This is a genomic window from Vibrio sp. 1731, assembly GCF_033339955.1.
Lineage (GTDB): Bacteria > Pseudomonadota > Gammaproteobacteria > Enterobacterales > Vibrionaceae > Vibrio > Vibrio alginolyticus.
Genome location: NZ_JAWOVO010000011.1, coordinates 1 through 57,671 on the forward strand (window position 1 = coordinate 1; position 57,671 = coordinate 57,671).

Here is a 57,671-nt window from a genome sequence, read left to right on the forward strand (position 1 = left end):
GGTAGTTCAGTTGGTTAGAATACCGGCCTGTCACGCCGGGGGTCGCGGGTTCGAGTCCCGTCCACTCCGCCACTTATTTGAGCGTCGTCTCAATAAACACGAATTACAGGGGTGTAGCTCCAATTGGCAGAGCAGCGGATTCCAAATCCGCGTGTTGGGAGTTCGAATCTCTCCACCCCTGCCATACTCTAAAGCCTCAGCAGTAATGCTGGGGCTTTTTTGCATTTGAAGAAAAGAGAAGCTGACTAGTTGGAAGAGTTGTCGATTCCTCTGATACCAAAGTATCGGGGGGATTGAAAGCTCATATCTCCGGGATATTGGTCCACTTCACCTATCCCCCATATTCATAAGCTCTGGCTTAGGTCAGGGGCTCTTTTATTTCTAACGAATATGTCTTTTATTCCTAACGTATAGTTTCAACGTCAGGTGTATGTTTATCCAACGAATATGGCATATCTTTGCTTCATATAGTTTTATTTTCTAGTAATGTAATTACTAAATGTTGATGTATCGCTTTGCTCTTTCTGTTTTACCTTCGAATTTCATAACACTTTTTCTTCGTTATCGAGCACATCTGATTCACAATCTATTGAAAGGTCAGTGGTTACATTGGCTTGGATGATTACTGACTTGGTTCCTGTTATCATCATGCATTAATGCTAATAATTAGGAAGTAAGTTTATGCCACATTTTCGATTCCGTGCTGTAGAGCCACAAGCTGTTCAGGCATTATCAAAACCCCTTACGGATGAACTTCAGCCTCTAATGGACTGTCCGCGTGAGGATTTTACTTTTGAGTATATCTACACTACGTTTTTCAATGAGGGTGAGGTGAGTGCTGCATATCCTTTTGTCGAAGTGCTTTGGTTCGACCGTGGCCAGGAAGTGCAAGATGAAGTTGCCAAGCTTATTACGCAACAAGTGCGCGGTATCGCTGGTGCCGATATTGATGTTGCAGTTATCTTTTCCGCCTTATCTCCTAAAGCTTATTACGATAATGGCGAACACTACTAAAGGTTAAAGGCTATGAGGCTGAGTTTCATTGTAACTTTGGGTTTATGTTTCTCAGCTTCAGTATGTTCTACTCCTTGGGAGTCTGCGGTTAATCCTACCCGAAACTCTTCCTCCTCTATTGGTAGTTATGCTAACGGTTGTTTAGATGGTGCATTACCCTTGCCTCTCGATGGCGTTGGTTATCAAGTCTTACGTAGTAAAACGAAGCGCTACTATGGGCACCCTAAAACGATAGAGTTTATTGAAAATCTGGCGCTTAAAGCTCATCAAAATCTCAACACCACTCTGCTAATTGGTGATTTGTCTTTACCTAGAGGTGGAAGGTTCTCCTCTGGTCATTCTAGTCATCAAACCGGGTTAGATATCGATATCTGGTTAAGACTTGCTGACCAACCGCTTTCTTATAACGAATTACAACTTCCTAAACCCATGAGTGTGGTGGATTTAAAAGGTTATTCCATACTTAATCATCGCTGGGAAGAGCGGCACTTTAAGCTAATTCGGTACGCTTCAAAAAGTAAGGATGTTGCACGAATTTTTGTACATCCTGTTATTAAGGAGCAACTTTGCTTGCAAGAAAACGGCAAAGATCGTTCTTGGTTACGTAAAGTGCGTCCATGGTGGGGGCATCATTACCACTTTCACGTCAGGTTGTCTTGTCCTGATTCGAGCGACTATTGTGTTGATCAAGCACCACCTCCAGTAGGCGATGGCTGCGGTGTTGAGCTCGCAAGTTGGGCCCCGAAAGCAAAACCTATTGATACCCCTCCACGGGTAAAAACAACCTCTAAGCCCAAACGAAAAAAAGTCGTTCCACCTCAATGCTTGCCGCTTATCAATCCTAATTAGTGTTACTCTTCAGGTTTATCTGTACTTGGTGATCTCTTTTATGAAACTGGAGAAACATCATACTTTTGTCTACATTGAATAGTACCAATACAAAAACTAACCCAATCAGTTTTGGGGACATATTATAGAAATCTAAATTAAACAAAGAGTTGTAGTATGGGTAAGTTGTAACTTCTCTGTTTAGAAAAAGACCTTTCGTCACGATACTCTGGTTTCTTAGCAATATGTCTGTCAGTTGGCTAAAAAGCAATAACAACGCAGACAAGTGTGTAAGGCAGGGATATACCCTTTTCCTGTTAGAAGAGTAAATCAAGGACAAAACCATGACTATGATTTGTGCAAAAGAATTTGCAGAGTGGTTAAGACACAGATTTAGCAGTGATACTAAAGGAGTCTCTTTGACTCGAGAGGATGTGAATCACCTGACTGGGCGTCAACGCCTTGATCCGGGTTTTGTTAATGATGTGCATTATGAGCTGATGCAATATGGAATGGCTTTCGTTACTGATACGAGCCGAGAAAACTTTTATTTAATACCTGTTTCTCAAGCGGAAAATTGGCGTGAGAGACTAGAGTATCATTTTGAAAAAGAGCTATTCTGCAATATTATCCCTATTGAAAAATCAGGTTGAGAAAAGGTTCAACTTTGATGCCAAAGTTGAACCTAATTGCTCTTATGCTAACCCTTGAATAATCACGAATTTTTCAAGCAACTGCTCTTCAGTTTCGACATGGTTCGGATCAGTGATTATGCATTTTGTAATTGGACACACTGACTGACAGGTCGGCTTTTCGTAATGCCCCTTACACTCTGTACATAGCGCTGGATCAATTTCGAAAATGCTCTCTCCCATACTGATTGCCCCATTGGGGCATTCGGGATCACACATGTCGCAGTTAATGCATTTGTCAGTAATGAGCAAGGCCATGGTTACTTACCAGTCGGGTTACGGGTGTCCTGCCCTGAGTTTAGATTACGCATTAATAGGCCATATTCTAAATCTAGCTCTGCTGGTACTGGAATGAATACAAAGTGACCGTTTCCTTTCGCGTCTTCAATAGACTCTGATTTGCGGTTTTCCATTGCCTCTAGCGTGAAAACAATATTGCCTTTTGGCGTCATTAGTTCAAGGCTATCACCGACAAGAAACTTATTTTTTACTTCTACTTCAGCCATGTCACCACGACGTTTGCCAGTGAATTCACCAACAAACTGTTGAGCATCAGAGACTGAGTAACCGTAATCGTAGTTTTGGTAAGTATCGTGTGTATGACGGCGTAGGAAGCCTTCAGTGTAGCCACGGTGAGCTAGGCTTTCTAGTGTACCCATTAGGCTTTCATCGAATGGTCGACCTGCTACTGCATCATCAATTGCTTTACGATAAACTTGAGCGGTACGTGCGCAGTAGTAGAACGATTTAGTACGACCTTCAATTTTCAATGAGTGAACACCCATCTTAGTTAAGCGTTCAACGTGCTGAACCGCTCGTAGGTCTTTAGAGTTCATGATGTAAGTACCATGCTCATCTTCGTAAGCCGCCATTTTTTCTTCTGGACGGTGCGCTTCAGAAAGCAGAACGACTTCATCTGTTGGTTTACCGCGACCAATTGTGGTTTCAGGGAGCTCGTCTTGTACTTCGACAGGCTGTGCTTCAGTCGGGTCGAATTTCTCTACGATGTCACCAGCGTCGTTTTCTTTACCCTCTTCAACTTTGTATTCCCAGCGGCATGCGTTAGTGCAAGTGCCTTGGTTAGGGTCACGTTTGTTGATATAGCCAGAAAGTAGGCAACGACCAGAGTAAGCCATGCATAATGCACCGTGAACGAATACTTCAAGCTCAGTTTCAGGGCAATGCTCACGAATTTCTTCGATTTCTTCTAGAGATAGCTCGCGAGAAACGATCACACGTTCCACGCCATTCGCTGCCCAGAACTTAACGGTCGCCCAGTTTACAGCGTTCGCTTGTACAGAAAGGTGAATTGGCATTTCTGGGAAAGCTTCACGAACCATCATAATTAGGCCTGGATCTGACATGATCAATGCGTCAGGACCCATCTCTACGATTGGCTTCAGATCACGGATGAACGTTTTTAGCTTCGAGTTGTGTGGTTGAATGTTACATACCACATAAAGCTTTTTGCCTAGGGCGTGGGCTTCATCGATACCTATTTTTAGGTTCTCGTGGTTAAACTCGTTGTTACGTACGCGAAGGCTGTAGCGAGGTTGGCCAGCGTAAACTGCATCTGCCCCGTAGGCGAATGCGTAACGCATGTTTTTCAGGCTGCCCGCTGGAGATAGTAGCTCAGGCACGAATGCTTTCTCAGTTGTCATTACTCAATTCTCTTTTATCTGATCACAAGTCAGGCCAATTCCACCTAATGGAAATGGGGCGCAAATTTTACGTCAAAATGTGAACTGTGACTAGGGTAATTGTGCTTCAGATAGAAAAACGCCCTCAAAAAAAGTGAGGGCGTTATGGTTAACCTTTATACAATATTATGCGTTAGGATTCGGTAAGCCGCCTAGCGCGTCGTATAGGTTGGGAAGGAAAGCACTGAACTCTCCACACATTAGAGAGAAGTCTGCATCAAATCGAGCTGCTTGATCTTCACGTGGAATATCATCGTTTTGATCTTTCAATTCATCAGAGAATTTTAGACGTTTGATGCCCGCATCTTCCGTCATAATGAACTCAATACGATCTTGCCAATTAAGCGCAAGTTTCGTCACGACTTTATCCGCAGCGATGTGGTTGCGGATTTCATCAGTGGTTAGCTCTTGCTTCTTACAGCGAATCACACCACCTTCTTCAAGTACGGATTTTAGCTCAGCTTCGTCCATCATGCTGATACCTTGAGGTGTGTCACCGCTTTTCACCCACTCGGTTAGCGTAGTTTCAATCGCCACTTCTGGAATAGCAGGAACAACAGGTAGACTACCCATGGTTTTACGAAGCAATGCTAATACATCTTCTGCTTTTTTATAGCTGCTTGCATCAACAAGGATAAAACCTTCTTTTGGCATGATGAGCACGTGAGTGTGGCTGCTGCGGCTGAATGCGCGCGGCAGTAAATCCATTACGATGTCATCTTTCAGGTTGTCTTTCTCTTTCTTCTTCAGAGGACGACCTTCTTGCGCTTCCATTGCTTCTACTTTTGCATTCAATGATTCTTTGATCACAGAGGCAGGTAGCATTTTCTCTTCTTTCTTGGCGCAAATCAGAATGCGGTTTTCTGACACGTGAGTCATCATATCGCCATGTCTACCCATTGCACTGACCCAGCCAAATTTCTGTTTGTCTTGACTGCCACACGGGGTGAATCGGAATTCAGACAGCTGAGTTTCTAGTTGTTCGGCGTTAAAAGTAACCTCGCGGTTAACGCGGTATACCAGACAGTTTTTAAACCACATAAATCTTCTCTAGGCTTGATGACAAGGGACTAATCATAGGGAATTTTTGTGCTGATGTCTTAATAGAAATGAAAAATATCCGAATGAACCTCAAAAGAAAGTTATATGAAAATTTGTTTTCAAAGGTCACAAAAGTGTCATAATTGGTAGTGATAATGCTTATGCATAGAGAGGCGCTTTGTCTCTTAAATTCATTAGCTCAACGAACATAAGGTTACTCAATTATGTCTAGAAGGATTCTGGTTGTTGAAGACGAAGCTCCTATTCGCGAAATGCTGTGCTTCGTACTTGAGCAGAAAGGTTACCAAGCGGTAGAAGCGGAAGATTATGATACTGCAGTAACCAAACTGGCTGAACCCTTCCCTGATTTAGTTTTACTGGATTGGATGTTACCAGGCGGTAGTGGCATTAACTTCATCAAACATATGAAGCGAGAGGAATTAACGCGCAGCATTCCAGTTGTGATGCTTACCGCTCGTGGTGAAGAAGAAGATAAAGTGCGCGGTTTAGAAGTCGGTGCGGATGACTACATTACCAAGCCATTCTCTCCTAAAGAGTTGGTTGCACGCTTAAAAGCGGTGATTCGTCGCGTTACCCCGACTGCACTAGAAGATGTAATTGATGTACAGGGATTGAAGCTTGACCCTGTATCGCACCGTGTTACGGCTAATGATGCGCCATTAGACATGGGTCCAACAGAATTTAAGATGCTTCATTTTTTCATGACGCATCAAGAACGCGTATACAGCCGTGAGCAGCTATTAAACAATGTTTGGGGCACTAACGTGTATGTCGAAGACCGTACGGTCGATGTTCACATTCGCCGCCTGCGTAAAGCATTGGAAGCTGCAGGGCATGATAAGCTGATCCAAACTGTTCGTGGTGCTGGATACCGCTTCTCGACGAAAGCATAAATTAACACGCAGCTTATCGGTACCATTTCTGGAGTTATGAGTGGTTGAAAGATTAACGTGGAAAAAGCTGGCCTGGGAGCTGGCTTTTTTTTACACCCCATGGGTGATAGTAGGTTGGATATTCGGTTATATGCCGTGGTTGCTTTTGGCTGCTACGGCATTGCAGCTTGTGTGGCATTTGCATAACCAAGTACGTTTATCTTCTTGGTTATGGGATGAAAAACGCCTCACGCCACCGTCAGGTAGCGGTAACTGGGAATCTTTGTTCAATGGGTTGTATCGCTTACAACAGCGCCAACGCCGCAAACGAAAAGAACTTACTAATCTTATTCGTCGATTCCGAAATGGTGCAGAATCGCTACCCGATGCGGTAGTGGTATTCCGTGCTGAAGGAAATATTGTTTGGTGCAACAAGCTGGCTCAGCACTTACTGGGCTTCCATTGGCCAGAAGATTCAGGTCAACCTATCTCCAATCTCATTCGTACACCTGATTTTATCAAGTACCTCAACAAGAAAGACTTTTCAGAGCCATTAGAAATGCGTTCACCACTCAATGTCGAACGCATGCTAGAACTACGTATCGTACCGTATACCGAAGGTGAACATTTGATGGTGGTGCGTGATGTTAGCCAGTTAAAACAACTTGAGGGAATGCGTCGCAACTTCTTTGCCAACGTATCTCATGAACTGCGTACACCAATGACGGTGCTACAAGGTTATCTTGAGATGACAGAAGACCCTGATATGGTCGTGGGTCCAATGTGGAGCAAAGCTCATGGTGTCATGACGGAGCAGCTTAACCGCATGAACAGTTTGGTTAACCAACTACTGACACTATCTAAAATTGAAGCGGCACCTATGCATGAGCTTGAGGAAGTCGTGAATGTGCCCGCGATGCTTGAAGTGTTAGAAAAAGAGGCGGTTAGCCTTAGTGGGGAAAACCAACATAAATTGAAATTTGATGTTGATGCAAGCCTACGCGTGTTGGGCGATGATGACCAGTTACGTAGTGCTATCTCTAACCTCGTTTATAACGCCGTCAAATACACACCACCTGGTGCGAACATTAATGTTCGTTGGTTCCAGACCTCTCAAGGCGCATGCTTAGAGGTGGAAGATAGCGGTGATGGTATTGAACCTCAGCACCTACACCGACTTACCGAGCGTTTTTATCGAGTAGATAAAGCAAGATCACGTGATACTGGAGGAAGTGGTTTAGGGCTAGCCATTGTAAAACACGCGCTGAGTCACCATGACTCTCATTTAGAAATTCACAGTGAAGTAGGCGTGGGCAGTAAGTTTTCTTTCGTATTGCCTGAGCGTTTGGTGGTGAAATAATGGCGTTACGATTGGCAAAAACATTCAGTTTATTCGCGCTTGTTTGTTCCTGTATGGCTGGCGCTCAAGATAAACCATTGCCGAGTTATCATAAAACGACGGGGATTGTCGGGAACTTGCTCTCTGTTGGCTCCGATACACTTGCGGGTATGACAACGCTTTGGGTTGAAGAGTTTAAATCCATTTACCCGAATATTAATGCGCAAGTCCAAGCATCTGGCTCTTCTACTGCCCCCCCAGCATTGACCGAACAAACAGCTCAGTTTGGTCCCATGAGCCGCCCTATGCGTTTAAGAGAGGTTGAAGCGTTTGAACGTGAACATGGCTACAAGCCAACTGCGCTCAGGGTCGCCATCGATGCAATCGGTATTTTTGTTCATCAAGATAATCCAATTCAAGGGCTTAACTTTAGTCAGTTAGATGCTTTGTTTTCTGCCACGCTGCGCTGTGGTGAAAGTCAATTTGTCACAAACTGGCAGCAACTCGGTCTTGAATCACAGTGGGCAAAGCGAAACGTCCAGTTGTTTGGTCGTAACTCCGTTTCTGGAACTTACGGTTACTTCAAAAGCAATGCCTTGTGTGGCGGCGATTTCAAGACCCGAGTTAACGAGCAGCCAGGCTCCGCGTCAGTTGTGCAAGCTGTAGCGTCAACCATCAGTGGAATTGGTTATTCCGGTGTCGGTTATCGAGTGGCAGGCGTGCGCTTAGTCCCTGTAGCTAAAATGGGAAATGACTATGTGACTCCAACGCGAGAACATATTGTTAGCGGTAAGTACCCACTATCACGTTACTTATATGTTTACGTGAATAAGCATCCTGATTACCCATTAACACCAATTGAAGCTGAGTTTATTCGCTTTATCTTTTCTGCTCAGGGACAAGCGTTGGTTGAGAAAGATGGTTATGTGCCCATTACGGCAGACTTTGCAGAAGAAGAGTTAAAAAAAGTCGGCCTGTAAGCCGACTTTTTATTTAGGTATGAAGAGTACGAGATCAGAAAGTGAGTGTCCACTTCGCGCTGTCCCAACGTTCTTGTTCTTCCTGTAAATCCGCGTGAAGTAATTTATTGTTTTCTAGCCATGCTTCATCTGTGCAGGTGAGAATCCATTCGTCATTTTTGATAGATAAGGTGATATCAGGCAATGGATCTTCATTACGCTGCCCATTTAATACGATAGAAAGTCGTAATATTTTGATGAGGCTTATAACGTCACTCTGTTTATAGAGATTGAAATCTGGTAGTTCTTGCAATTTGAGCGCTTTACGCTGGAAGCGAGCTAATGTTGCGAGCACTAATTGCTGCTCACGGTTGAAGCCTTGTAGGGTGGAGTGCAACAGAATATAAAAAGAGTGGCGATGGAAACTACGCAAGTTGATACTTAATCCGACTTCATGAAGCAACGCTGCCCACTCTAGTAAGTCAAATAACTCACTCTTTTTCTTAATGCCTAGTTCAGAGCGTACCTGACATAACATCTCACGTGCATGCCCCTTCACACGAGCGGCATGCTCTAAGTCGACCCGGTGCTTGTTGGCTAAATTTTCTGTGGTGCGCATACGAATATCGGAGCGCGCAAAACGCTCTTCCATTTCGTACAACAGGCCTTCGCGTAGAGCACCATCGGAGAAAAACATTTGCTCAATGCGAAGCGCTTTGAAAATCGCGGACAAAATCGCTACGCCTGCTGCGAATACGGGTTTACGTTCTTCTGTTAGACCCGCCAGTTCAATATCTTCAATGGAATCAAATTTACACAGAGTTTCGATAAGTGTATCCAGTCGACTCGCTGTGATCAGGCCATCTTCAAAACCTAATCCTACTAGCACTTCTTGAATCGCTTTGATGGTTCCTGATGAGCCGAGAGCAATATCCCAGCCCTTTTTACGATATGTTGAAGCGATGGACTCGAGTTTTTGTTCGGCCGCTAACATCGCCTTGCTGAAGTTTTTTCCTGACAGTTTGCCGTTTTTAAAGTATTGCTCTGTAAAACTGACGCATCCCATCTGTTTACTGTTGAGAAGCTCAGGCTCAAATTCTTGTCCAATAATCATCTCGGTACTGCCGCCTCCGATATCGATGACTAGTTTGGAGTTGGATTCTACTTGAGTGTGCGCGACGCCTAAGTAAATCAGGCGGGCTTCTTCTTCTCCAGGGATAATTTCTATCGGGAAAGGCATCACTTCTTTCGCACGCTCAATGAAAAGGTGGGCATTTTTAGCGCGTCTTAGTGTGTGTGTGGCGGCGATACGTACATTTGACTCATCAAGCCCTTGCAGCCTCTCAGCGAACATGGCTAAGCATTCTAGCGCACGCTCCATTGCGGCGTGACTTAAGTTCAATTCACTGTCGAGTCCTGATGCTAAGCGAACACGTTGTTTATGACGACTAACCAGTTGTAGGTCACTGCCGACAACTTTGGCCACCACCATATGGAAACTGTTTGAGCCGAGGTCTATCGCGGCAATGTAGCGAGTATCTTGTTCAAGTATTTGAGGCATCTGAATTTTGTTTTCTAGTTTGCTTTTCTATATTTTTAAGATAGTCATAGATAGCGATTTGAGAGCGAACTTTTTTGCGATTACCTCGTGGTACGTAAGCGTTACTCATTTCTTTATCTATTAAACGAGCCTTTACTGTATCGGTAAAATGGATATTCGTTATATCAATAATTCTCTGTTTCAAACGTGGATCACGGACTGGTACTGCTACCTCGATACGGTGATCAATATTTCTTGTCATCCAGTCTGCGGAGGAGATATAAACTTGCGGATCGCCATCATTGTGGGTGATCACCACGCGAGGGTGCTCAAGAAAGCGGTCAACAATACTGATGATGCGAATATTGTCGCTGATCCCCTCAATGCCCGGTACTAATGAGCACATGCCTCGAATGATCATGTTTATTTTTACACCGGAAGTACTTGCTCCATAAAGCTTATTGACGATGCCTTTATCAACTAGGTTATTGACCTTGATCGTAAGAGCGGCTTTTTTCCCTAGCTTGGCATTCGCAATTTCATTATCGATTAAGCGGTAGATTTGGGTTCGAGAATTACGAGGAGATACCATAAGGTGATTGAACTTCACTGGTCGGTATGGATTCTCAATGTAACCGAAGACATTACGGACTTCATTAGTGATTTCTTGATCTGCCGTAAGCAGGGAGAAGTCGGTATAAATTCGTGCCGTCTTCTCATGGAAGTTGCCTGTGCCGATGTGTGCGTAGCGAATAATTTCTTCACCTTCGCGGCGGCTAATCATCAGTAGCTTTGAGTGAATCTTAAGACCAGGCGCACCAAAGATGACGTGCACACCCGCTTCGGTTAATACTTTTGACCATTCGATATTGGCCTCTTCATCAAAGCGAGCTTGCAGTTCGACGACCACAGTGACATTTTTGCCGTTGTGCACTGCATCAATTAAAGAGTTCATCAAGCGAGAATCTTTCGCGACGCGATAAATGTTAATCTTGATACTAAGTACTTTGGGATCGAAGGAGGCTTGGCGCACTAACTCACTAATGTGGTCAAAAGTGTGGTAGGGATAATAGAGCAGAATATCTTTCGCTTTAATCGCGTCAAAGCTGTTGGCATAACCTTCGAAATCGGCACATTTCATTGGCGGGAGAGGTTTATTTTCAAGATACTCTCGTCCAACATTTGGAAAGCCGATGAAGTCTTTAAAGTTGTGATAGCGTCCGCCGGGGATAAGGTTATCGTAGTTAGAGATATTAAGTTTGTTACACAGAAACTCTAACATTTGAGGCGGCATATCGCGTTCGTAGACGAAGCGAACGGGCTTTGCTGTCAGTCGCTGATTGACACCCTCTGACATTTGTTCAAGCAAGCTGTACTCAATTTCATTGCGTAAATCGTATTCAGCGTCACGCGTCATTTTCATCGCATAGCCGCTAAGCTCATCATAATCAAAAAAGCCTTTGAACAGCTCGTCCAAACAGTGGCGGATAATATTATCAAGTAAGATGATGGTTTTTCGACGCTTTCCTTTCTGTTCTGGTACCATCACAAAGCGGGGAAGGTGATCGGTCGGAATTTCGATCAGAGCGTACTGGTAATGTTCTTCTTTACGCAGTTCTACGGCGATGTAAGCGTACTCGTCTTTGAGAAATTGCAGAACATCGATCTCGTCTTTCATTAGGAGGGGAGTGATATGCGGCATTACCTCTCTACGGAAGTATTTCGCGATCCACTTTTGTTGCGATTCATCCAGTTGTTGCTCGTTGACCAAGAAAATGCGACGTCGCGCCATTTCTCGAATCAACTCGCTGTAAAGCTCATCAAATTGTTCGTTAAGCTTTAGTGCTTTCGACTGCATTTTGGTTAACAGTCGTTTAGGGCTATCACTGCCACCGCGCTCTTGGCTGATTAGGATTCTGCGCTTCACGTCCGCAAAGCGTACTTTGTAAAATTCATCTAAATTGTTGGAAAAGATCCCAAGAAAGCGAATACGTTCGATCAAAGGGACGGTTTTATCGGCAGCTTCTTGTAATACTCGTTCGTTGAAAGACAACCAACTCAGTTCTTTTTCTATATATAGTTTTTCTGCGCTCATAACCTTACCTAGCCAAAAGTGAAGTATTACGTACTCATCTTGGAAAAATGGATGAGTGAGAACATTATGAGATTTTCATTACAGATTTATTTCATACCACGCATTGCATAAGAGTTGTATTCTTTTCAGGTGTTTAATGTGATCTGTAATATAATTGTCATCTTAACGACATATTCTAGTACTAAGTCAAAAAAGGTAGAGATTTAAATGGCACAAGCCGAGTTTTCATTGCAGGAAAAAGATAAGAAACGACTGATAAAAGATCGTTTAGTTCGACTTGCAGTGACATCCGGTGGTGTCGGCGTACTCGCGGCGCTTATTTTGATCTTTGTCTACCTCGCCATGGTGATCATTCCGCTTTTTTCTGATGCGGAGATCAAAACCAACCAAGCCATTCGAGCCACTCATATTGAAACACCACTTGCGATTTCAGTGGATGATTACGCTCAGCTCGCGTTCGTTCTAACCCAAAGTGGTGAGATTCAATATTTGTCGATGGACGATCCTACGAAACCTGCGGTGTATACACAGCAAATAGTCCAGAAACCCGTCGCTTTCTCTCAATCTGCTCCTGGGCTAGGTTGGTATGGATTTGTTGATGGGCAGGGTAAAGCGAACCTTTTCAAGCCAGAATTTAATGCCACATTTAGAGAAAATACACGTCCTCCGGAAGTGATTGAGCTAGACACCAGCATGGATCTGACACTAAGTACGCCTCAAGATCCTGTGACTCAGTTTGTATTTGCAGCTTCGACGCCCTTACCAACGGTTGTTTGGCAGACGCAAAGCGGTGAAGTGAAAGCTCGCTGGCAAGTGGCTTCGTCTTTGGGTACGCCTCCTACAACGATCGATTTTACGTTCTCTTCAGGCTTTAATACGCCTCAGCAAATGTTGTTGACACCTGACGGTGAAACGCTTTATTTGCGCGATGGCTCTGAGTTGATCGTGTTAAAGAAAACCGCACGTAAATTTGCTGTGCGAGAGGTGGTCGATCTCACTCAAGGTGATAAGAAGCATTCCGTTCGTACGATAGACTTATTGGCTGGTGCTTACTCGCTTTTGGTGACGCACAACGATGGTCGGGTGTCGCAATGGTTTGATACGCTGCAAGAAGAAAAACGCACGTTAACGCATATTCGTGATTTTAAATTGGCATCAGAGCTTAAGTATTTGTTGCCGGATTCTCATCGAAAAGGATTTTATAGCTTTTACACCAACGGCACGCTGCAAAGCCATTATACAACCAGTGAAAAACTGGTGTTGTTTAAGCGTGCGTACAATCAAGCGCCCGCAATCGCAGCAATGTCTAACAATGAACGCTACTTAATCACTTGGCAAAATAATGCGTTAAATGTTGCGGAAGTGGACAATGCCTATCCGGAAATTTCATTGTCTTCATTATGGCAAGAAGTGTGGTACGAAGGGTATCCTGAGCCTGAATTTGTGTGGCAATCGACTTCGGCGAGCGATAACTTTGAGGCTAAGTTCAGCCTAGTACCTATTGCGTTTGGAACGATAAAAGCGGCGATGTTTGCGATGCTGTTTTCAGTACCGCTCGCAGTGCTAGGTGCTATTTATACGGCTTACTTTATGTCGCCACGCATGCGTCGTGTAGTAAAACCGTCGATTGAGCTAATGGAAGCACTGCCGACGGTGATCATAGGTTTCCTCGCGGGATTGTGGTTCGCGCCTATTGTCGAAGATCACCTGATTACGATCGTCGTTATGCTGTTTGTTTTGCCCTTGAGCACCATGATTATGGGCGGGCTATGGGCATTAATACCGCAACCTTTGCGGAATCGTCTGCCCAATGGTTGGCATGCTTTAGTGCTCATGCCTGTCATATTGGTACTGATTGTGCTTGGAGTGTGGATTTCGCCTACGATTGAGCAGACGTTCTTTGGTGGCGATATGCGCTTATTCTTAACCGAGCATGGTATTGGTTACGATCAACGCAATGCATTGGTGGTGGGGTTAGCGATGGGGTTTGCTGTTATCCCGACGATTTTTACCATTGCCGAAGATGCCATTTTCTCTGTACCGAAGCATTTATCGGATGGCTCTTTGGCATTAGGGGCCACGCCTTGGCAAACTTTAATCTATGTTGTCTTGCTTACTGCAAGTCCAGGTATTTTTTCTGCCATTATGATGGGCCTGGGACGCGCTGTTGGCGAAACCATGATTGTGTTAATGGCAACGGGCAATACGCCATTAATGGATTGGAATATTTTGGAAGGATTGCGCAGCTTATCGGCAACCATTGCGGTGGAATTGCCAGAGTCAGAGGTTGGCAGTTCGCATTATCGTTTGTTGTTCCTCGCTGCGTTGATTTTGTTTGTCTTCACCTTTGCGGTGAACGCGCTGGCAGAGTTGGTACGTCAAAGATTGAGAGATAAATACCGTGCGTTGTAATAATGGTTTGAATAAAGAGCGAGTAATAACGTGTTAAATTGGATTCGTTCTGGCGCACCGTGGATATGGCTAACAGGCGGTGCGGTCAGCATCAGTCTGTTGTCGGTGTTAGGGTTATTGCTCCTCATTGGTTGGAAAGGATTAACCTATTTCTGGCCTGCGCCATTGTATCAATGGAACGTAACGTCGTTGACTCCTGTACAAGGCGAAGTGCTACATGAAAATACTATTCTGATTGGTCAAGTGTATGAGCGCAGCTTTGTACCGAAGAGTTATTTGCCTGAAAGCGCAGCACAACAGTTAGAAGACGATGAAGATTTTGCCACTCGACTCAGTATCAAAATCGCTAACCGAGAGTTGTATCCCGCCGATTTTATCTCCGTATTGCAAATGCAGTTGGATGAGCCCACGACGCCAAAAGAGTGGGCGGTGATAGAGCGCAGTAGCGGTGGTTATTTCTTTGGTAAGCTGGTGGCGTTTCAAGATGGCGATAATATATACACCAGTGATATTCAATCGATACTAAATAAAAAGCTTGATGATGCAGAAACTCTGCGCCATGAGATTGATTCTTTGGTGGTCGATCAGCTTAAAGAGCTTGGTTGGAAGCTAGAGCAGTTGCGATTAGAAAAGCGCAAGCATGAATTGAATGACACGCTGACAGAAAGCTTCTTAAAGGAAAATCAGACGAAAAAAGAGCAGATAGAAAAAGCGCTTGCGACGTTAGATTTGCAACTTGATGGTTTACGACTTCAGCTCTCTGACTATGCCTTGATTGCCGAGGATATGACGGGGTCACAAGTATCGATTCCGCTCGAAGATATTTTGGACTACTGGTATCCAAACCAAATGTCATTGCCTGATAAAGTCATGCATTGGGGAAAACAGGTTTGGAAGTTTTTATCTGAAGATCCAAGAGAGTCGAACTCTGAAGGAGGCGTGTTCCCTGCGATATTTGGTACGGTTTTCTTAGTACTTATCATGTCGATCATTGTGATGCCACTTGGGGTGATCGCTGCTATCTATCTGCATGAATACGCTAAGAATAACGCTCTAACCAGGGTTATTCGTATTGCGGTTATAAACCTAGCGGGTGTTCCATCGATTGTTTATGGCGTATTTGGTTTAGGCTTCTTTGTTTATACGATTGGTGCCTCTATCGACAACGTATTCTATGCGGAAAAGTTACCGGCACCAACCTTTGGTACGCCGGGTTTGTTATGGTCTGCACTAACTCTTGCCGTGCTGACGCTTCCAGTTGTGATTGTGACGACAGAAGAAGGTTTAACTCGTATTCCGAGTTCAGTACGACATGGCTCTCTGGCACTTGGTGCAACTCAGTTCGAAACGCTATGGCGCGTGGTTTTGCCTATGGCGACGCCAGCTATTATCACAGGTTTGATCCTTGCGATTGCGCGTGCAGCTGGCGAAGTAGCGCCACTGATGCTGGTGGGGGTCGTGAAATTGGCATCCAGTTTACCGGTTGACGGACAATTCCCTTATGTGCATTTGGATAGAAAGTTCATGCATTTAGGTTTTCACATTTACGATGTTGGCTTTCAAACCTCCAACATCGAAGCGGCGCGACCATTAGTTTATGCCACCTCTTTCCTACTCGTGACAGTGATTGTCGGGCTAAACTTAACAGCAATCAGTATTCGCAATAATTTACGAGAAAAATACAGAACGTTAGGACAAGATTAAGTATGTTTAATTTTGATAGTACATTAGGTTATGAGCCACCATTGGACGTTCATAATTTAACGGATGAACAAACAGCCATCTCAATCGAGAACCTTAATCTGTTCTATGGTCAAACTCAGGCGCTGCATGATATTTCGATGCGAATTCCCAAAGGGCGAGTCACTGCTTTTATCGGTCCTTCAGGGTGTGGAAAGTCGACGTTATTACGTTGCATCAATCGCATGAACGACTTAGTGGAAGGGTGTCGAGTCACAGGCAAAGTGCGTCTCCATGGCAAGAATGTTTATCATCCTAATGTCGATGTTGCGACACTTCGACGCCGAGTGGGGATGGTGTTTCAAAGACCCAATCCATTTCCTAAGTCTATTTATGAAAATGTAGTTTATGGCTTACGCTTACAAGGTGTAAAAAACAGCCGCAGTTTAGATGACGCAGTGGAGCGATCCTTGCGCTCGGCGGCGTTGTGGGATGAGGTAAAAGACCGCTTGCATGAGAACGCATTTGGCTTATCTGGTGGTCAGCAACAGCGCTTGGTCATTGCGCGCGCGGTGGCGATTGAGCCGGAAGTCCTGTTATTGGACGAGCCAACATCAGCGTTGGATCCAATCTCAACTTTAACTATTGAAGAGCTTATCAATGAGCTGAAGACTCAATATACTGTCGTTATCGTTACCCATAACATGCAACAAGCGGCGAGAGTGAGCGATCATACTGCATTCATTCATATGGGTAAGTTAATTGAATACTCTGACGCGGACTCGATCTTCACTTCGCCAATGAAGAAACAGACCGAAGATTACATTACGGGTCGCTACGGTTAAGTCGCGACTCTATACGGAATAAGGAACATCATGCACTTTGGACGTCATATTTCAGGACAATTTAACGTAGAGCTAGAATCGATTCGTACTCATGTATTAACCATGGGTGGCTTGGTAGAACAGCAGCTTTCGTATGCTATTCAAGCCTTGCATAAAGAAGACATCGAACTGGCGCGTAAGGTTGTGCGTGACGATCATAAAGTGAATGCGATGGAAGTCTCGATCGATGACGCCTGCACACGCATTATTGCTAAGCGTCAGCCAACGGCAAAAGACTTGCGCTTAATCATGGCTATCATCAAAACGATCACTGATTTAGAACGTATCGGTGACGTGGCGACACGCATTGCTTACGTTGCCATCGAAAGCCCATCATCAAAAGAACGACAATTCCAAGTGTCGTTAGAGCCTCTCTGCCGTCAGGCAATTAATATGCTGCATCAGGTTTTAGATGCGTTTGCCCGCATGGATGTAGAAGCGGCAGCAGAGGTGCACAAACAAGATGACAAACTAGACGCCGAGTATGAAGCGGTGATTCGTCAGTTGATGACATACATGATGGAAGATCCAAAAAATATCCCTAATATTCTGCAAGTGATGTGGTCGGCACGCGCGATTGAACGCGTGGGGGACCGCTGCCAGAACATCTGTGAATACATTATTTACTTTGTGAAAGGGAAAGATGTACGCCACCTAGGTGATCAAAGTATTGATGACGTACTGAAGTAACTGACTTCAGCAAATAGACCAGCTTTTAGGCTGGCCTATTTATTAGAGAGAAGGAAAGCACGTTAATATTTATCAGGAACGAAGGTCTGATCATCAATGGGCGCTCTGACGTAACCTTCTTTATTGAGTTCAGGTAATTCGATGGGTGAGTACTCAAGTGCTTTGTAGTCAATCTGGCTTAGTAAATGACTGATACAGTTCAAGCGCGCTTTCTTTTTGTCATCAGAAGGGACGACCCACCAAGGGCAGTTTTTCGTGTCTGTATAGGCAAACATCTTATCTTTTGCTTCCGAATACTCCGCCCAGCGAGGACGTGACTCTAAATCCATTGGGCTGAATTTCCAACGTTTGATCGGCGTATCAATTCGACCTAGAAAACGTTTTTCCTGCTCTTCGTCTGAAACCGAAAACCAATACTTAATCAGAATAATCCCAGATCGTTGCAACATTCTCTCGAATTCAGGGCAAGAGCGTAAAAACTCCTCGTATTCGTCTGGAGTACAGAACCCCATGACTTTTTCGACACCTGCTCGGTTATACCAACTTCGGTCAAATAAAACGATTTCACCAGCAGATGGTAAATGAGCGACGTAACGTTGGAAGTACCATTGCGTTTTTTCTTTTTCTGTCGGTGCAGGCAGAGCCACTACGCGACAAACACGCGGGTTTAGCTTTTCTGTAATTCGCTTTATCACTCCGCCTTTGCCCGCAGCATCACGTCCTTCAAACAGAACCACCACTTTTAACCCTTTGTGTTTGACCCACTCTTGAAGTTTTACGAGCTCAACTTGAAGGTTTTTGAGCTCCTTTTCGTATTCCTTTTTCTTCAATTTAGACATACACCTTTCCTCACTCCTTGATAAACAATATGTTAGCACTCAAAAGCTATGCGCGTGAGGTTACGGTCGTCTATTTGAGAGCTGCTACGACATCGGTAATGGCTTGTGTACTTGTGATGGGGATTAAAAAATCATCGACATCGGATGCGCCCATTTTGCTTTGTTCAGCAACAAAGGTCATTTGGCTAGGGCGTGTGGTTTTGCCTGACAGATGGATTTCAGGAACTTGAGTGTCTTCTACTAACGCACGTACGTTACTCGCATTAACGCCAGCACCCGCCATGATTGCTATGCGTCCTTGGGCTTGCTTAACCAAAGCTCTAAGCACATCGATCCCTTGTGGTGCTGAAGGCGCAAGACCGGAGGTTAAAATACGTTCACAACCTAAGCTGATCACTTCTTCCAAAGCTTTTTCAGCGTCACGACACTGGTCAAAGGAACGATGGAAGGTCACGCCTAAGCCAAGCGCTTGAGCAAATTCACACAGCGCAGCCGCGTAAGGCATATGAATATCACCGTCTTGAGTGAGCACGCCGAACACGACACCGCTCAAGCCTGATTGGTGAGCTGCTTCAATATCCCAACGCATCATTTCGATCTCTTCTTCATTGTAGAAGAAGTCACCTTGGCGTGGGCGGATCATGGCATAAACTGGAACACTAGAAAGCTTAGCCGCTTGCTGCATAAAGCCATAACTGGGTGTTAGTCCGCCTAAAGCCAAAGAGGAGCAAAGTTCAATCCGAGTGGCGCCGCCAGCAATGGCGTAGTGCAGAGATTCAATATTATCAATACAGACTTCTAGGTGAGTAACCACGTTCATTCATCCTGCTAACGTTACAAATAAGTGTTGTGGCTAAGATATTAACAGGGCCAGTAAGCAGAATCTGTATGGAGGGGATGATAAATAGAGGTAAAGTTTACGCTAAAGCGTTACCTCATTTTGGCGGTTTATCTGAAGGAAAAAGAAAGCCCAGAGCAGAGGCTCTGGGCTTTGATAGGACTTTACTTAGACTGATTGGCGTTTGCGGTTTTCCGCATTAGCTTATTGCTTTATATACATCCAACCATCACACCCGTTGAGCTAGGGTGAAGGTCTATTATTTTTTGCCTAGGTCAGCTGCGTGCTCAGATAGGAACGCTGCAACACCTTTTGGAGATGCGTCCATACCTGCTTTACCTTCTTCCCATTGTGCAGGACATACTTCGCCGTGCTTCTGGTGGAAGTTAAGAGCGTCAACCATGCGTAGCATTTCGTCGATGTTACGGCCTAGTGGTAGGTCGTTAACTACTTGGTGACGTACAACGCCTTCTTCGTCGATTAGGAAAGAACCACGGAAAGCAACGCCTGCTTCTGGGTGCTCAACGTCGTAAGCTTTACAGATTTCGTGCTTAACGTCAGCAACTAGTGGGTACTTAACTTGACCGATACCGCCATCTTCGATAGCAGTGTTACGCCATGCGTTGTGAGAGAACTGAGAATCGATAGAAACACCGATTACTTCAACACCTTTAGCTTGGAAGTCAGCTAGACGGTTGTCGAATGCGATTAGCTCAGATGGGCAAACGAAAGTGAAATCTAGTGGGTAGAAGAATACTACTGCTTTCTTACCTTTAGTGAACTCTGCAAAGTTGAAGTTTTCAACGATTTCACCGTTACCTAGAACAGCTGCTGCAGTAAAATCAGGGGCTTGACGACCTACTAGTACCATTTTTTTGCTCCTAAAAAGTATGGTTAGCTCCAAACCGAATTCAGTTGTGTCGGTTTGGTTCGTGTTTGTACGAGACAAACTATAGTACAGATTGTAGTATTGAAAAAAGCGAAATAAATAGATTGAGTTAATCGAAAAAAACGATAATAACAACACTCTTAACTCGATCACTGGAACGGCGGTAGATACAAATACAATTATGAATAAATGGCCCAGTTTGAAGCAGTTACACTATTTAGTCACACTGCATGAAACAAGACATTTTAGTGACGCTGCAGAGCGTTGTTTTGTCAGTCAGTCGACTTTAAGTAAGGGTATTCAAAACTTAGAGGAGTTGATTGGCTGTCCATTATATGAAAAGAAAGACAAGAAAAGTCCACTGGTTTTTACCCAAACAGGAGAAATGGTAGTAAAGCAGGGGCGAGAGCTGTTAGCAAAAGGGCAAGATTTGGTCGAGCTTGGACGTATGTGCCAAGGCGACGATATGCAAGGCCAGCTAAAAGTAGGATGTATACCAACAATTGCTCCGTTTTTACTGTGTGATTTGGTACAAGAGGTGAATTACCGTTTTCCACAACTGAATCTTTTATTAAGAGAAGACACGACGACAAACTTACTTCAAGCGCTCAGACATGGTGAGCTGGATGTGCTTATTTTAGCGTTACCAGTCGAAATTGATGGCATGGAAAGCCGAGTAGTGGGTAAGGATCCGTTTCGAATGGTTATAAGCGCTAATCAAGCCCAATCGGTCCCTGTGCCGATTCGTTACGCGGATTTACCTGACGAATCCGTCTTTCTACTAGAGAAAGAACATTGCTTAACGGAACATGCGGTATCAGCGTGTAAATTAACAGACAAAGAAAAAATCAATCCGTTTACGGCAACCAGCCTCCATACACTGGTGCAAATGGTTGCGAATGGTTTGGGAACAACGTTCATTCCTCAAATGGCTATCGACCATGGCTTGCTGCATAACCAGAATTTAGTCGTGATCGATCCTCCAGGTAAACAAGCTTATCGCGAAATCGGCTTAGTTTGGCGTCCGAGCTCGTCAAGAACGAAAACATTTAATCAACTTGCAGAAGTCGTTTCAGAGCTGCTTTAGCTATTAGTATTAGCCCTTACTTCTCCATTATTTATCTAAAAGCGCACTGGAAACAGTGCGCTTTCTAGTATTTTATTCTGTTGGTAAACTTTGACTTGTAAAATTTTACAGCTCTTCTTTGATGAAGCTTTCATAAAATAGTGAAATTTCACAATGTTAATTTTACACAAAGCCCTGCATACCTTGTTTGACCCCTGTTTAAATACATCTCTTCAGCCCTTGTGAATACAAGGTGTTTGTTTACCAGTCTATATTCATACGCTTGTTTGAAATGATAAAACGACTTTAAATTTAATGTAATTTTATTACGTAATAACTTACAAAATAAGGCGCTTGATAGATGGTTTTTACCTTGCGGAATAAAACTTTGAATTTTCTGTTTTGTTTATATTGGGGGTTTCACTAAACCCCTTGTTGATATAGCTTATTTAAAGGCCGATACGACTTATGTCTAGATTGAAAATACACGTAGCATTACGCAATCTATCGGCATAGCTAGACGAGTTGAACACAAAGTTAAAGGATGTAATTTGTTGTTCATAACTTACAAATGTAGCTTTACGCTGACTGCCCAAGATTGATAAAGCACGTTAAGGATGAATGATTATGCTTGCTCAGACAGAACAAAAAACACAACAACTAAAGCAAACCCAAGGCATGCTTGAGGTGAATGGAGTCGTTGCTCCAGAACATCAAGCAATTTTCCCTGTTGAAGCCCAAACCTTTTTATCTCTACTGTGTGAAAAATTTGCCGGACGTGTTGAACAGTTGCTGGAAGCAAGAGAAGAGAAGCAAGCACGTATTGATGCTGGTGAGCTACCAGATTTTCTACCAGAGACACAAGACATCCGTGAAGGAAGTTGGAAGATCCTAGGAATCCCACAAGATCTGCAAGATCGCCGTGTGGAGATTACCGGACCAACTGACCGCAAGATGGTGATTAACGCACTGAATGCGAATGTAAAAGTGTTCATGGCAGACTTCGAAGATTCAATGTCTCCTGCATGGAGTAAAGTGCTAGATGGTCAAATTAACTTGCGCGATGCTGTTAATGGCACCATCAGTTACACCAATCCTGGCAATGGCAAACATTATCAGCTGGAAGATGACCCAGCGGTGTTGATCTGCCGTGTTCGCGGCCTTCATTTAAAAGAAAAACACGTTTCGTGGCACGGTCAGATCATTCCAGGTGCGCTATTCGATTTCGCTCTGTATTTCTATAACAACTACAAAGCGTTACTTCAAAAAGGCAGTGGCCCTTATTTCTACCTTCCAAAACTGCAATCGCATCACGAAGCGAAGTGGTGGAGCGAAGTGTTCCATTTCACGGAAGACTATTTCGGTTTGGATACAGGCACGATCAAAGCGACTGTGCTGATTGAAACCTTACCAGCGGTATTCGAAATGGACGAGATTCTGTTCTCGCTTAAAGAACACATCGTTGGTTTGAACTGTGGTCGCTGGGATTACATCTTTAGCTATATCAAAACATTGAAAAAACACTCAGACCGAGTACTGCCAGATCGCCAAGTGGTAACGATGGACAAGCCATTCTTAAACGCTTACTCGCGATTATTGGTACGTACTTGCCATAAACGAGGTGCTTTCGCGATGGGAGGAATGGCCGCATTTATCCCAGCTAAAGACCCGAAAGAGAATCAAAAAGTATTAGACAAGATCCAGACTGACAAATCGTTAGAAGCTAACAACGGCCACGACGGTACTTGGGTGGCTCATCCAGGTTTGGCTGACACTGCTATGGAAGTCTTTAGTGCTGTGCTGGGTGAACGCACCAACCAGTTGGATGTGAGCCGTGCAGAGGATGCGCCTATTACAGCAGCTGAACTGCTTGAGCCTTGTGAAGGCGAGCGCACTGAAGGCGGAATGCGCCACAATATTCGCGTTGCGCTGCAATACATCGAAGCTTGGATTTCTGGCAATGGTTGTGTGCCGATTTACGGACTGATGGAAGACGCAGCAACGGCAGAAATCTCACGCGCCTCTATCTGGCAATGGATTCAACACGGCAAGTCGCTAGACAACGGATTAAAGGTCACTAAAGAGCTGTTCGAGCTCTATCTCAAAGAGGAGATTGAAGTCGTGAAGCAAGAAATTGGCGAGCAGCGCTACCATGCGGGTCGATTTGAAGAAGCAGCAGACTTAATGGCAAGGCTCACGACGAGCGATGAACTGACCAACTTTTTGACAGTTCCTGGTTATGACTACCTGGATTAATAAAGAATAACTGTAACACCAATAACGTGAAGGATTTTCAAGGCAGATAGGGAAGTACTGCCTGAGAACGGAAACTCAACGCACACGCATAAAGTGCAAATTATAAAGAGGGATAGACCAATGACTAACTTAACTCGCCGCCAACAAATTGAAGCTCTGGAAAAAGACTGGGCAACTAACCCACGCTGGAAAAATGTGAAGCGTACTTACACTGCCGAGGAAGTGGTGGAACTGCGTGGCTCTATGGTGCCTGCAAACACAATTGCACAACGTGGTGCAGACAAACTTTGGTCACTGGTCAACGGTAGTGCGAAAAAAGGTTACGTAAACTGTCTTGGTGCGCTAACGGGTGGTCAAGCGGTTCAACAAGCTAAAGCAGGTATTGAAGCGATTTACTTGTCAGGCTGGCAGGTAGCGGCGGATAACAACACCGCTTCGACGATGTATCCAGACCAATCTCTTTACCCAGTAGATTCTGTACCGTCAGTAGTAAAACGCATCAACAACTCATTCCGTCGTGCAGACCAAATTCAGTGGGCTGCTGGTAAGACGCCTGAAGATGAAGGTGGTATTGATTACTTCCTACCTATCGTAGCGGATGCTGAAGCGGGCTTTGGTGGTGTGCTTAACGCTTACGAACTAATGAAATCGATGATCGAAGCCGGTGCCGCGGGCGTTCACTTTGAAGACCAGTTAGCATCGGTGAAAAAGTGTGGCCATATGGGTGGTAAGGTATTAGTTCCTACGCAAGAAGCGGTACAAAAGCTCGTTGCAGCTCGTTTGGCTGCTGACGTAGCGGGTACAACAACATTAGTTATTGCTCGTACTGATGCGAATGCGGCGGATCTCATTACTTCAGATTGCGACCCATATGATAAAGACTTCATCGAAGGTGAGCGTACTCAAGAAGGTTTCTACCGCGTTCGCGCGGGTATCGACCAAGCGATCTCTCGCGGCCTGGCTTACGCACCATATGCAGACTTGATTTGGTGTGAAACGGCTACGCCATGTTTGGAAGAAGCACGTAAGTTTGCAGAAGCAATTCACGCTGAATACCCAGATCAATTGTTGGCGTACAACTGCTCGCCTTCATTCAACTGGGAGAAAAACCTAGATGCAGAAACCATTGCTAAGTTCCAACAAGAGCTTGCAGACATGGGCTACAAGTACCAATTCATCACGCTAGCAGGCATTCACAACATGTGGTTCAACATGTTTGAACTGGCGCACGCTTACGCTCAAGGTGAAGGTATGCGTCATTATGTTGAGAAAGTTCAGCGTCCTGAATTCCAAGCAGCTGAAAAAGGCTATACGTTTGTTGCGCACCAACAAGAAGTAGGTACAGGTTACTTCGATAGAATGACCAATACTATCCAAGGTGGTAACTCTTCAGTGACAGCATTGACAGGTTCGACCGAAGAAGACCAATTCTAATTGGCAGAGAAACACTTCCTTAATCAGCGTCAGTAATGGCATTTTGAGCGGCAACCCTGCCGCTCTTTTTTCGTTTAACCGGTGTAAAAACGAAACTTACAACAAAGAGAATACGCTTGCGTACTACTCTTCCTGCTCGATTTCTTCAGGTTCCACTTCTTCTTGTAGTTCCAATAAGTTAATCGCAATCGTCACGAAGTCACTATCAGTAATAATGCCGACCAATCGACCTTTGGTGACAACAGGTAGACAGCCAACTTTATGCTTTTGCATATAGATAGCGCTCTCTTTGAGCCCCGCGATAGGCTCTGCCGTCATGATGTTGGTGTGCATCATTTCGTAGAGCGGTGTGTCTAAAGTAAAAGATTGTTCAGCCTCATCTGGGTGCAAGCTCGATTCTTGAGCAGCAAGAATGTCGCGTTGAGTCACCAAGCCTTGTAAGTGGTTATTGGCATCAACAACAGGAATGTGTCGAATATCAAGCGCATCCATCATGCTTTTTGCATCACGCAAGGTGTGCGTGCGCAGTAAGGTATGAGGATTACGAGTCATCATGTCTTCAACCTTGATCATAGAGACCTCCAGCGGCATTGTCCTTCTCTTAAATATAGAGAATATTTTTCTGTATATCTGGGAGCTAACTCGTTTTTCATCAATTAAATAGCACAATGCTGATGGGCTGCGTAATCTGTGTTTTATTGGTGTTTTTATTAATTTGAATAAGTCGGTTTGTGTGCGAGTCAGTTGGCATTTTTAGTTGATATTGAATGTGTTCCCAAGGTAATCCAATGAATTGAATCGCACATTTTTATTCGCTGGATTTTCCAAGATTCTTCTCTCGAAGAAGATACGTCCAGGCTTACCAAATTGAAGACAGCAACCTAGATGAAACGAACAACGTGTAACAAACTTATTGCGCTGGCAGTGGCGGCATTCAGTGTGCCATCAACACAGGCGATTGTGTTAGGAGATGAACAAACCGATCCTGTTGACCGCGTTACTTTGCGAGCAAGTAATATGGCAGAGTTTCCGCTGTGTGGTGGAACGATGTGGAACGATGCTGACAGAGCAATGGGTACTGACTGCGGCGCACTGTGTGGTGATGGGACAAGGAACCAATGAAGCAACCTACTATGTGACCCCGCCGGGTGAGCTGTCGGTGAATGCGAATGTGTATGAACTTAATTCTGCAGGGCTTGATAACTTCTATCCGGTGTCTCACGTTGTGGTTCATCCGGATTACACCCGGATTTCAAAAGCTGAGACCGACAGTAATGGCAACGTGAAACCTATCCAAACCGGTTTAGATTCAGACATCGCGTTGCTGTATCTCACGCGCCCAGTGGCAAACGCGAGCTTTGCTGACCTAGCGAGTAAAGTTGACATGGAGAGTATCGAAGCACGTTTGGCGGCGGACTGGAACGATAATTACCTGACCAATCAACGTGTCGAAAATGTGCAAGTGTTTGGATGGGGGTCTACTCAGCCGGATGCTTCTGAACCTTCTAATACGCTCAAAACCACCATTAGCACATTTTTGCCCATCGACAAATGTTATGAGCGTTTAGAAATTGGCAGCAGTTTTCCGGGGATCATTGATTCAAGAGACAACCAAACCAAAATTTGTACGCTACCAACACAAAACCATGTATTGGAGCCGGATAGCCATACCCAATATGGCAACTCTGCATGTAAAGGTGACAGTGGTGGCCCGTTGGTCGATGTGGCGACCGGCAAACAAATTGGTATTGTTAGTGGCGGCCCTCTTATTCTACCAACGTGTGGCTCTTTGACGATCCCAAGTTTCTATACCAAGGTGAGCCACTATTACGACTGGGTACAGTCTTACATTACTGCCGATGCGCCACCAAGTCGTTACATCATTGCGCCGAATTTTATCAAAAGTGCTAACAATGAAAGTGGTGACAATAAAGAGTGTCACGATGGCATTGCGACCAATAACTGTGATTTCAAAGGCTCAGATGATGAAGGTGGCAGTCTAGGGTTTTGGTTATTGGGTTTATTCGTGCCGTTATTCTTGTGGCGAAAGCGTGAGGTTTGATAGGGCGATTGGAATGCCAAACTAATAAGCAGCGGTGTACGTTGCTTTGCTTTTTTCATGTTCTCTCTTTGGGGCTCAAATTAAAAATAGTGCCAAGTAATCGAGGCTTTTCACGTTTTATTACACTCTTCACCATGGCTTTTACTGCTATATTCTGGTGATTTGCTTGCTATTGCAGCATGTAAACATATACTAGTCTGCTGCGAAAAACTCGTCGCAATTTTATCGTCGCCTAGACGTGATTTGACCAATAGATAAGACAAGTAACATGCAAGTATCAGATTTCCATTTCGACCTTCCAGATGAACTCATCGCTCGCTACCCTCAACCAGAGCGTACCGCTAGCCGACTGCTGCAAATGGACGGCAATACCGGAGAGCTCATTGATGGCACATTTATTGATGTATTGGGCCAAGTTCAACCCGGTGACTTAGTGGTGTTTAATAATACTCGTGTTATTCCTGCTCGTCTTTTTGGCCGCAAGGAGTCGGGCGGTAAATTAGAAGTGCTAGTGGAGCGCATGTTGGATGAGAAAAGCATCCTCGCGCACGTTCGTTGCTCTAAATCACCAAAACCAGGTACAACCATTATTGTTGGCGAGAATGATGAATATTCAGCAGAAATGGTTGCACGCCATGATGCTTTATTTGAACTGAAATTTAGTTCTGATAAGACGGTACTAGAAATTCTGGAAGAAATCGGCCATATGCCGCTTCCTCCTTACATCGACCGTCCAGACGAAGATGCAGATAAAGAGCGTTACCAAACGGTATATAATCAAAAGCCAGGTGCGGTTGCGGCACCGACAGCGGGCCTTCACTTTGATGATGTTCTCTTGGAGAAAATCAAAGCGAAAGGTGCAGAGTTTGCTTACGTTACTTTGCACGTTGGGGCGGGTACATTCCAGCCAGTAAAAGTGGAAAATATCAACGATCACCACATGCATGCCGAGTACGTAGAAGTACCGCAAGAAGTCGTCGAAGCAATTAAAGCGACGAAAGCGCGTGGCGGACGAATTATTGCTGTTGGTACAACATCTGTGCGTTCACTTGAAAGTGCAGCGCAAGACGCATTGCAAAAAGGGACTGAGCTGGCCCCATTCTTTGGCGATACAGAAATCTTTATTTTCCCTGGTTACGAATATCAGTTGGTGGATTGCTTGATCACAAACTTCCACTTGCCTGAATCAACACTGATCATGTTGGTGAGTGCATTTGCTGGATACGAGAACACCATGAATGCTTACAAACATGCGGTGGAAAACAAATACCGTTTCTTCTCGTATGGCGATTCAATGTTCATCAAGAAGAAAACGGCGTAGTTAAAAATAGATTTACGAGTGCTAGCAGTAAGCTAGGAAATAAAGCATCCATTGCTTTGTCTCTCGCAAGGAAAAGCGACCGCTCCTTAAAGTAGGGTAGAGCCCTAAACACTCAGTCAGACTGTTTCTCTGACACCCGGAGGCATCGTGAAATTAAAATTCGATCTTAAGAAGAAAAACGGCAATGCACGTCGTGGTCAACTGACTTTCGAACGCGGCACTGTTCAAACTCCTGCGTTCATGCCAGTAGGTACTTACGGTACCGTTAAAGGTATGACACCAGAAGAAGTAAAAGGTACTGGTGCAGAAATTCTGCTAGGTAATACGTTCCACCTGTGGCTACGTCCTGGTCAAGAAGTGATGAAAATGCACGGTGACCTGCACGATTTTATGAACTGGCACGGTCCTATTCTTACTGATTCAGGCGGCTTCCAAGTATTCAGCCTTGGTAAGATGCGTACGATCACTGAAGAGGGTGTTCACTTTCGTAACCCAGTAAACGGTGACAAGATTTTCATGGACGCAGAAAAGTCGATGGAAATTCAAAAAGACCTGGGCTCTGACATCGTTATGATTTTTGACGAGTGTACGCCTTACCCAGCGACACACGATGAAGCGAAGAAATCGATGGAAATGTCATTACGCTGGGCACAGCGTTCACGTGACCACTTCGAGAAGCTAGAAAACCCGAACAACCTATTTGGTATTGTCCAAGGTGGTGTTTACGAAGATTTACGTGATGTGTCGGTAAAAGGTCTAACGGAAATCGGTTTTGACGGTTACGCGGTTGGTGGTTTGGCAGTAGGTGAGCCTAAAGAAGACATGCACCGTATTCTTGAGCATACTTGTCCTCAACTTCCTGAAGACAAACCTCGCTACTTGATGGGCGTAGGTAAGCCAGAAGACTTGGTTGAAGGTGTTCGTCGTGGTATCGACATGTTTGACTGTGTAATGCCAACGCGTAACGCACGTAATGGTCACTTATTTGTGACTGGTGGTGTGATCAAGATCCGTAATGCGAAACATAAAACGGATACAACACCATTGGATCCGCATTGTGACTGTTACACTTGTCAAAACTACAGCAAGTCGTACCTTCACCATTTAGAGCGTTGTAATGAAATCTTAGGCGCTCGCTTGAATACAATCCATAACCTGCGTTACTACCAGCGTCTGATGGAAAGCATTCGTAAAGCAATTGATGAAGATCGCTTCGATGAATTTGTTACTGAGTTCTATGAGCGTCGTGGCCGTGAAGTGCCACCACTAGCAAAAGAGCAGTAATTGAAAAACTAAAAGAATTAAAGCCTTTGGCATGTCGCCAGAGGCTTTTGCTAATAAAGTAGGCTAACGCACGTTATTTTTGAGAGAGCGATCTCTATTAGTTACTCTCAGACTTGAATCTAAAATGCGAAAGCCCAATTTGTTTGATTATCAATAAAATATAATGAGGATGTTTTAATGTTTATTTCTCAGGCTCACGCAGCAGCAGAAGGCGCGCCAGCAGGCGGTGGTTTTGAAATGCTAATCATGCTTGGCATGTTCGCAGTGATCTTTTACTTCATGATTTACCGCCCACAAGCGAAACGCGTAAAAGAACACAAAAACCTAATGGCTTCTATGGGCAAAGGCGACGAAGTTTTAACTAGCGGTGGCCTAGTGGGTAAAATCACTAAGATTGCTGAAGACAATGACTACATTTCAATTGAGCTTAACGCGAACAATGAAGTAGTAATCAAGAAAGACTTCATCACTGCAGTGCTACCAAAAGGTACGCTTAAGTCTCTATAAAACAGCTAAAGGATCCTCGCTGTGCTAAACCGTTATCCATTATGGAAGTACTTGATGGTGCTTTTTGCCATCATCACCGCTGCGTTATACGCACTTCCAAATATCTACGGTGAAGATCCGGCTATTCAAGTTACAGGGGCGCGTGGCGCCTCTGTAGATATGTCAACGCTGGATGCTGTCACTACTGCTCTTAACAAAGAGCAACTTTCTCATAAATCCATTGCTCTCGAAGATGGATCAATTCTTGTTCGTTTTAACGACACTGACACACAAATCAGTGCTCGTGATGTCATCAGCGAAGCGCTAGGCAAAGACACAATTGTTGCACTTAACCTTGCACCTTCTACACCCGATTGGCTAGAAGCGATTGGCGCGTCACCATTGAAGCTAGGTCTTGACCTTCGCGGTGGTGTTCACTTCTTAATGGAAGTGGATATGGATGCAGCGATGGAAAAGCTTGTTGGTCAACAAGAAGAAGCTTTCCGTAGCGAACTTCGTGACGCCAAGATTCGTTACCGTGCAATCCGCCCTTCTGGAAAAGAAGCGGTAGAAGTGTTGTTGCGTAACGAAGAGCAATTAGCAGAAGCGAAAGCAACGCTAGAAAAGAATCACCCGGACATGATTTTTGTCGATTCTGATTCAAATGGCCGTTACGCTCTTACTGCAACCTTTACTGAGCAACGTTTACAAGAGATCCGTAACTATGCTGTTGAGCAAAACATTACGATTTTACGTAATCGTGTCAACGAACTAGGTGTTGCGGAACCATTGGTTCAACGTCAAGGTGCTAGTCGCATTGTAGTTGAACTGCCTGGTGTTCAAGACACTGCTCGTGCAAAAGAAATTCTCGGAGCTACGGCAACGCTTGAATTCCGTGAAGTTGATGATAAAGCTGACCTATCGGCAGCGGCAAATGGTCGTGCGCCAGCAGGTAGTGAAATCAAGATGGACCGTGATGGTCGCCCAGTTGTGCTTAAGAAGCGCGTTATTCTTGGCGGTCAAAGCATCACAGATGCAAGCTCAAGTGTTGATGAATATGGTCGTCCACAAGTTAACATCTCGCTAGACAGCGAAGGTGGTAATAAGATGTCTGCGTTCTCTAAGAAGAACATTGGTAAGCTAATGGCTACCGTGTTTGCAGAATACAAAGACAGTGGCCGTCGTACGCCTGAAGGCAAAGTTATTCTGGATAAGCATGAAGAAGTCATCAACCAAGCAACGATTCAATCGGCTCTTGGTCGTAACTTCCGTATTACAGGTATCGACTCTGCTGCAGAAGCACACAACCTAGCACTTCTACTACGTGCTGGTGCACTGATTGCACCTATCTCTATCGTTGAAGAACGTACCATTGGTCCATCAATGGGCCAGCAAAACATCGATATGGGTATCCAAGCATGTATCTGGGGTATGGTTGCCGTAATGCTATTTACGCTGCTTTACTACCGCGGCTTTGGTTTGATTGCAAACATCGCTCTAATGGCAAACTTGGTGCTTATCATTGGTGTTATGTCGATGATTCCAGGCGCTACCATGACGCTTCCGGGGATAGCCGGTATCGTGTTAACAGTCGGTATGGCGGTTGATGCGAACGTACTGATCTTCGAGCGTATCCGTGAAGAAATTCGTGATGGACGTAGTCCACAACAAGCGATTCACCAAGGTTACGCGAATGCATTCAGCACGATTGCTGATGCGAACATCACAACACTAATTACTGCAATCATTCTATTTGCGGTCGGTACAGGTGCGGTGAAAGGTTTCGCAGTTACTCTATCTATCGGTATCTTAACTTCAATGTTCACCGCCATTATTGGTACACGTTGTATCGTGAACCTGATCTACGGTGGCAAACGCGTTGATAAATTGTCGATCTAAGGCTGGGAATTAATATGTTTCAAATTCTAAAAGCAGAGAAGACGATCGGCTTTATGCGTTGGTCGAAAGTAGCATTCGTTTTTTCAATTATAATGATTGCTGCTTCTATCTTCACTTTGTCAACCAAGTGGCTTAATTGGGGTCTAGATTTCACTGGCGGTACTCTTATCGAGGTCGGTTTTGAACAGCCAGCAAACCTTGAAGAGATTCGTGCAGCACTAGATTCAAAAGGCTTTGGCGATGCGACAGTACAAAACTTCGGTAGTGCTCGTGAAGTCATGGTCCGTCTTCGTCCACGTGATGACGTTTCTGGTGAAACGCTAGGTAACCAAATCATTGGTGCTATCAAAGATGGTACTGGCGAAAGCGTAGAAATGCGTCGTATTGAGTTCGTAGGTCCCAACGTTGGTGATGAGCTAACAGAAGCTGGTGGTCTAGCGATCTTGGTATCGCTGATCTGTATCCTGCTTTATGTATCGATGCGATTTGAATGGCGTCTAGCGGCTGGTGCGGTAATGGCATTGGCTCACGATATAATTATCACGCTAGGTGTCTTCTCGTTTCTACAAATTGAAGTTGACCTGACCATCGTAGCTGCGCTACTGACGGTTGTGGGCTACTCACTCAACGATACCATCGTTGTATTTGACCGGATTCGTGAAAACTTCCGTAAGATGCGTAAGGGTGAACCTTCGGATATCATGGACGCTTCAATCACTCAAACATTGAGCCGTACATTGATTACGTCGGGTACAACCTTGTTCGTAGTAATTGCACTGTTCATGCAGGGTGGTGCTATGATTCACGGCTTCGCAACTGCACTTTTACTCGGTATCACTGTTGGTACTTACTCTTCTATCTACGTAGCATCAGCACTAGCGCTGAAACTGGGCATCCAGAAAGAGCACTTGATGCCACCTCAAGTAGAAAAAGAAGGTGCAGAGTTCGACGAAATGCCATAAGGCAGATTGAGAACCGAAAACAAAAACCGCTGAGCAATCAGCGGTTTTTTTGTATCTGAATAGAGTCGTGAGCTTGTAGAGCCTCTCTGTATGAAGAGCCTTCAGCTACAGCTAAGTCGATACGAAGCAGTAGATACAAAAAAGCCCCGCTCAATGAGCGGGGCTTTCTAAAGTCATCAGCGTGACGGGCTATATATGACTTTCAAATCTTACTTAAGGATCGCGCTGTTACCGTTTTCGCGGATGTGCTTAAGGATAGATTTTACGCCACGAGCGCTTGAAGCAACGATGTTACCAGACTTCATGTAGTCAGTGCCGCCAGCAAAGTCTGTTAGGATTGCGCCAGCTTCACGAGCAATAAGCTCACCTGCTGCCATATCCCAAGGTTTTAGGCCTAGCTCGAAGTAACCATCAACACGGCCAGCAGCCACGTAACAAAGGTCAAGAGCAGCAGAGCCGCTACGACGGAAATCAGCACATTCAGTGAATAGCGCACCAACGATCTTGATGTAAGACTCAGCGTGTTGTTTCTGCTTGAATGGGAAGCCTGTTGCTAGAACAGTACCTTGAAGGTCTTTTAGTTGAGCAACACGAATACGTGCACTGTTTAGTTGAGCGCCGGCACCGCGTTGTGCAGTGAATAGCTCGTTTTGCATTGGATCGTAAACACAAGCAACTTCAGTTTTGCCCTTAATACGAACAGCGATAGAAACCGCGAAAGTTGGGTAACCTTTTACAAAGTTAGTGGTGCCATCCAGTGGGTCGATGATCCATTGTACGTCTTTATCTTTACCTTCGATAAGACCTTGTTCTTCAGCAACGATACAGTGCTCAGGGTAAGACTGCTTGATAGTATCGATGATGATGTATTCTGCTTCTTTGTCTACGTTAGTGACAAAGTCATTAGTGCCTTTAAGAGTAGATTCTACTTTATCAGTGTTTTCTAATGATTTAGCAATATGATTGCCTGCCTTTCGCGCAGCGCGAATAGCAATGTTTAGCATTGGATGCATACGAATTTCCCAACGGATGTTAAAGAACAAATGAAAGCGGCGGCGAGTATACCAGAGATAATCAAAAAGGGAAGTGGTTATTTTTTGCTCTAATTGCGGACGGCTGAGTGTACAGATCATACTGCGGACGACAACAATAACCAAGAATGAGAAGAGAGGTCTGCTTGCCTCTAGGGTGTCTTAAAAAACTATGATAACATTCTGCGGTTTTAATTTAGGTAGCAAACACAGATGTTGGATCAAGTAAAAATTGTACTCGTAGGTACCTCTCATTCAGGCAATATTGGCTCAGCAGCTCGAGCAATGAAAGTGATGGGTTTAAACCAACTAGTATTAGTCGATCCACAATGTGAAGTGGATGAACAAACTCTTGCTTTAGCTGCGGGTGCTGGTGATATTGCTCAAAATGCAAAGATTGTCGGCACATTAGAAGAAGCTGTTGAAGATTGTGGCCTTGTTGTGGGTTCTAGCGCCCGCTCTCGTACATTAGAATGGCCAATGCTCGAGCCACGTGAATGCGGTGAGAAATTTGCAGTTGAAGGCCGAAAGCATCCGGTTGCGCTCGTGTTTGGCCGAGAAAGAACTGGTTTGACAAACGAAGAGCTACAAAAGTGCCACTACCATGTTTGTATTCCCGCTAATCCTGAGTACAGCTCGCTTAACCTAGCGATGGCTGTACAAACTCTCAGTTACGAAGTGCGAGTTGCACACTTGAACTTAGAGCAAAGACAGTTTTCCCCAAATGAATCGGAAGAATACCCGCGTCATCGAGAACTCGAAATGTTCTTCGAGCATCTTGAAAAGGTGATGGTTGAGACCCAGTTTATTAACAAAGAGCAACCTGGACAGGTGATGAATAAGTTGCGCCGTTTGTTCTCTCGTGCTCGACCAGAAACCCAAGAACTTAATATTCTACGAGGCGTTTTGACTTCGATAGAAAAGAAGTTCTGAGTGAATAATAACCACTTTAGGTGTAAGGATGAATACCTGAGTAAAATGGTCAAATAAATACTTGACCAAATTACTCAGGTATGGAAAAATCTTAACCATTACAAACCATGTGGATACGGTGTGGTATGAAACTTACATCTAAAGGAAGATATGCGGTGACAGCCATGCTGGATGTGGCACTGCATTCGCAACAAAACCCTGTACCTCTGGCTGATATTTCAGAGCGTCAAGGGATCTCGCTCTCTTACTTAGAGCAGCTATTTTCAAAATTGCGTAAAGCAGGTCTCGTTGCCAGCGTTCGTGGTCCTGGTGGTGGTTACCGACTTGGTGCCGACGCTCACAGTATCGCTATTGGTACCGTGATTGCTGCCGTTGATGAGTCAGTAGATGCAACCAAATGCCAAGGTAAAGGAGATTGCCAAGGTGGAACACGTTGCCTTACTCACACGCTGTGGCGTGACCTAAGCTCTCGCATTAGTGACTTTTTGAATAACATCACTCTTGGTGAGTTGATGACAGACAATGAAGTACTCGAAATTTCTGATCGTCAGGACATTGATCTGGCGGTAACCCATGGGCTATCAAACAAAAATACAACCGCCGCGCCCATCGGTGTAAACGTCCGCTCTTAGCGGTCAGCTTTTTACATTGGAGTAGAGAATGAAACTGCCGATTTATCTTGATTATTCCGCTACATGTCCAGTTGATCCACGTGTTGCTGAAAAAATGGTTCAGTACATGACAATGGATGGCACATTTGGCAACCCAGCGTCGCGTTCGCACCGTTACGGCTGGCAGGCAGAAGAAGCGGTCGATACTGCTCGTGAGCAAATTGCTGACCTTCTAAATGCAGATCCTCGCGAAATCGTATTTACATCTGGTGCGACAGAATCAGACAACCTTGCTATTAAAGGTGCAGCGCACTTTTACTCGAAGAAAGGCAAGCACGTAATCACTTGTAAAACAGAGCACAAAGCCGTTCTTGACCCATGTCGTCAACTTGAGCGTGAAGGCTTTGAAGTGACTTACCTTGAGCCAGAATCAAATGGCTTGATCGATCTAGAGAAGCTTAAAGCGGCAATGCGTGATGACACAGTGCTTGTGTCTATTATGCACGTAAACAACGAGATTGGTGTGGTTCAAGACATTACAGCGATCGGCGAATTGTGTTGTGAGCGTAAAATTGTTTTCCACGTGGATGCAGCGCAATCTGCAGGTAAATTACCAATCGACGTTCAAGAGATGAAAGTTGACCTAATTTCGCTTTCTGCTCACAAAGTTTATGGCCCTAAAGGTATCGGTGCACTTTACGTACGTCGTAAGCCTCGTATTCGTCTTGAAGCGCAAATGCACGGTGGCGGTCATGAGCGTGGTTTCCGCTCTGGTACACTACCTACTCACCAAATCGTAGGCATGGGTGAAGCATTCCGCATTGCAAAAGAAGACATGCAAAAAGATTACGATCATGCTTTAGCGCTTCGTAACCGTCTTTTTGATGGCGTGAAAGACTTAGAAGCAGTGACGGTAAACGGTGACTTTGAGCAGCGTGTACCACACAACCTAAACATCAGTTTCGCATTCGTAGAAGGTGAATCACTACTAATGTCGCTTAAAGATCTAGCGGTATCTTCTGGTAGTGCTTGTACGTCTGCAAGCCTTGAGCCTTCTTACGTTCTTCGTGCCCTAGGCATGGATGACGAATTGGCTCACAGCTCGGTTCGTTTCTCGTTTGGTCGTTTCACGACTGAAGAAGAAATTGATTACGCAATTGAACAAATCCGCGTTGCAGTGACTAAGCTACGCGACATGTCTCCTCTATGGGATATGTACAAAGAAGGGATTGATTTGAGCACTGTTGAATGGGCTCACCATTAATCTCAGGGATTGAAATAGAGGATTCGAGGTAATTTATCATGGCATACAGCGAAAAAGTAATTGATCACTACGAGAACCCACGTAACGTTGGTTCATTCGATAAAGAAGATCCATCAGTAGGTAGCGGCATGGTTGGCGCTCCTGCGTGTGGTGACGTAATGAAGCTTCAAATCAAAGTGACACCTGAAGGTATCATCGAAGATGCGAAGTTCAAAACATACGGTTGTGGTAGTGCAATCGCATCAAGCTCACTAGTAACTGAGTGGGTAAAAGGTAAGTCAGTTGATGAAGCGGCAGCAATTAAAAACTCTGAGATTGCTGAAGAGCTAGAGCTTCCACCAGTGAAAGTTCACTGTTCTATTCTTGCTGAAGATGCAATCAAAGCAGCGGTTGCTGACTACAAGAAAAAACACCAAGAATAATTATTCCGTAATATAATGGGAGCTTTGACGCTCCCATTCCAATCGAAATTTAGACAGACTAAGGTGCAGTATGGCCATCACAATGACAGAATCAGCGGCAAGTCGCGTAAGAGCATTCCTAGATAACCGAGGCAAAGGTATCGGTTTACGTCTTGGAGTGAAGACGACTGGCTGTTCCGGCATGGCATACGTACTTGAGTTTGTTGATGAGCTCAATGAAGAAGACGAAGTATTTGAACTCTCTGGAGTGAAAATTATCATCGATCAAAAGAGCTTAGTGTACCTAGATGGTACTGAATTGGATTACGTGAAAGAAGGGTTGAATGAAGGTTTTGAATTCAACAACCCTAACGCGAAAAGTGAATGTGGTTGTGGTGAAAGCTTCAACGTCTAATTGATTGTCCTTCTGGGCAAACGAGTCCGGAAGGCTTTACTAGGACCCGAACTTAATGAATCACTTTGAATTATTTGGGCTACCAAGTCAGTTTAAGCTGGATGGTAGCCTTCTTTCTTCTCAGTTCCGAGAACTACAAAAACGCTTCCACCCGGATAACTTTGCAACGGGCTCAGAACGTGACCGTTTGATGGCGGTGCAAAAGGCGGCGCAAATCAACGATGCCTATCAAGTTCTGAAAAATCCTATTTCTCGCGCCGAGTATATCCTCGCAGAGCAAGGTGTTGAGATCCGAGGTGAACAGCAAACAATGCAAGATCCGATGTTCTTAATGGAGCAAATGGAACTGCGCGAAGAACTGGAAGAGATTGCTGACAAGTCCGATCCTGAATCGGCGCTTTTTGACTTCGACTCTAAGGTCAGCAAAATGTACAAACAGCATCTGGCAAGCGTCGAGCAAGAGCTTGATGATGGTCTATGGGCTGAAGCCGCAGACCGAGTTCGTAAGCTAAAATTCATTGCCAAACTAAAGAACGAAATTGAGCTAGTCGAAGACAAACTCCTCGGCTAGTAAGCGTGACAAGGACCTATCATGGCACTACTTCAAATCGCAGAACCGGGCCAAAGCTCGGCACCTCATGAGCATAAGTTAGCAGCGGGTATCGACTTAGGTACTACCAACTCTTTGGTTGCTTCTGTACGTAGCGGCGATGCAACTCCACTTGCGGACGAGCAGGGCCGTACTATTTTACCTTCAGTCGTTAATTACGCTGAGGAAACGTTAACGGTCGGCCACGAAGCCAAAGCCAAAGCAGAGTTTGAACCAGAGAACACGATTATCTCTGTAAAACGTTTGATCGGTCGTTCATTAAAGGACATTCAGTCCCGTTACTCTTCACTTCCTTATCGTTTTAAAGAGAGTGAAAACGGCCTGCCAATTTTGCAAACACCTCAAGGTGACAAAAACCCGATTGAAGTATCTGCGGACATCCTAAAAGTATTGGGTAAGCGAGCTGAAGATACGTTAGGTGGTGAGTTAGCAGGTGTCGTTATTACCGTTCCTGCTTACTTTGATGACGCGCAACGTGCAGGTACAAAAGATGCGGCGAAATTAGCTGGTCTTCATGTTCTCCGTCTACTTAACGAACCAACCGCTGCGGCAATTGCTTATGGCCTAGACTCAGGTCAAGAAGGTGTGATTGCGGTTTACGATCTAGGTGGCGGTACTTTTGATATCTCTATCCTACGTTTATCGAAAGGCGTATTTGAAGTATTAGCAACAGGTGGCGACTCTGCATTAGGCGGTGACGACTTCGACCATTTATTTGCCGATTATTTAATGGAGCAAGCGGGTCTAGAAGCGCCGCTTTCTGCAGAAAAGAACCGTACACTGTTGAACATTGCTACTGAAGCTAAGATTGCTTTCTCTGAGCAAGACAGTGTTGACGTTGACGTTTTTGGTTGGAAAGGCACCGTGACTCGCGAGCAGTTCGAAGATCTGATTCGTCCGCTAGTGAAGAAAACACTGATGTCTTGTCGTCGCGCATTAAAAGATGCGGATGTCGACGCAGATGAAGTACTCGAGGTCGTCATGGTTGGTGGCTCAACCCGTACATTGCTGGTTCGTGAAATGGTAGGCGAGTTTTTTGGTCGCACACCCCTGACAAGCATTAACCCTGATGAAGTTGTTGCAATCGGCGCGGGTATCCAAGCAGACATTCTCGCGGGTAACAAGCCTGACTCTGAAATGTTGCTTCTTGATGTGATTCCACTGTCGCTCGGTATTGAAACCATGGGTGGTTTGGTCGAGAAGATCATCCCCCGCAACACTACGATTCCCGTTGCGCGTGCGCAAGAATTTACCACATTCAAAGATGGCCAAACGGCGATGAGTGTTCATGTGGTACAAGGTGAACGTGAAATGGTTGATGACTGTCGTTCACTTGCTCGCTTCTCGTTAAAAGGTATTCCTCCGATGGCAGCGGGTGCGGCACATATTCGCGTGACTTACCAAGTTGACGCTGATGGCCTTCTTTCTGTTACGGCAATGGAGAAGAGCACTGGTGTTCAATCAGAGATTCAAGTAAAACCTTCTTACGGCTTAAGTGACAATGAAGTGGCGGATATGTTGCGTGATTCAATGACGCACGCAAAAGAAGACATGCAAGCTCGTGCCTTAGCTGAGCAGCGTGTTGAAGCCGACCGAGTGATAGAAGGTTTGATTGCAGCGATGCAAGCTGATGGTGATGACTTACTATCAGAACAAGAGAAACAAAACTTGATTAAAGCCATCGAAGCCTTGATTGAGCTGCGTAATGGTGATGATGCAGATGCGATAGAGCAAGGCATTAAAGATACCGATAAAGCGAGCCAAGATTTCGCATCACGCCGTATGGATAAATCGATTCGAGCTGCGTTGTCAGGTCAATCAGTAGACGATATATAAGAGATAAGTAGTTATGCCTAAGATTATTGTATTACCACACGACGATTTGTGCCCAGAAGGTGCAGTGTTGGAAGCAAACTCTGGTGACACCGTTCTAGACGTAGCGCTAAAAAACGGTATCGGTATTGAACATGCGTGTGAGAAGTCATGTGCGTGTACTACCTGCCACGTAATCATCCGTGAAGGTTTTGATTCACTAGAAGAAAGTGAAGAACTAGAAGACGACATGCTAGATAAAGCGTGGGGTCTAGAGCCTGAGTCACGCCTAGGGTGTCAGGCGAGAATTGCTGATGAAGACTTGGTGGTAGAAATTCCTAAATACACACTAAACCACGCTTCAGAAGATCACTAAAACTATCTTCCCAATATAGGGAAGAAGCAAAAGGAAGATGAGCAATGAAATGGACAGATTCTCGCGATATCGCGATTGAACTTTGTGACAAGTTTCCAGATGTCGATCCAAAAACAGTGCGTTTTACCGATCTTCATCAATGGATCATGGAGTTAGATGAGTTTGACGATGAGCCAAACCGTTCTAATGAAAAGATTCTAGAAGCCGTTATCATGTGCTGGATGGACGAAGCGGACTAAGTCTGTAAAACACAGCCTAGTTAACAATTCTTACTAAAAAAAGCGGACCTTTAGGTCCGTTTTTTTATCCAATTGACATTTTTGCCCTACATAATGCTAACATCCGTGAGTTATTAAAAAGAAGCAGCGTAGGCAACGCTGCTATAAGACAAGGAGAAACCATGTCTACACAGATGTCTGTATTTTTAAGTCAAGAGTCGGCAGCACCACATTGGGGTGAAAAAGCACTGCTTTCATTCGCTGAAAACGGCGCAACTATTCACTTAGGTGAAGGTCATGATCTCGGCGCAATTCAACGTGCAGCTCGTCAGCTAGATGGCCAAGGAATTCGTTCTATTTTTCTTTCTGGTGATAACTGGGATCTAGAGAGCGTATGGGCTTTCCACCAAGGGTTCCGTAACCCTAAAAAACATGGCTCAGTTGAGTGGGCAGCATTGTCTGATGAAGATCAAGCAGAGCTTCAAGCTCGTATTACTTCGACTGATTTTACCCGCGATATTATCAACAAAACGGCAGAAGAAGTTGCTCCTCGTCAGCTAGCGACAATGGCTGCTGAATTCATTAAATCTGTTGCGCCGAAAGGCACTGTGACAGCACGTATCGTCAAAGACAAAGACTTGTTGGCAGAAGGTTGGGAAGGTATTTACGCAGTAGGCCGTGGTTCTGAGCGTACTTCTGCGATGCTTCAGTTAGACTACAACCCAACTGGTGACGAAAACGCACCTGTATTCGCATGTCTTGTGGGTAAAGGCATCACCTTTGATTCCGGTGGTTACAGCTTGAAGCCTTCTACCTTCATGAGTGCAATGAAAGCAGATATGGGTGGCTCGGGTACTATCACTGGTGGCCTAGGATTAGCTATCTTGCGCGGTTTAAACAAGCGCGTAAAACTGATCTTGTGTTGTGCTGAGAACATGGTTTCTGGCCGTGCCCTTAAGCTTGGCGACATCATCACTTACAAAAACGGCAAAACCGTTGAGATTATGAATACCGACGCGGAAGGTCGCTTGGTGCTTGCAGACGGTCTTATCTACGCCAGTGAGCAAAAGCCTGAGTTAATTATTGACTGCGCGACGCTAACAGGCGCAGCGAAGAATGCGTTAGGTAACGATTACCATGCGCTAATGAGCTTTGATGATGAGCTATCGCATCAAGCCCTCACGGCGGCAAACCAGGAAAAAGAAGGCTTGTGGCCGCTACCACTTGCTGATTTCCATCGAGAAATGTTGCCATCTAATTTTGCCGATTTATCGAATATCAGCTCTGGTGATTATTCTCCAGGTGCAAGTACTGCTGCTGCATTCTTGTCTTACTTCGTTGAGGACTACAAGAAAGGCTGGTTACATTTCGACTGTGCGGGTACGTATCGTAAAGCCGCTTCTGATAAATGGGCTGCGGGAGCAACGGGGATGGGTGTTCGTACACTTGCTCGTTTCCTCAATGAGCAAGCTGGAAAATAAGATTGATTGCAGCACTCTCTTGTTTGAGTGCTGCTCTTACCCAGTAAGTCACTTTAAAAGCACAACTATTATTACAAGTACAGAAAGGAAATTTTATGGCTCTAGAAAGAACATTTTCAATCATTAAGCCTGATGCTGTAGAGCGAAACCTAATTGGTGAAATCTACAATCGTATTGAAAAGGCTGGCCTACGTATCATCGCTGCCAAAATGGTTCACCTGACAGAAGATCAGGCAAGCGGCTTTTATGCAGAGCATGAAGGTAAAGAGTTTTTCCCTCCTCTAAAAGAGTTCATGACATCTGGTCCTATTATGGTTCAGGTATTGGAAGGCGAAAATGCGATTGCACGTTACCGCGAGCTAATGGGTAAAACCAACCCAGAGGACGCGGCATGTGGCACTTTGCGTGCTGATTACGCACTCAGCATGCGTCACAATTCAGTTCATGGTTCAGATAGCCCTGAGTCTGCCGATCGTGAAATTGAGTTTTTCTTCCCTGAATCAGAAGTTTTCTCTCGCTAACTCGTTCATGCATCACTTTTGCGTGATGATCTAGTTCGTAATAACCTCGGATTTGTCCGAGGTTTTTTATTCCGCGTTCTCCATTTCCCCGGCGAGTTCATTCGTAATTATTCGCGAAGACGTTGGCTAATTTGAGCATCTTACAGGGGGGAAAGCTTAGTTAAGTGTGTTTGTTCTCACTGTTTTCTCTGTATCACTTCTACGCTTTTGCTGTCGGTTGTCTAATCATTATTCTCACCGTAAAGTCTGATTAAAATTTAAACGTTTTTATTTTAATGCCTTAGCAAACTCAGGGTCTTACACCCCTTGTTGTAGCTGAATAAAGGCTGTACAATTCGCGCCCTTATTCTTGTTTCAGTCATTGAGAGGCAACATGACCACTGAAAAAATCAATCTACTCGACTTTGATCGCAAAGGCATGCGTCAGTTTTTCGCGGAAGAACTTGGCGAGAAAGCGTTTCGTGCCGATCAGGTTATGAAGTGGATCTACCATTTCGGTGTAGATGACTTCGAAAAAATGACAAACATCAACAAGAAGCTGCGCGAAAAGCTTTTACACCAGTGTGAAATTAAAGCACCAACTGTAGCAGAAGCTCAGCATTCTTCAGACGGCACGATCAAGTGGGCAATGAAGGTTGGTGATCAGGATGTAGAAACGGTTTACATTCCAGAAGATGATCGCGCAACGCTTTGTGTATCTTCTCAAGTAGGTTGTGCATTGGAATGTAAGTTCTGCTCAACAGCACAGCAGGGCTTTAACCGTAACTTGAAAGTTTCAGAGATCATCGGTCAGGTGTGGCGTGCTGCACGTGAAATTGGTCTTGAGAAAGAAACAGGCCGTCGCCCAATTACGAACGTCGTGATGATGGGCATGGGTGAGCCGCTTCTTAATATGAAGAACTTGATTCCTGCATTGGAGTTAATGTTGGATGACCTTGGCTTTGGTTTGTCGAAGCGTCGCGTAACCGTATCAACATCAGGTGTGGTTTCTGGTCTTGATCAGATGACGGGCAAAATCGACGTTGCGTTGGCGATCTCTCTTCATGCGCCAAACGATAAGCTGCGTAGTGAAATCATGCCAATTAACGATCGTTGGGATATTCAAGATTTCCTAGCATCCGTTCGTCGTTACATTGCTTCATCGAATGCAAACCGTGGCAAGGTAACAGTCGAGTACGTGTTGCTTGATCATGTGAACGATGACATGGACCATGCTCGTGAACTGGCTGAGCTGATGAAAGACACACCATGTAAGATTAACTTGATTCCGTTTAACCCGTACCCAGGTTCACCTTACAAGAAACCAAGTAACTCACGTATTGATCGCTTCCAAAAAACATTGATGCAATACGAGCACACAGTTACGGTTCGTAAAACACGTGGTGATGACATTGATGCCGCATGTGGTCAGTTGGTCGGTGATGTAATTGACCGAACTAAACGTACGGCAATGCTGAAAGCGTCACGCGGTGCCGATACCATTGAAGTGAAAGCTGTATAAACGACCGGAATTCAAAAATAGCCAGAGCCATTCGCTCTGGCTATTTTGTTTATTGTTTAGGACATTTTCGCCAAGATTTGGGACTATCACTCTTCAACCTAAGGTTATTTGGGTATAATTTCGAATTCCTTTGTCAAAGTTTGGACAAAAGCTTGAGCTATCTGTTAGTTTGAGTGTAAAGAGTTTTTGTCTTCGTTGCGCATTCGCTTATCATGATATGTAACACTAACGATGACACCGATAATTCTCAGCACTTTCTCACATACGTTTTGCTGATTTTTGCAAAACGGGTATTCGCACTCAGATCGCTGAGAGTTTCTTAAAATTATTATTTTTGGTTAACGCGTTTAGGCTAGCTATCTTTAAAGCGGCTTAAGAACAATAACGAAAATACATGACCACGTTAGCCACTAAAACAGATTAAATACCGCCATTATGACAGAACACGAAAATACGAATGAAGTGCCACTCTCTATTGAAGCTGGCACATTACTGAAAAACAAACGTGAATCCTTGGGAATGAGCCAAAAGCAAGTTGCCGATCGCCTGAGGCTTCGCATTTCTGTGATTGAAGATATTGAAAATAACCGATTTGAATCTCAACAAGTCGCGACATTTACGCGTGGTTACTTACGCTCTTACGCTAAATTCGTAGGTCTTGATGAGAAGGTGGTTTTGACGGCGTTAGAGCAGACTGCCGATGCTCAGCCTCAAGAGCAAGAAATTGAAATGCAAAGCTTCTCTCGTAAAACAAAAGACGAGAAGCACAATAGCCGTATTATGCTCCTTACTTGGGTTATCGGGCTGGTCATTATTGGCATTTCAGCGGCATGGTGGTGGCAAAACCAACAAGAGAATAGCCTAACTAAGGAAGTAACGGATTCAAGTGTTGAAGCGCCGCAGCCCACTGCTCAAGAATTAGCTGATATCGATTTGATGACGGCTGAAGAGTTAATCGCAAGCACTCCTGAAGAAGTTGCTTCAACTAATGAAGGCGTTGCTGAATCGACTGAAGCATCCGTTGAGCAAGGGGCGGAAGAGGAACAGCCTGCGCCAGTAGTACCTGAAGGCATGACACTTCTTACTATGAAGTTTAAAGCGGACTGTTGGATTCAAGTAAAAGACACTAATGGTAAAACGCTGGTAAGTGGTACTCATAAGCCAGGACAAGATGTAGAACTTACCGGAAAAGCGCCATTTAAAGTGATATTAGGCGCACCGGAAGGGGTTACAATGACATTTGCAAGTGAACCTGTCGACCTTTCTGGGTATACTTCAGGCAAAGTAGCTAGATTCACTCTACCGTTATAAAAAATTATGCAACACGAATCTCCAATTATTCGTCGTAAATCGACGCGTATTTATGTGGGTGATGTGCCAATTGGTGATGGTGCGCCAATTGCAGTACAGTCAATGACTAACACTCGCACGACTGACGTAGAAGCGACAGTCGCTCAAATCCGAGCACTAGAAAAAGTCGGCGCAGATATCGTTCGAGTTTCTGTGCCTACGATGGACGCAGCAGAAGCTTTCAAACTGATTAAACAGCAAGTTTCTGTCCCCTTAGTGGCTGATATTCATTTCGACTATCGTATCGCGCTGAAAGTTGCGGAGTACGGAGTTGACTGTTTACGTATCAACCCAGGTAACATCGGCAATGAAGAGCGCATTCGCGCTGTTGTTGATTGCGCTCGCGATAAAAACATCCCGATCCGTATTGGTGTCAATGGTGGATCTTTGGAAAAAGACCTACAGATGAAATACGGTGAGCCAACGCCAGAAGCCTTGGTTGAATCGGCGATGCGTCACGTAGACCATCTCGATCGTCTTAACTTTGACCAATTTAAAGTTAGCGTGAAAGCTTCAGACGTTTTTCTTGCGGTGGATTCATATCGTCTGCTGGCGAAGAAAATCGATCAGCCTCTTCATTTAGGTATCACAGAGGCGGGTGGTGCTCGAGCTGGCGCTGTTAAGTCATCTGTTGGCTTAGGTATGCTGTTATCTGAAGGGATAGGCGATACGCTGCGTATCTCTTTGGCTGCCGATCCAGTTGAAGAAATCAAAGTCGGTTTCGACATCCTTAAATCTCTGCGCATTCGCTCTCGAGGCATCAACTTTATTGCGTGCCCAAGCTGCTCACGCCAAGAATTCGATGTGATTGGTACGGTGAATGCACTGGAGCAACGTTTAGAAGACATCATCACGCCAATGGATGTGTCTATCATCGGTTGTGTGGTAAACGGCCCTGGTGAAGCAGAAGTTTCTCACTTAGGTCTAGCAGGTAGTAACAAGAAGAGCGCATTCTACGAAGATGGTAAACGCCAGAAAGAGCGCTTTGATAACGATGACCTTGTGAATAAGCTAGAAGCTAAGATCCGTGCGAAAGCAGCTATGATGAATGGCGAAAACCGCATCGAAGTTAAAGTACAAGATTAATCTCAACGAGAATTACGGTAAGTATTGTGGCAAAAACAATTCAAGCAATTCGAGGCATGAACGATTGCCTCCCAACTCAGTCGCCACTGTGGCAAAAATTAGAAAACACAGTGAAAAATGTAATTAGCGCATACGGTTATAACGAAGTGCGCATGCCAATCGTTGAAGAAACAAACCTATTCAGCCGCGCTGTTGGTGAAGAAACAGACGTCGTTTCAAAAGAAATGTACACCTTTGATGACCGTAACGGCGACAGCCTAACACTTCGCCCTGAAGGTACGGCGGGTTGTGTACGTTCATGTATCCAAAACAGCCTGATCAACCGTGATGAACAGCGTCTGTGGTACATGGGACCTATGTTCCGCCATGAACGTCCGCAGAAAGGTCGTTACCGTCAATTCCACCAGTGTGGTGTTGAGGTGTTTGGTCTAAATGGTCCAGATGTTGATGCAGAGCTTATCATGATGACGGCGCGTTTATGGCGTGAGCTAGGTATCAATGAACATGTCCGTCTTGAGCTGAACTCTATCGGTTCTCAAGAAGACCGCGCAGACTACCGTACTGCACTGGTTGCATTCCTTGAGCAACATATTGATGTGCTAGATGAAGATTGTAAGCGTCGCATGCACACGAACCCACTGCGTGTTCTGGATACGAAGAACCCAGACGTTCAAGCTATTTTAGGTGATGCGCCTCGCCTTTCAGATTACTTGGGTGAAGAATCTAAAGCACACTTCGCAGGTCTATGTGAACTTTTAGACGCTGCAGGTATCAAATACACAGTTAACGAACGTCTAGTTCGTGGTCTGGATTACTACAATCGCACGGTATTTGAGTGGATCACTGAGAGCCTAGGTGCTCAAGGCACTGTATGTGGCGGTGGTCGTTACGATGGCCTTGTAGAGCAATTAGGTGGTAAACCAACACCAGCGGTTGGCTTTGCAATGGGCCTAGAGCGTCTAGTACTGATGCTAGAAACGTTGGAACTGACAGACGTTCGTCGCAGTGTTGACGTGTACGTAGTCACTGCGGGTGAAGGCACCATGATGGCAGGAATGAAGCTAGCAGAACAGCTTCGCGAGTCTGTTCCAGGCGTTCGTGTGATGAATCACTTCGGTGGCGGTAACTTCAAGAAACAGTTTAAACGCGCAGACAAAGTTGGTGCTGTTGTAGCATTGGTTCTGGGCGAAAACGAAGTTGCGGATAACACGGTAGTACTGAAAGACTTAGCTGGTGGTGAGCAAGAGACTTACAACCAAGCAGAAGTTGCAGAAAAGATCGCAGCACTGATTTAAGTCTTTTAGTAATCTAACAAAATTACATCCTAGTTCGTAAGCTAAGGCTCCCAAATGTGGAGCCTTTAAACGAAATAGGAATAATGGCAGCTAAGCTGCCATTTACATGTTTTAAGAGGACAGGAAGTGGAACTTTACGATACTGAAGAACAACAAGTTGAAGCCATTAAAGACTGGTGGAAGGAAAACGGCAAAGCCGTCATCATCGGTGCGGTTGTTGGTTTAGGTGGTCTATTTGGCTGGCGTTACTACCAGGATTCTGTGATTCAGGCGAGTGAAGCAGCTTCTCAAAGCTACACGACAGCAATGAATGCTTTGCAAGACAAAGGCACTGATGCTCAAGCTGACGTGAAAGCTTTCATTGAGTCAAATGAAGTAAAAGAATATTCAGTATTGGCTGCACTACAACTTGCTAAAGCACAAGTTGAAGCTCAAGACCTTTCTGCTGCATTGGAGCAACTGAAGTGGGCGCAAAGCAACACTCAAGATGCTGCGTTGTTACCATTGATTAGTTACCGCATTGCGCGTATTGAGACGGAAATGGGTAACTTCGACGCTGCAACGGCAGAGCTAAGTAACGTCACTGATACAGCATGGACAGGTCGTATTGCTGAACTTCGTGGCGATATTGCGATTCGCCAAGGTGACAAAGATGCTGCGTACGCTGCGTATACTGAAGCTCAGCAAGCGGCAGATGCAAGCCCGACACTACAAATGAAATTGGACGATCTGGCGAAATAAGGACCGCATTGGATGAAAAGAGTCTTTAAGAAAGCCTTGCTAGGGGCGTTAACAATGGGAGTACTTGCCGGTTGTGCAGGTGAGAAAGACACCATTGTAATGGCGCCACTACCTCAGGTAGACAGTCAGTTTACAACCAGTAGTGAGTGGAGCACATCGGTTGGCGATGGTGTTGGTCATTACTTTTCAAAACTATCCCCTGTATTTGCGAATGATACATTGTTCGTGGCAAGTCGTGATGGCTTAGTAAAAGCGCTGGATCCTGAGAATGGTAAACAACGTTGGCAAACGGACCTAGAAGAAGATGTCATTGCTCGTCTCTCTGGTGGTATCACAGCGGCATACGGAAACCTTTACATTGGCTCTGAGAATGGTGAAGTCATCTCTCTTGACCAAGAAACAGGTGAAATTGTTTGGCGTGTAAAAGTTGGTGGTGAGGTACTGGCGAAGCCAGTTGCAGATTCAGGCCTTATTATCATCAATACTAGCCGAGGCATGCTGATTGCCCTTAATGAGAGTACAGGTGAGCAACGCTGGGCATTGAGCACAGAAGTGCCGAACTTAACTTTACGTGGCGACAGTACTCCGACTGCAATTGGCGGCGGTGTATTTTGGGGAACGGCAAATGGCCGACTCGCAGCTGCTATCGTTGAGCGTGGTCAGTTGATTTGGCAACAGCCTGTTGGTACGCCAAAAGGCGCGACAGAAATTGATCGTTTGGTTGACGTTGATTCATCGCCAATTGTGCTAGGCGGTACTCTTTTCACCATTGGATACAATGGTCAACTTATCGCCATTGATTTGCGTTCAGCGAACCCGATTTGGAAGCGTAATTACTCATCTGCAACAGACATTTCTACAGATGGTAGCCGCATCTTTGTGATAACGGAAAAAGATCATGTTGTTGCCGTTGATTCACGAAGCGGAACTGAGTTGTGGGAAAACAGCTTGCTTGAGCACCGACAACTTACAGCGCCAGTTATTGTTGGCAATTATCTCGTTGTCGGTGACACGCTTGGTTACCTTCACTGGATGGATCGTTCAACGGGCGAATTTGTTGCGCAGCAGTTTGTCGATGATAGTGGCTTGGCAGTTGGCCCGACGTTATTGTCGGATGGTTATGTGATTACAACTCGCAACGGCGATGTAAAGAAACTAACCATTAACGAATAATATCGTGATATAATTCACATTCGGCTCCTGGCTGGTGACAGCTAGGAGCCGTTTTGTTGTTTGAATTTATTAACCCTGACGTGGTTATAGGTAAAAAGCTGGTTTGATTTGGCATCGAGCAAGTCGTTACCTATAACTACAGAAGAAAGATTATTGTAGAGGTTGTTATGGTACCTGTTGTAGCTCTAGTAGGGCGTCCGAACGTAGGTAAATCTACACTATTTAACCGATTGACTCGCACTCGTGACGCGTTGGTTGCGGACTTTCCAGGCCTAACGCGAGACCGTAAATATGGCCAGGCGAGACTTGGTGAAGAGCACGAATTCATTGTGATTGATACTGGTGGTATCGATGGCACAGAAGAAGGCGTGGAAACAAAGATGGCAGAACAGTCATTAGCCGCGATTGATGAGGCTGATGTTGTATTGTTCCTTGTTGACGGTCGTGCTGGTCTGACACCTTCAGATGAAGCAATTGCTGCGCATCTGCGTAAAATTGAAAAGCCAGCGATGCTGGTAGTAAACAAAATCGATGGTATTGATGCCGATGCGGCGTGTGCTGACTTTTGGCAGCTCGGCGTGGATGATATGTACCAGATTGCGGCCGCTCATGGCCGTGGTGTGACCGCTTTGCTTGAGCGTGCTTTATCTCCATTCTTTGATGATCTACTAACAAGTGAGTCTGAAGACGGTGAGATTGAAGACCTGACTGGATTCGAAGACGAAGAGCCTCTTGTTGAAGATTACACTGAAGAAGACGCAGAAGCAGAGTTCAAACGCCTTCAAGAGCAGCCGATTAAGTTGGCGATCATCGGTCGTCCTAACGTAGGTAAATCGACACTGACTAACCGTATTCTGGGTGAAGAACGTGTGGTTGTATACGATATGCCTGGTACAACGCGCGATTCTATCTACATCCCGATGGAGCGTGATGGACGCGAGTACGTACTAATTGATACCGCAGGTGTTCGTCGTCGTGGTCGTATCAATGAAACGGTTGAAAAGTTCTCTGTTGTTAAGACGCTGAAAGCGGTAGAAGATGCAAACGTCGTTCTACTGGTGATTGATGCTCGTGAAAATATTTCAGACCAAGACCTAAGCTTGCTTGGTTTTGCACTGAATGCTGGCCGCTCAATTGTCATCGCCGTTAACAAGTGGGATGGTCTAGACAGTGACGTGAAAGAAAGCGTGAAGAAAGAACTGGACCGCCGTCTAGGATTCGTCGACTTCGCGCGTATCCACTTTATCTCTGCGCTGCACGGTACTGGCGTTGGTCACTTGTTTGAATCTATCCAAGAAGCATATAACTCGGCGACAACGCGTGTGGGTACGTCAGTACTGACGCGTATCATGAAGATGGCTGTGGATGATCACCAACCGCCAATGGTTCGTGGTCGTCGTATCAAACTCAAATACGCACACGCAGGTGGTTACAACCCACCGATCGTTGTTATCCACGGTAACATGGTTCGTGAATTGCCAGATTCGTATAAACGTTATCTGATGAACTACTTCCGTAAGTCTCTGGAAATTATGGGAACACCGATTCGCATTAACTTCCACAACAGTGATAACCCATACGAGAACCGTACGAATAAGCTTACGCTATCACAAGAGCGTAAACGTAAGCGTATGATGTCGATGGTGAAAAACCGCAATAAATAATGAAATTCGAATACCCAAGTTTCTACTTGGGTATTTTTTTATCAAAAGTAATCGTAAAAATGACTATCACAGCAACAAAGACTCGTTTTTGTCATCAAACATGGCAATTAGAAGCACAAATACAGCTCGTTCAATATACGGAAGAAGTGACTTACGTTATTACAGATGTCACGCCGTTCCATCCCGTTAGTCACATATGGCCGGATCACCCTGCAGACAAAGGAACGTTGAAGGTGAATGGGGCTGAGCATGACGTAGTAGATTGCCAAGTTGGGGCAGTGGAGCAGGAAAGTGGTGCTCTGTATGTGGGTAGTGACATCCCTGTAAAGCGTGATGCTGAAGGTTGGGTGTTTGTCGTCGTGCATGTTTTATCACGTACGGAATCACTTGTTACTGATGATTTGGTGACATTGGCGGTAGATAAGGATTACCAACGCGCTTTGAGTCGAGGCCACACTGCAGGACACTTAGCGTATTTGGCGTTGAATAAAGTACTAGCGGAAGACTATTGGCGAAAAGACGCAGACCGCAAAGACCCACATGGTTATTATGACTTTAATAGCTATGCACAAGTTACGAGTTATGTTACTCCAGACAAGTGCCTCGATACGTACCGTTTAGGCAAAACACTCCGTAAAAGAGGATTAAACAGTGCAGATATGCTGAATGACCTCCAGGCGATTGCAAAAAAAGTGAATAGCCAACTTGTGGAATGGCTTCGACGAGATGCGATGATCACCATGGAATGCCACGGTGACAGATTAACGGATTCTCGCTATTGGAAGTGCGATTTAGGGGAAGGTCAATTAGCGGTAATCCCTTGTGGTGGAACGCATGCGAGCCATTTAAATGAGTTTGCTTTTATCCAAGTTAAACTCGTTGAGCTCGACGCTCAAACTATCGAAATGCACACCAATGTAAACACTGCTTTCTGAATAAGATCTTTTTATTAAATTCTAATTTTACGTTTAATTAAATTGCCATAAGGTTTTTTATTCTGCCTTAAATTGGAATGCAGAATATGTAACTTATGCTTTCGGTGTGTGGTTATATAAATATTCTTTTAAGGGGTGATCGCTGATCAAGGAGTAAATATCAGACGATCAGTATAAGATCCTACGTATCAAGTATGGTTATCGCCTCGTGAAACTTGTTAGGGCGGTGATGAAGATCAACATACTTGTTCGTTATTTTGAGTAGCATGCGTTACTCGAAATTGCTTAGTTTAGAGAGAGGAACGGGATATGCAGCAGAACATTTGCCCGACTTGCAATGTCGAACTGGAATGGACAGGACAATACCATTGTGAACAGTGTGAATCGGATTTTAAAAAAGTAGGTTTTTGCCCTGATTGTGAGGCGGAGCTGGAGAAGCTGCAAGCATGCGGTGCTGCGAGTTACTTTTGTAATGTGTGTAATGAACTCAAATCAAAATCACGTGTCCGATTTGAGTTCCAGAAAGTCAGTTAACCAGAGTTTGTATTCAGTTAACGGTAGAACGAACGTCACCTTCGGCTAACCGGGTAATCAATACATCTCCCGACTTTACATCTGAAGATTGCGTAATTACTTTACCTTGCTCAGTTTGAGTAATTGAGTAACCTCGTTTCAATGTCGCTAGTGGGCTGACGGTGTCCAACTTTTCTGCGGCAATCGCGAGTTGATGGCGCATAGTCAGTAATTTGCGATCCATTGCATCCATGAGCTTTTGCTCAACACGTTCTAGCTTCGACTTCTGCTCGCTAAGGCGTGTTACAGGAGAATTTAATTGCAGCCGATAATGTTGACGCTCGATTCGCTGTTGACGCAAGGCAATAAAACGACTCATCACTCGCTGTAAGCGCATGTCCAACTCATCTAACTGTTGCGTCTGACGTTGCAAGCGATAGCTTGGGTGCTGTCTCTCTAGACGGTGCACTAATTGAGCAGATTGCTGCTTTTGTTGTGCTAGGTAGTAACGCATCGCGCTTGCTAACTTATGCTGGCGGGTAACTAAAGCTTGATCTTTGTGGCTGTTATCACGGCTTACTAGCTCAGCGGCTGCTGATGGAGTAGGCGCGCGTACGTCGGCGACAAAATCAGCTATTGTCACGTCAACTTCATGTCCAACGGCGCTAATAATAGGAATTTGGCTTGCTGCAATCGTGCGAGCTAATATCTCGTTGTTAAAGCACCATAAGTCTTCTAATGAACCACCACCTCGGCCCACAATTAGCACATCACATTCATCACGGCTGTTAGCGCGACCAATGGCTTGTGCAATTTGAATGGCTGCGTCCTCACCTTGTACCACTGTCGGATAAATCACAACAGGTAGGGAAGGATCACGACGTTTCAATACGTCTAAGATATCGTAAAGCGCGGCACCAGTTTTCGATGTGATGACGCCAACACGTTTAGGGTGCTCAGGCAAAGATTGCTTATTGATTTGCGCGAACAACCCTTCTGCTGCAAGCTTCATTTTCAGCTCTTCAAACTCTTGCTGAAGACGGCCGTCACCTTCCGGTTGCATGCTTTCGATGATCAATTGGTAGTCACCGCGAGGCTCATAAAGAGAAAGACGAGCTTTTACTAGGACTTGATTACCGTTAGCGGGCTTGAAAGTAACGCGGCGATTGTTACCACGAAACATGGCACATTTAACTTGAGCGCGAGAGTCTTTAAGAGTGAGGTACCAGTGACCAGAGACAGGAGCTGAAAAGTTGGATATCTCTCCGACGAGCCAAACGATCCCCATTTCGTTTTCAAGGAGTAAGCGAACTTCTGCGTTGAGACGAGAAACAGTAAAGATGTTTTGATTGGTCTTGGAGAGCACAGCTAATCTCTTAGACGTGAGTATGGAAATTAGCGGCAATATAATACATAGCAAGGGGGTAATTGCAAGAAAAAAATTAAAAAATTTGTGGTCAAGCGATTGCGTTAACCGTATAATCCCTCCGCAATATCTAATCCAAATGTAGCTAGTTGCTAACGCAGGTTACCCTCATTATGCGAAACGATGAGATTGGATTGTTCTTTTTACTCCTCTAATTGTGAGATATTGCAAATGCTAAGAATTGCCAAAGAAGCGCTGACATTCGATGACGTACTACTTGTGCCAGCACACTCCACCGTTCTCCCAAACACAGCTGATCTTCGCACTCAGCTAACTAAGAACATCACCCTAAACATCCCAATGATTTCAGCGTCTATGGACACTGTTACTGAAGCTCGTCTAGCAATTGCGCTAGCGCAAGAGGGTGGCATTGGCTTTATCCACAAGAACATGTCTATTGAGCAGCAGGCAGCCGAAGTTCGTAAAGTTAAGAAGTTCGAAGCTGGTATGGTGACTGACGCGGTTACTGTAAACCCTGACGCGACCATCGCTGATGTTGTTGCACTCACTGAAAAACATGGTTTTGCAGGTTTCCCTGTTGTCACTGAGAGCAATGAGCTTGTTGGTATTATCACTGGTCGTGACGTTCGTTTTGTGACGGACCTTTCTAAGAAAGTATCTTCAGTAATGACGCCAAAAGAGAAGTTGGCAGCAGTTAAAGAAGGTGCAACACGAGAAGAAGTGCAAGAGAAAATGCACGAAGCTCGTGTAGAGAAAGTATTGGTTGTGAATGATGAGTTCCAACTAACCGGTATGATTACTGCGAAAGACTTCCACAAAGCAGAACGTAAACCAAACGCATGTAAAGATGAGCGTGGTCGCCTACGTGTTGGCGCAGCCGTTGGTGCTGGCGCTGGTAACGAAGAGCGTGTTGCTGCTCTAGTTGAAGCAGGCGTTGATGTTCTACTTATCGACTCTTCACACGGACATTCTGAAGGTGTTCTAAACCGCATTCGCGAAACACGTGCAGCTTACCCAGATCTAGACATCATCGGTGGTAACGTAGCAACAGGTGCTGGTGCTAAAGCACTAATCGAAGCTGGCGTAAGCGCAGTGAAAGTTGGTATCGGCCCTGGTTCTATCTGTACAACTCGTATTGTAACGGGTGTAGGAGTTCCACAAATCACTGCAATCGCAGATGCGGCAGAAGTGGCTAATGATTATGGTATTCCGGTTATTGCTGACGGTGGTATCCGTTTCTCAGGTGATATCTGTAAAGCAATCGTAGCTGGCGCATCATGTGTGATGGTTGGTTCTATGTTTGCTGGTACTGAAGAAGCGCCGGGTGAAGTGATTCTATACAATGGCCGTTCTTACAAGTCTTACCGCGGCATGGGTTCTCTTGGTGCTATGTCTCAAGGTTCTTCTGACCGTTACTTCCAGTCTGACAACGCAGCGGACAAGCTAGTACCAGAAGGTATTGAAGGTCGTATCGCATACAAAGGCCGTCTAAAAGAGATCGTACACCAACAAATGGGTGGTCTACGTTCAAGCATGGGTCTAACTGGTTCTGCAACTATCGAAGATATGCGTACGAAAGCTGAATTTGTACGTATCTCTGGTGCAGGTATGCAAGAGTCTCATGTACACGATGTTCAAATTACTAAGGAAGCGCCGAACTACCGTCTAGGGAACTAATTACCTAACGGAAACGTTTGCTTTTTCCTTGAAGCATTAAGAAGAGGCGAGTACACTCGCCTCGGTTTTAATCACTTAGCCTTAAAAAGACTGCTCAAAATGACTAAAAATATCCATGACCAACGTATTCTGATCTTGGACTTCGGTTCTCAGTACACTCAATTAGTAGCACGCCGCGTACGTGAAATCGGCGTTTACTGTGAACTATGGAGCTGGGATGTAGAAGAAGCGGATATTCGCGAATTCAACCCAGATGGCATTATCCTATCTGGCGGTCCAGAAAGCGTAACGGAAGAGAACTCTCCACGCGCGCCTCAATATGTGTTTGATTCTGGTGTTCCTTTGCTTGGCGTATGTTACGGCATGCAAACCATGGCGGAACAGTTAGGAGGCAAAGTAGCGGGCTCTAACGAACGTGAGTTTGGCTACGCTCAGGTTAAAGTTTCTGGTGAATGTGCTCTATTTAAAGACCTTGAAGCAACTCAAGACGTTTGGATGAGCCATGGCGACAAAGTAGTAGAGATCCCAGCCGATTTCGTAAAAGTTGGTGAGACAGACACTTGTCCTTACGCTGCGATGGCGAACGAAGAGAAGAAATACTACGGTGTTCAGTTCCACCCAGAAGTGACACACACAAAAGGTGGCCTACAAATGCTTGAGAACTTTGTTCTTGGCGTATGTGGCTGTGAGCGTCTATGGACTTCGGAATCTATCATAGAAGACGCGGTTGCTCGCATTAAAGAGCAAGTGGGTGACGACGAAGTTATCCTAGGTCTATCTGGTGGTGTTGATTCATCGGTAGTTGCGATGCTGGTTCACCGTGCAATCGGCGACAAGCTAACGTGTGTATTTGTTGATAACGGTCTTCTTCGTCTGAACGAAGGTCAGCAAGTAATGGATATGTTTGGCGACCAATTTGGTTTGAACATCATCAAGGTTGACGCTGAAGAACGCTTCCTAAAAGCACTTGAAGGCAAGTCTGACCCAGAAGAGAAGCGTAAGACTATCGGTCACGTATTCGTAGATGTATTCGATGAAGAGTCTAAGAAGCTGAAAAACGCGAAATGGCTAGCTCAAGGTACGATTTATCCTGATGTAATCGAGTCAGCTGCATCTAAGACTGGTAAAGCGCACGTGATCAAATCGCACCACAACGTGGGCGGTCTTCCAGATGACATGGAAATGGGTCTTGTTGAGCCACTACGTGAGTTGTTCAAAGATGAAGTTCGTAAGATTGGTCTAGAATTAGGCCTGCCTTACAACATGCTTTACCGCCACCCATTCCCGGGTCCTGGTCTAGGTGTTCGTGTTCTTGGTGAAATCAAGAAAGAGTACTGTGACTTGCTACGCCGTGCTGATGCTATCTTTATTGAAGAGCTTCACGCAGCTGATCTATACAACAAAGTATCTCAAGCGTTCACGGTATTCCTACCAGTACGTTCTGTTGGTGTAATGGGCGATGGCCGTAAGTACGATTGGGTTGTGTCTCTACGTGCGGTAGAAACCATCGACTTTATGACGGCACACTGGGCGCACCTACCATACGACTTCCTAGGTAAGGTATCTAACCGTA

Annotated in this window: 50 protein-coding genes, 1 tRNA gene and 2 pseudogenes (1 of these 53 running past the window's edge); 42 read left to right on the plus strand and 11 right to left on the minus strand. The window is 45.0% G+C overall.

The features are described from left to right. Positions 1-107 precede the first annotated feature (107 nt). From R7035_RS14065 to R7035_RS14080, 4 genes are all read left to right on the plus strand, one after another. Positions 108-184 (plus strand) — tRNA-Trp (locus tag R7035_RS14065). Between the two features lie 497 nt (positions 185-681). Continuing rightward, complete coding sequence (locus tag R7035_RS14070) at positions 682-1,014, plus strand: DUF1904 domain-containing protein (protein ID WP_005381768.1); 333 nt, start codon at positions 682-684, stop codon at positions 1,012-1,014. A 12-nt stretch (positions 1,015-1,026) separates the two neighbouring features. Further along, positions 1,027-1,863 (plus strand): penicillin-insensitive murein endopeptidase, encoded by an 837-nt coding sequence (gene mepA, locus R7035_RS14075; RefSeq protein ID WP_017633932.1) that lies wholly within the window; start codon positions 1,027-1,029, stop codon positions 1,861-1,863. A gap of 323 nt (positions 1,864-2,186) precedes the next feature. Continuing rightward, the gene (locus tag R7035_RS14080; protein ID WP_005381765.1) at positions 2,187-2,495 is read left to right on the plus strand and encodes a hypothetical protein; all 309 of its coding nucleotides are present in this window, start codon (positions 2,187-2,189) and stop codon (positions 2,493-2,495) included. Positions 2,496-2,537: 42 nt separating this feature from the next. On the opposite strand, the gene R7035_RS14085 is transcribed toward R7035_RS14080, so the two are convergent. From R7035_RS14085 to rdgC, 3 genes are all read right to left on the minus strand, one after another. Beyond that, positions 2,538-2,792, minus strand: a complete 255-nt coding sequence (locus R7035_RS14085; RefSeq protein ID WP_005381763.1) for a YfhL family 4Fe-4S dicluster ferredoxin — start codon at positions 2,790-2,792, stop codon at positions 2,538-2,540. A gap of 2 nt (positions 2,793-2,794) precedes the next feature. Further along, positions 2,795-4,195 carry a tRNA 5-hydroxyuridine modification protein YegQ gene (yegQ, locus tag R7035_RS14090; RefSeq protein WP_186584457.1) on the minus strand — a complete coding sequence of 467 codons (1,401 nt, stop codon included), beginning with the start codon at positions 4,193-4,195 and terminating at the stop codon, positions 2,795-2,797. 165 nt (positions 4,196-4,360) lie between these two features. Beyond that, positions 4,361-5,275 carry a recombination-associated protein RdgC gene (gene rdgC, locus R7035_RS14095; RefSeq protein ID WP_005381753.1) on the minus strand — a complete coding sequence of 305 codons (915 nt, stop codon included), beginning with the start codon at positions 5,273-5,275 and terminating at the stop codon, positions 4,361-4,363. A gap of 224 nt (positions 5,276-5,499) precedes the next feature. Here rdgC and phoB point away from each other — a divergent pair, with 224 nt between their 5' ends. From phoB to R7035_RS14110, 3 genes are read left to right on the plus strand one after another with little or no spacing between them, the layout of a single operon-like run. After that, a complete protein-coding gene (gene phoB, locus R7035_RS14100) occupies positions 5,500-6,189 on the plus strand; it encodes a phosphate regulon transcriptional regulator PhoB (RefSeq protein WP_262651986.1) in 690 nt (229 codons plus the stop codon). A 40-nt stretch (positions 6,190-6,229) separates the two neighbouring features. After that, positions 6,230-7,528, plus strand: a complete 1,299-nt coding sequence (phoR, locus tag R7035_RS14105) for a phosphate regulon sensor histidine kinase PhoR (protein WP_182016549.1) — start codon at positions 6,230-6,232, stop codon at positions 7,526-7,528. Then, positions 7,528-8,487: a PstS family phosphate ABC transporter substrate-binding protein gene (locus R7035_RS14110; RefSeq protein ID WP_017821959.1), complete on the plus strand. Its 960-nt coding sequence runs from the start codon at positions 7,528-7,530 to the stop codon at positions 8,485-8,487. Before phoR ends, R7035_RS14110 begins: the two co-directional genes overlap by 1 nt. 34 nt (positions 8,488-8,521) lie before the next feature. Here the strand turns inward: R7035_RS14110 and ppx are convergent, their stop codons facing one another. Then, positions 8,522-10,027: an exopolyphosphatase gene (gene ppx, locus R7035_RS14115; protein ID WP_033905789.1), complete on the minus strand. Its 1,506-nt coding sequence runs from the start codon at positions 10,025-10,027 to the stop codon at positions 8,522-8,524. Continuing rightward, positions 10,011-12,101 (minus strand): polyphosphate kinase 1, encoded by a 2,091-nt coding sequence (ppk1, locus tag R7035_RS14120; protein WP_005381748.1) that lies wholly within the window; start codon positions 12,099-12,101, stop codon positions 10,011-10,013. The genes ppx and ppk1 overlap by 17 nt, the downstream gene beginning before the upstream one ends. Positions 12,102-12,308: 207 nt before the next feature. Here ppk1 and R7035_RS14125 point away from each other — a divergent pair, with 207 nt between their 5' ends. From R7035_RS14125 to phoU, 4 genes and pseudogenes are all read left to right on the plus strand, one after another. Continuing rightward, the gene (locus R7035_RS14125) at positions 12,309-14,513 is read left to right on the plus strand and encodes an ABC transporter permease subunit (RefSeq protein ID WP_318146166.1); all 2,205 of its coding nucleotides are present in this window, start codon (positions 12,309-12,311) and stop codon (positions 14,511-14,513) included. A gap of 327 nt (positions 14,514-14,840) precedes the next feature. Further along, positions 14,841-16,217: pseudogene (pstA, locus tag R7035_RS14130) on the plus strand (phosphate ABC transporter permease PstA); the annotation flags it as partial. A gap of 2 nt (positions 16,218-16,219) precedes the next feature. Further along, complete coding sequence (gene pstB, locus R7035_RS14135; RefSeq protein ID WP_005381745.1) at positions 16,220-17,038, plus strand: phosphate ABC transporter ATP-binding protein PstB; 819 nt, start codon at positions 16,220-16,222, stop codon at positions 17,036-17,038. A gap of 30 nt (positions 17,039-17,068) precedes the next feature. Next, positions 17,069-17,767, plus strand: coding sequence for a phosphate signaling complex protein PhoU (phoU, locus tag R7035_RS14140; protein ID WP_005381744.1), 699 nt, complete (start codon positions 17,069-17,071; stop codon positions 17,765-17,767). Positions 17,768-17,829: 62 nt separating this feature from the next. Here the strand turns inward: phoU and ppk2 are convergent, their stop codons facing one another. The 3 genes from ppk2 to R7035_RS14155 all read right to left on the minus strand — a co-directional run bounded on the left by ppk2 (position 17,830) and on the right by R7035_RS14155 (position 20,315). After that, on the minus strand, positions 17,830-18,606 hold the full coding sequence (ppk2, locus tag R7035_RS14145; protein ID WP_318146167.1) for a polyphosphate kinase 2: 777 nt from the start codon (positions 18,604-18,606) through the stop codon (positions 17,830-17,832). Between the two features lie 70 nt (positions 18,607-18,676). Beyond that, entirely contained in the window at positions 18,677-19,420 is a 744-nt protein-coding gene (locus R7035_RS14150) for a copper homeostasis protein CutC (RefSeq protein ID WP_132937069.1), read from the minus strand. A 283-nt stretch (positions 19,421-19,703) separates the two neighbouring features. Then, positions 19,704-20,315, minus strand: coding sequence for a peroxiredoxin C (locus R7035_RS14155; protein ID WP_005381738.1), 612 nt, complete (start codon positions 20,313-20,315; stop codon positions 19,704-19,706). A gap of 199 nt (positions 20,316-20,514) precedes the next feature. On the opposite strand from R7035_RS14155, the gene R7035_RS14160 reads away from it, so the two are divergent. From R7035_RS14160 to aceA, 3 genes are all read left to right on the plus strand, one after another. Then, positions 20,515-21,420 (plus strand): hydrogen peroxide-inducible genes activator, encoded by a 906-nt coding sequence (locus tag R7035_RS14160; protein ID WP_005383681.1) that lies wholly within the window; start codon positions 20,515-20,517, stop codon positions 21,418-21,420. A gap of 606 nt (positions 21,421-22,026) precedes the next feature. Further along, positions 22,027-23,655, plus strand: a complete 1,629-nt coding sequence (gene aceB / locus R7035_RS14165; RefSeq protein ID WP_165935380.1) for a malate synthase A — start codon at positions 22,027-22,029, stop codon at positions 23,653-23,655. A 120-nt stretch (positions 23,656-23,775) separates the two neighbouring features. Next, positions 23,776-25,089 carry an isocitrate lyase gene (aceA, locus tag R7035_RS14170; RefSeq protein WP_005381733.1) on the plus strand — a complete coding sequence of 438 codons (1,314 nt, stop codon included), beginning with the start codon at positions 23,776-23,778 and terminating at the stop codon, positions 25,087-25,089. Positions 25,090-25,212: 123 nt separating this feature from the next. Here aceA and R7035_RS14175 read toward each other — a convergent pair whose 3' ends face one another. Next, positions 25,213-25,662, minus strand: a complete 450-nt coding sequence (locus tag R7035_RS14175; RefSeq protein ID WP_017820562.1) for a CBS domain-containing protein — start codon at positions 25,660-25,662, stop codon at positions 25,213-25,215. 312 nt (positions 25,663-25,974) lie between these two features. On the opposite strand from R7035_RS14175, the pseudogene R7035_RS14180 reads away from it, so the two are divergent. The 6 genes and pseudogenes from R7035_RS14180 to secF all read left to right on the plus strand — a co-directional run bounded on the left by R7035_RS14180 (position 25,975) and on the right by secF (position 33,103). Continuing rightward, a pseudogene (locus R7035_RS14180) lies at positions 25,975-27,151 on the plus strand (trypsin-like serine protease). 268 nt (positions 27,152-27,419) lie between these two features. Further along, positions 27,420-28,472 (plus strand): tRNA preQ1(34) S-adenosylmethionine ribosyltransferase-isomerase QueA, encoded by a 1,053-nt coding sequence (queA, locus tag R7035_RS14185; protein ID WP_132937061.1) that lies wholly within the window; start codon positions 27,420-27,422, stop codon positions 28,470-28,472. Positions 28,473-28,619: 147 nt separating this feature from the next. After that, positions 28,620-29,756, plus strand: a complete 1,137-nt coding sequence (gene tgt, locus R7035_RS14190; RefSeq protein WP_005381727.1) for a tRNA guanosine(34) transglycosylase Tgt — start codon at positions 28,620-28,622, stop codon at positions 29,754-29,756. Between the two features lie 177 nt (positions 29,757-29,933). Further along, entirely contained in the window at positions 29,934-30,263 is a 330-nt protein-coding gene (yajC, locus tag R7035_RS14195; RefSeq protein WP_005381725.1) for a preprotein translocase subunit YajC, read from the plus strand. A 21-nt stretch (positions 30,264-30,284) separates the two neighbouring features. Further along, positions 30,285-32,141 carry a protein translocase subunit SecD gene (secD, locus tag R7035_RS14200; protein ID WP_005381724.1) on the plus strand — a complete coding sequence of 619 codons (1,857 nt, stop codon included), beginning with the start codon at positions 30,285-30,287 and terminating at the stop codon, positions 32,139-32,141. 14 nt (positions 32,142-32,155) lie between these two features. Then, positions 32,156-33,103 (plus strand): protein translocase subunit SecF, encoded by a 948-nt coding sequence (secF, locus tag R7035_RS14205; RefSeq protein ID WP_005383689.1) that lies wholly within the window; start codon positions 32,156-32,158, stop codon positions 33,101-33,103. 209 nt (positions 33,104-33,312) lie between these two features. Here the strand turns inward: secF and suhB are convergent, their stop codons facing one another. Then, a complete protein-coding gene (gene suhB, locus R7035_RS14210) occupies positions 33,313-34,116 on the minus strand; it encodes an inositol-1-monophosphatase (RefSeq protein WP_005381722.1) in 804 nt (267 codons plus the stop codon). A gap of 231 nt (positions 34,117-34,347) precedes the next feature. On the opposite strand from suhB, the gene trmJ reads away from it, so the two are divergent. The 20 genes from trmJ to R7035_RS14310 all read left to right on the plus strand — a co-directional run bounded on the left by trmJ (position 34,348) and on the right by R7035_RS14310 (position 53,055). Continuing rightward, positions 34,348-35,067, plus strand: a complete 720-nt coding sequence (gene trmJ / locus R7035_RS14215; RefSeq protein WP_025768861.1) for a tRNA (cytosine(32)/uridine(32)-2'-O)-methyltransferase TrmJ — start codon at positions 34,348-34,350, stop codon at positions 35,065-35,067. Between the two features lie 125 nt (positions 35,068-35,192). After that, on the plus strand, positions 35,193-35,699 hold the full coding sequence (iscR, locus tag R7035_RS14220) for a Fe-S cluster assembly transcriptional regulator IscR (RefSeq protein WP_005381720.1): 507 nt from the start codon (positions 35,193-35,195) through the stop codon (positions 35,697-35,699). Positions 35,700-35,727: 28 nt separating this feature from the next. Continuing rightward, positions 35,728-36,942: an IscS subfamily cysteine desulfurase gene (locus tag R7035_RS14225; protein ID WP_318146168.1), complete on the plus strand. Its 1,215-nt coding sequence runs from the start codon at positions 35,728-35,730 to the stop codon at positions 36,940-36,942. Between the two features lie 38 nt (positions 36,943-36,980). Then, complete coding sequence (gene iscU, locus R7035_RS14230) at positions 36,981-37,364, plus strand: Fe-S cluster assembly scaffold IscU (RefSeq protein ID WP_005381718.1); 384 nt, start codon at positions 36,981-36,983, stop codon at positions 37,362-37,364. Positions 37,365-37,434: 70 nt separating this feature from the next. Continuing rightward, positions 37,435-37,758, plus strand: coding sequence for an iron-sulfur cluster assembly protein IscA (iscA, locus tag R7035_RS14235; RefSeq protein ID WP_005381717.1), 324 nt, complete (start codon positions 37,435-37,437; stop codon positions 37,756-37,758). 55 nt (positions 37,759-37,813) lie between these two features. After that, the gene (hscB, locus tag R7035_RS14240; protein ID WP_033905803.1) at positions 37,814-38,329 is read left to right on the plus strand and encodes a co-chaperone HscB; all 516 of its coding nucleotides are present in this window, start codon (positions 37,814-37,816) and stop codon (positions 38,327-38,329) included. Between the two features lie 21 nt (positions 38,330-38,350). Next, a complete protein-coding gene (gene hscA / locus R7035_RS14245) occupies positions 38,351-40,204 on the plus strand; it encodes a Fe-S protein assembly chaperone HscA (protein ID WP_017820567.1) in 1,854 nt (617 codons plus the stop codon). Between the two features lie 13 nt (positions 40,205-40,217). Further along, entirely contained in the window at positions 40,218-40,556 is a 339-nt protein-coding gene (gene fdx / locus R7035_RS14250) for an ISC system 2Fe-2S type ferredoxin (protein WP_005381713.1), read from the plus strand. 44 nt (positions 40,557-40,600) lie between these two features. Beyond that, on the plus strand, positions 40,601-40,795 hold the full coding sequence (gene iscX / locus R7035_RS14255) for a Fe-S cluster assembly protein IscX (RefSeq protein WP_005381711.1): 195 nt from the start codon (positions 40,601-40,603) through the stop codon (positions 40,793-40,795). Between the two features lie 161 nt (positions 40,796-40,956). Next, complete coding sequence (gene pepB, locus R7035_RS14260; RefSeq protein WP_005381709.1) at positions 40,957-42,255, plus strand: aminopeptidase PepB; 1,299 nt, start codon at positions 40,957-40,959, stop codon at positions 42,253-42,255. A 95-nt stretch (positions 42,256-42,350) separates the two neighbouring features. After that, positions 42,351-42,776, plus strand: coding sequence for a nucleoside-diphosphate kinase (gene ndk / locus R7035_RS14265; protein WP_262651982.1), 426 nt, complete (start codon positions 42,351-42,353; stop codon positions 42,774-42,776). A 373-nt stretch (positions 42,777-43,149) separates the two neighbouring features. Beyond that, the gene (locus R7035_RS14270; protein WP_258489366.1) at positions 43,150-44,277 is read left to right on the plus strand and encodes a bifunctional tRNA (adenosine(37)-C2)-methyltransferase TrmG/ribosomal RNA large subunit methyltransferase RlmN; all 1,128 of its coding nucleotides are present in this window, start codon (positions 43,150-43,152) and stop codon (positions 44,275-44,277) included. 435 nt (positions 44,278-44,712) lie between these two features. Further along, complete coding sequence (locus R7035_RS14275) at positions 44,713-45,588, plus strand: RodZ domain-containing protein (protein WP_262651981.1); 876 nt, start codon at positions 44,713-44,715, stop codon at positions 45,586-45,588. 6 nt (positions 45,589-45,594) lie between these two features. Beyond that, the gene (gene ispG / locus R7035_RS14280) at positions 45,595-46,713 is read left to right on the plus strand and encodes a flavodoxin-dependent (E)-4-hydroxy-3-methylbut-2-enyl-diphosphate synthase (protein ID WP_005381699.1); all 1,119 of its coding nucleotides are present in this window, start codon (positions 45,595-45,597) and stop codon (positions 46,711-46,713) included. A gap of 26 nt (positions 46,714-46,739) precedes the next feature. Further along, complete coding sequence (gene hisS / locus R7035_RS14285) at positions 46,740-48,008, plus strand: histidine--tRNA ligase (protein WP_005381698.1); 1,269 nt, start codon at positions 46,740-46,742, stop codon at positions 48,006-48,008. Positions 48,009-48,134: 126 nt separating this feature from the next. After that, on the plus strand, positions 48,135-48,749 hold the full coding sequence (locus tag R7035_RS14290; RefSeq protein ID WP_005381697.1) for a YfgM family protein: 615 nt from the start codon (positions 48,135-48,137) through the stop codon (positions 48,747-48,749). Positions 48,750-48,761: 12 nt separating this feature from the next. After that, positions 48,762-49,922, plus strand: coding sequence for an outer membrane protein assembly factor BamB (gene bamB, locus R7035_RS14295; protein ID WP_005381696.1), 1,161 nt, complete (start codon positions 48,762-48,764; stop codon positions 49,920-49,922). Between the two features lie 167 nt (positions 49,923-50,089). After that, positions 50,090-51,586 (plus strand): ribosome biogenesis GTPase Der, encoded by a 1,497-nt coding sequence (gene der / locus R7035_RS14300; RefSeq protein ID WP_005381694.1) that lies wholly within the window; start codon positions 50,090-50,092, stop codon positions 51,584-51,586. A 59-nt stretch (positions 51,587-51,645) separates the two neighbouring features. Then, positions 51,646-52,521: a metal-dependent hydrolase gene (locus R7035_RS14305; protein ID WP_047102174.1), complete on the plus strand. Its 876-nt coding sequence runs from the start codon at positions 51,646-51,648 to the stop codon at positions 52,519-52,521. Positions 52,522-52,830: 309 nt separating this feature from the next. Beyond that, on the plus strand, positions 52,831-53,055 hold the full coding sequence (locus R7035_RS14310) for a zinc ribbon domain-containing protein (RefSeq protein WP_031780843.1): 225 nt from the start codon (positions 52,831-52,833) through the stop codon (positions 53,053-53,055). Between the two features lie 13 nt (positions 53,056-53,068). Here R7035_RS14310 and xseA read toward each other — a convergent pair whose 3' ends face one another. Continuing rightward, positions 53,069-54,400, minus strand: a complete 1,332-nt coding sequence (xseA, locus tag R7035_RS14315; RefSeq protein ID WP_031780844.1) for an exodeoxyribonuclease VII large subunit — start codon at positions 54,398-54,400, stop codon at positions 53,069-53,071. A gap of 231 nt (positions 54,401-54,631) precedes the next feature. On the opposite strand from xseA, the gene guaB reads away from it, so the two are divergent. Beyond that, positions 54,632-56,098: an IMP dehydrogenase gene (gene guaB / locus R7035_RS14320; RefSeq protein WP_042521181.1), complete on the plus strand. Its 1,467-nt coding sequence runs from the start codon at positions 54,632-54,634 to the stop codon at positions 56,096-56,098. 99 nt (positions 56,099-56,197) lie between these two features. Further along, positions 56,198-57,671 carry the 5' portion of a glutamine-hydrolyzing GMP synthase gene (guaA, locus tag R7035_RS14325; RefSeq protein ID WP_005381685.1) on the plus strand. 80 nt of this gene lie beyond the right edge of the window, so the window shows 1,474 of its 1,554 coding nt (coding positions 1-1,474); its start codon is at positions 56,198-56,200; its stop codon lies beyond the right edge, outside the window.

Excerpts from the sequence above, each read along its gene's own strand:
- pepB (WP_005381709.1), top strand. The coding sequence starts at position 40,957 with ATGTCTACACAGATGTCTGTATTTTTAAGTCAAGAGTCGGCAGCACCA.
- der (WP_005381694.1), top strand. The coding sequence starts at position 50,090 with ATGGTACCTGTTGTAGCTCTAGTAGGGCGTCCGAACGTAGGTAAATCT.
- ppk1 (WP_005381748.1), bottom strand. The coding sequence starts at position 12,101 with ATGAGCGCAGAAAAACTATATATAGAAAAAGAACTGAGTTGGTTGTCT.
- phoB (WP_262651986.1), top strand. The coding sequence starts at position 5,500 with ATGTCTAGAAGGATTCTGGTTGTTGAAGACGAAGCTCCTATTCGCGAA.
- yajC (WP_005381725.1), top strand. The coding sequence starts at position 29,934 with ATGTTTATTTCTCAGGCTCACGCAGCAGCAGAAGGCGCGCCAGCAGGC.
- iscR (WP_005381720.1), top strand. The coding sequence starts at position 35,193 with ATGAAACTTACATCTAAAGGAAGATATGCGGTGACAGCCATGCTGGAT.
- R7035_RS14070 (WP_005381768.1), top strand. The coding sequence starts at position 682 with ATGCCACATTTTCGATTCCGTGCTGTAGAGCCACAAGCTGTTCAGGCA.
- bamB (WP_005381696.1), top strand. The coding sequence starts at position 48,762 with ATGAAAAGAGTCTTTAAGAAAGCCTTGCTAGGGGCGTTAACAATGGGA.
- R7035_RS14085 (WP_005381763.1), bottom strand. The coding sequence starts at position 2,792 with ATGGCCTTGCTCATTACTGACAAATGCATTAACTGCGACATGTGTGAT.
- R7035_RS14175 (WP_017820562.1), bottom strand. The coding sequence starts at position 25,662 with ATGATCAAGGTTGAAGACATGATGACTCGTAATCCTCATACCTTACTG.
- iscA (WP_005381717.1), top strand. The coding sequence starts at position 37,435 with ATGGCCATCACAATGACAGAATCAGCGGCAAGTCGCGTAAGAGCATTC.
- phoU (WP_005381744.1), top strand. The coding sequence starts at position 17,069 with ATGCACTTTGGACGTCATATTTCAGGACAATTTAACGTAGAGCTAGAA.
- ndk (WP_262651982.1), top strand. The coding sequence starts at position 42,351 with ATGGCTCTAGAAAGAACATTTTCAATCATTAAGCCTGATGCTGTAGAG.
- secF (WP_005383689.1), top strand. The coding sequence starts at position 32,156 with ATGTTTCAAATTCTAAAAGCAGAGAAGACGATCGGCTTTATGCGTTGG.
- R7035_RS14110 (WP_017821959.1), top strand. The coding sequence starts at position 7,528 with ATGGCGTTACGATTGGCAAAAACATTCAGTTTATTCGCGCTTGTTTGT.
- R7035_RS14125 (WP_318146166.1), top strand. The coding sequence starts at position 12,309 with ATGGCACAAGCCGAGTTTTCATTGCAGGAAAAAGATAAGAAACGACTG.
- ppx (WP_033905789.1), bottom strand. The coding sequence starts at position 10,027 with ATGCCTCAAATACTTGAACAAGATACTCGCTACATTGCCGCGATAGAC.
- R7035_RS14225 (WP_318146168.1), top strand. The coding sequence starts at position 35,728 with ATGAAACTGCCGATTTATCTTGATTATTCCGCTACATGTCCAGTTGAT.
- aceB (WP_165935380.1), top strand. The coding sequence starts at position 22,027 with ATGCTTGCTCAGACAGAACAAAAAACACAACAACTAAAGCAAACCCAA.
- R7035_RS14305 (WP_047102174.1), top strand. The coding sequence starts at position 51,646 with ATGACTATCACAGCAACAAAGACTCGTTTTTGTCATCAAACATGGCAA.
- ppk2 (WP_318146167.1), bottom strand. The coding sequence starts at position 18,606 with ATGTCTAAATTGAAGAAAAAGGAATACGAAAAGGAGCTCAAAAACCTT.
- R7035_RS14160 (WP_005383681.1), top strand. The coding sequence starts at position 20,515 with ATGAATAAATGGCCCAGTTTGAAGCAGTTACACTATTTAGTCACACTG.
- hscA (WP_017820567.1), top strand. The coding sequence starts at position 38,351 with ATGGCACTACTTCAAATCGCAGAACCGGGCCAAAGCTCGGCACCTCAT.
- R7035_RS14080 (WP_005381765.1), top strand. The coding sequence starts at position 2,187 with ATGACTATGATTTGTGCAAAAGAATTTGCAGAGTGGTTAAGACACAGA.
- fdx (WP_005381713.1), top strand. The coding sequence starts at position 40,218 with ATGCCTAAGATTATTGTATTACCACACGACGATTTGTGCCCAGAAGGT.
- yegQ (WP_186584457.1), bottom strand. The coding sequence starts at position 4,195 with ATGACAACTGAGAAAGCATTCGTGCCTGAGCTACTATCTCCAGCGGGC.
- hscB (WP_033905803.1), top strand. The coding sequence starts at position 37,814 with ATGAATCACTTTGAATTATTTGGGCTACCAAGTCAGTTTAAGCTGGAT.
- R7035_RS14275 (WP_262651981.1), top strand. The coding sequence starts at position 44,713 with ATGACAGAACACGAAAATACGAATGAAGTGCCACTCTCTATTGAAGCT.
- R7035_RS14310 (WP_031780843.1), top strand. The coding sequence starts at position 52,831 with ATGCAGCAGAACATTTGCCCGACTTGCAATGTCGAACTGGAATGGACA.
- R7035_RS14155 (WP_005381738.1), bottom strand. The coding sequence starts at position 20,315 with ATGGTACTAGTAGGTCGTCAAGCCCCTGATTTTACTGCAGCAGCTGTT.
- iscX (WP_005381711.1), top strand. The coding sequence starts at position 40,601 with ATGAAATGGACAGATTCTCGCGATATCGCGATTGAACTTTGTGACAAG.
- rdgC (WP_005381753.1), bottom strand. The coding sequence starts at position 5,275 with ATGTGGTTTAAAAACTGTCTGGTATACCGCGTTAACCGCGAGGTTACT.
- pstB (WP_005381745.1), top strand. The coding sequence starts at position 16,220 with ATGTTTAATTTTGATAGTACATTAGGTTATGAGCCACCATTGGACGTT.
- aceA (WP_005381733.1), top strand. The coding sequence starts at position 23,776 with ATGACTAACTTAACTCGCCGCCAACAAATTGAAGCTCTGGAAAAAGAC.
- trmJ (WP_025768861.1), top strand. The coding sequence starts at position 34,348 with ATGTTGGATCAAGTAAAAATTGTACTCGTAGGTACCTCTCATTCAGGC.
- guaB (WP_042521181.1), top strand. The coding sequence starts at position 54,632 with ATGCTAAGAATTGCCAAAGAAGCGCTGACATTCGATGACGTACTACTT.
- ispG (WP_005381699.1), top strand. The coding sequence starts at position 45,595 with ATGCAACACGAATCTCCAATTATTCGTCGTAAATCGACGCGTATTTAT.
- R7035_RS14270 (WP_258489366.1), top strand. The coding sequence starts at position 43,150 with ATGACCACTGAAAAAATCAATCTACTCGACTTTGATCGCAAAGGCATG.
- mepA (WP_017633932.1), top strand. The coding sequence starts at position 1,027 with ATGAGGCTGAGTTTCATTGTAACTTTGGGTTTATGTTTCTCAGCTTCA.
- suhB (WP_005381722.1), bottom strand. The coding sequence starts at position 34,116 with ATGCATCCAATGCTAAACATTGCTATTCGCGCTGCGCGAAAGGCAGGC.
- queA (WP_132937061.1), top strand. The coding sequence starts at position 27,420 with ATGCAAGTATCAGATTTCCATTTCGACCTTCCAGATGAACTCATCGCT.
- iscU (WP_005381718.1), top strand. The coding sequence starts at position 36,981 with ATGGCATACAGCGAAAAAGTAATTGATCACTACGAGAACCCACGTAAC.